Here is a 56,285-nt window from a genome sequence, read left to right as displayed (position 1 = left end):
GCAAGTCCACGTTCCTGCGCTGCATCAACCACCTCGAGCAGATCGACGCGGGCATGATCCGCGTCGCCGGCGAGACCGTGGGCTATCGCGAGAAGGACGGCAAGCTCTACGAGCTTCGCGAGAAGGAGGTCGCCGCGCAGCGCCGCAAGGTGGGCATGGTGTTCCAGCGCTTCAACCTGTTCCCGCACATGACGGCGCTCGAGAACGTCATGGAGGCGCCGGTGCAGGTGGCCGGCCGCTCGCGGTCGCAGACGAGGGAGCAGGCGATGGCCCTCCTCGGGCAGGTGGGCCTCGCCGAGAAGGCGGCCACGTACCCGGCGCAGCTCTCGGGCGGCCAGCAGCAGCGCGTCGCGATCGCGCGGGCCCTCGCGATGGAGCCCGAGGTGATGCTCTTCGACGAGCCCACCTCGGCCCTCGACCCCGAACTCGTCGGCGACGTGCTCGACGTCATGCGCCGGCTCGCCGAATCGGGCATGACCATGATCGTCGTGACGCACGAGATCGGCTTCGCGCGCGAGGTCGGCGACGTGGCCGTGTTCATGGACGGGGGCGTCGTCGTCGAGGCGGGCGACCCCGCCCAGGTGCTCGGGGACCCGCGCGAGGAACGCACGCGCTCGTTCCTCTCGAAGGTGCTCTGACGTGGGGGCGACGTTCGTCGAACCCCAGCCCGCCGCATCCGCGCCACCCGGTGTCGCCCCGACCGCCGACGAGCTGCGCCGCGCCGCGCACGCCGTCGACGCCCGGTACCGCGACGACCTCGCGCACCTCGTCGGCATCGACTCCGGATCGCACGACCCCGACGGCGTCGAGCGCGTGGCCGCGTGGGCGGTCGCCGCGCTCGCAGAGGACGGCTTCGAGGTCCAGACGGTGCCGACCCCCGATCGGGACGGCCGGCGGTACGGCCCCGTGGTCGTCGCCCGCCGACGGGGCGCCGGCACGGCCCGCGTGGTGATGTTCGCGCACATGGACACCGTGTTCGCGCCGGGCACCGCGTCCGAGCGCCCGTTCCGCATCGCCGACGGCGTCGCCTACGGGCCCGGCGTGTGCGACGACGTGGCGGGCATCGCCTCGGGGATCGCCGCCGCGAGGGTGCTCGGCGAGGTCGGCTACACCGGCTACGGCGAACTCGTGCTCGTGCTCACGCCCGACGAGGAGGTGGGTTCGCCCGCGAGCCGCGAGATCCTCGCCGACGTGGCACGAGGGGCGGATGCTGCGCTGTGCCTCGAGTGCGCGCGGGAGAACGGCGACCTCGTCGGCGCCCGCAAGGGCGTGGCCGACGTGCTCGTCGCGATCCGCGGCCGCGCGGCCCACTCCGGAGTCGAACCCGAGCGCGGCATCAACGCCGCGGTCGAGGCGGCGCGGCTGCTGCTCGACGTGCAGGCCCTGTCGGGCAGCGCGCCGGGGCTCACGGTGAACGTCGGCCGCGTGGCATCCGGCTCGCGGGCCAACATCGTGCCCGAGTCGGCGGAGCTGCACGTCGAGGTGCGCGCGGCCGGCCTGGCCGAGCTGGTCGGCGCGCTCGACGCGATCGACGAGCGTGCGCGGCATCCGTTCGTCGACGGGGCCCGCATCGCGGTCACCCGGCTCGACGTGTGCCCGCCGCTCGAGCGCGCCGCGACCGACGGCCTCGCGGCGCTCGCCCGGCGGGTCGGCTCGCGGCTCGCGCTCTCGTTCGACGTCGCGGCGACCGGCGGCGCGTCCGACGCGAACTTCGTGGCGGCGCTCGGGGTGCCCACCCTCGACGGGCTCGGACCGGTCGGCGGCGGCGACCACGGGGTCGACGAATGGCTCGACCTCGCGAGCGTGCCGGAGCGGATCGCGCTGCTCGCCGGCCTCGTCGTCGCGGTGGCGGAGGGCGAGTCGGTACGGTGAGCAGTGCGAAGGAGGCGCTGATGGGCGAGCGTGAGGCAGCCATGCCGATGGCGGAGGCGATCCGGCGCGGCATGGCGGACTGCAGTCCAGCCGAGCGCAAGGTCGCCCGCGTGCTCCTGTCGTCGTATCCGTCCGCGGGCTTCGAGACCGTGGCCAAGCTCGCGGCCCGTGCCGGGGTGAGCGGACCCACGGTGCTCCGGTTCGCCAACCGGCTGGGCTACCGCGGGTTCCCCGACTTCCAGCAGGCGCTCCGCGACGATCTCGACGAGCGGTCGGCCTCGCCGATCGAGCTGTACGACCGTCGTCACGCGGAGCCCGACGCCGACGCGGCATCCGGGCTGGCGCGCGCCGCCTCGATCACGAGGGACACCCTCGACCGCACCTTCGCGGGCCTGGCCCCGGGGGAGTTCGACCGCGCCGTCGAGCTGCTGTGCACGCAGCGCAGCCGAGTGCTCGTCGCGGGCGGACGATTCAGCGGGCTGCTCGCGCGGTTCCTGGCGCAGCACCTGCAGCTGCTCCGGCCCGGGGTGTCTTCGCTGCCCGACAACGATGCCGGGCGGGCCGAGGCAGTCGCCGGCCTGCACCGGGGCGATGTCGTCGTCGTGTTCGACTACCGGCGCTACGAGGAGACCACGCGACGGCTGGCCGCGACGGCGAAGGCTCGGCGCGCTTCACTGGTGCTCTTCACGGATGCCTGGCTCTCGCCCATCTCGAGCGACGCCGACGTCGTGCTTCCGAGCGAGACCGACTCGCCGTCGGCGTTCGACGCGATGACCCCGGTGCTCGCGCTCGTGGAAGCGGTGATCGCGGAGTGCTCCGAGCGGCTCGGCGAGGCGGCATCCGCCCGGATGCGCGAGGTCGAGCGGGCCGGGCACGAGCTCGACCTGTACTGACCGCGGCCGCGCGGGGGCCGCCGCTCAGGATCCCCGCAGGATCGCGGACATCTGCTTCCCGCGCGCCAGCTCGTCGACGAGCTTGTCCATGTAGCGGATCTGCTGCATGAGCGGATCCTCGATCTCCTCCACCCGTACGCCGCAGATCACGCCCGTGATCGACGAGGCGTTGGGGTTCATCGCCGGGGCCTGCGCGAAGAAGGTCCGCAGATCGACTCCGGTGTCGATGGCGCGCTCCAGGCCGGCCTCGTCGTATCCGGTGAGCCAGCGGATGACCTCGTCCACCTCGTCCTCGCTCCGTCCCTTCCGCTCCGCCTTCTGCACGTAGAGGGGATGGATCCTCGCGAAGCTCATGCCGAAGATGCGCTGCTCCGTCGACATCGGACTCCTTCGTCTCTCGATGACCTTCCCCTCGAGGGTACGTGAGCCGCACTCATCTCGGATGAACCGCGCAGCTTCCGAGCGATCAGCTGGGATCCGGTCGCATGCCCGCCGAGCCCAGCACCCGCTCGATGGTCAGTTCGAGCACGGCTCGCTGCGGATTGGGGCGCGGTTGCCGGTACCGGGCGGCGTAGAGCTCGACGGCGAGCGCGACGGACTCGGGGTCGGTGAGCAGGCGAACCGGACCCTCGAAGCTGATCCACCGCGCGCCGTCGACCGTGTTCACGCTCGCGCGCCCGCTCCGCGCGGCGTTCAGGAACTTCTGCGACCCGCGGCTCCCGATGATGCGCACGATGCCGTCGAGGTAGGTGATCCCGACGGGAACCGAGTGGATCCGGCCCGACCGGTCGAGCGTCGAGAGCGTCGCGAGGTGGCGTTCGGCCAGGAATTGCCGGGCGGCTTCGGTGATCACTCGTGGCACTCCCTCGCGGTGGTGGGGCAGGCCGACGAACGAGGCGACCGCGAGGTCACCGCGATGCGGTGACGTCGAGCAGCTGCGAGAGCTGGCCGAGCGCGCCGGGGACGAGCTTGTAGTAGGCCCACGTTCCGCGCTTGCTGCGGGTGAGGAAACCGGCCTCCATGAGGATCTTGAGGTGGTGGGAGACGGTCGGCTGGCTGAGGCCGACGGGCTCGATGAGGTCGCACACGCACGCCTCTTCGCCATCGGATGCCGCCACGATCGACACGAGCCGGAGCCGCGTCGGGTCGGCCAGCGCCTTGAGCTTGCGCGACAGCTCCTCGGCGCGATCGGCGTCGATCGTCTCGCGGGTCAGCGGCGTGCAGCATGCCGCATCCTGCGGGTCGGCCATCGGCAGGAGGGTCACGGTCATGAGCCCATCCTACCCCGTATATTGACAAACGTCGATGGAGTGCGCACACTCTATATCGAAGTTCATCGATATCCGAGGAGTGCGGCGACCATGACCCTGATCGACCTGACCGTCCGGAGCCTGCGCGACCGCCGGCTCGACACCCTGCCCGTGGCGATCATCGGCGCCGGCCCGATCGGGCTCGCCGCAGCCGCGAACCTCGTCGAGCGGGGGATCGACTTCGTGATCTACGAGGCGGGCGACGAGGTGGCGAGCAGCATCCGCCGATGGGGTCATACCCGGCTCTTCTCGCCGTGGAAGCACGTCGTCGACCCGGCCTCGCGTCGACTGCTCGAAGCGACGGGGTGGGAGCTCCCGTCGCCCGACGCGCTGCCGACCGGCACCCAGCTCGTCGAGCAGTACCTCGAGCCGCTCGCAGCGCTCGAGCCGATCGCCGCGCGCATCCGCACGGGCGTGACCGTCGAGGCGATCACGCGCCAGGGCATGGATCGCACGCGCACCGCGAACCGGGCCTCGACGCCGTTCCTGCTCCGCACCCGCTCCGACGACGGCGTCGCGGAGTCCACGGCGCGCGCCGTGATCGACGCATCGGGAACGTACGAGCAGCCGAACAGCCTCGCCTCCTCGGGCCTCGACCCGCTCGGGCTCGCCGAGGTCGCCGACCGGGTCAGCCACGCCCTGCCCGACGTGCTCGGTCGCGAGCGCTTCCGATTCGCCGGCCGCCACACGACCGTGGTCGGTGCCGGGCACTCCGCCGCGAACACCCTGCTCGCCCTCGCCCAGCTCGCCGAGCAGGAGCCGGGCACGCGCATCACGTGGCTGATCCGCAACGCGAGCGCCGTGCGGGTCACCACCTCCGACGACGACGCGCTCGCCGCCCGCGCGGACATCGGCCGCCGCGTCGACGCCCTCGTGCGCGCCGGCCGGATCGAGGTCGTCGACCGGTTCGAGACCGTGCGGCTCGGCCGCACCGACGCCGGCGTGCGCCTCTACGGACTCCGAGGCGACGACCTCGTCGAGCACGAGACCGACCTCGTCGTGAACGCGACGGGGTTCCGCCCGAACCTCGACATGCTCCGCGAGATCCGCCTCGAGCTCGACGAGATCGTCGAGGCGCCCAAGCGCCTCGCGCCGCTCATCGACCCGAACGTGCACACGTGCGGCACGGTCGAGCCGCACGGCTTCGCCCAGCTCGAGCACCCCGAGCCGGGCTTCTTCCTCGCCGGAATGAAGAGCTATGGCCGTGCGCCGACGTTCCTCCTGGCCACCGGCTACGAGCAGGTCCGATCGATCACCGCGTGGATCGCCGGCGACGAGGCGGCCGCTCGCAACGTCGAGCTCGTGCTCCCGGCGACCGGGGTGTGCTCGTCGAGCCTGCCGGCGGACGGTGCCGCCGCGGCATCCTGCGCGACCGAACCGGCTGCGGCATCCCGTTCCGGCTGCTGCGGCTGAGCGCGCGGGCGTCGAACCGAGCGACACGGAGCGGGATCACCGACGCAGACCGGGATGACCAAAGGACCGGCGCACCGCGCGCGTCGGCGCGATGATCGTCCTGCGCCCGTGCGCCCGTGCGCGTGCACCCGATTCGATGACGGAGACCCTCCATGAAGTTCCTCGACGAACTGCCGCGGTTCCTCTTCTTCACGGGCAAGGGCGGGGTCGGCAAGACGTCGGTGGCGTGCGCGAGCGCGGTGCGGCTCGTCGAGGCAGGCGAGCGCGTGCTGCTCGTGAGCACGGACCCCGCCTCCAACCTCGGCCAGGTCTTCGGCCTCACGATCGGCAACGCCGTCACCCCGATCCCGTCCGTCCCGGGACTGTCGGCCCTGGAGATCGACCCCGAGGCCGCGGCCGACGCGTACCGCGAACGCATCATCGGGCCGCTCCGCGGGACGCTGCCGGCCGCCGAGCTCGACGGGGTGCGCGAGAGCCTCTCGGGCTCGTGCACCACCGAGATCGCGTCGTTCGACGAGTTCACCGAGCTGCTGACGGATGACGCGACGTACGGCGAATACGACCACGTCCTGTTCGACACCGCACCGACCGGGCACACCATCCGGCTGCTGCAGCTGCCCGGCTCGTGGAGCGAGTTCCTCACGGCCGGCGGCGACGCATCCTGCCTCGGCCCCCTCTCAGGGCTCGAACGGCACAAGGCCGTCTACGCGAACGCCGTGCAGGCGCTCACCGACCCCGCCCGCACGAGGCTCGTGCTCGTCACCCGGGCCCAGCGCTCGTCGCTCGTCGAGCTCGAGCGCACCTACGCCGAGTTGAGCGAGATCGGCATGTCGGGCGGATGCGTCGTGGTCAACGGGGTGCTCCCCGCCGCGGCCGGCGACGAGCCGCTCGCCGCCGCGGTGCGCGCACGCGAGGCGGCCGCGATCGCCGCCATGCCGTCGCGCATCGCCGCGCTGCCTCGCGACCTCATCGACCTCGAGCCCGACGACATCGTCGGCGTCGACGCGCTGCGACGACTCTTCGCTCCCGCGACCGCCGTGTCGCCGCCGGATGCCGCTGCGCCCGAGGTCGCCCTCGTGCCCGCCCCGCTGTCGGCTCTGGTCGATGCGATCGAACGCGACGGGCGCGGACTCGTGCTGTGCATGGGCAAGGGCGGCGTCGGCAAGACCACCATCGCGGCGGCGGTGGCGCTGCGCCTGGCCGAACGCGGTCATCGGGTGCTGCTCACCACGACCGACCCTGCGGCGCATCTCACGCAGGCACTCGATGGCGGCACCGTCGCGCGCCTGACGGTCTCGCGCATCGATCCCGACGCCGCGGTGCGGGCCTACCGCGACCGTGTGATGGCGACCAAGGGCCCGGGCCTCGACGACGAAGCGCGGGCCGCGCTCGCCGAGGACCTCATGTCGCCCTGCAACGACGAGGTGGCCGTGTTCCACGAGTTCTCGCGCGCGATCCACGAAGCCCGCCGCTCCTTCGTCGTGATCGACACCGCACCGACCGGACATACGCTCCTGCTGCTCGACGCGGCCGGCTCCTACCACCGCGAGATCCGGCGTCAGATGGGCGACGGCATCGGGTTGGTGACCCCGCTCATGCGACTGCAGGATGCCGCTCACACCAAGGTGGTGCTCGTCACGCTCGCCGAGGCGACCCCGGTGCTCGAGGCCGAGGAACTCGCCGCCGATCTCCGGCGCGCCGGCATCGAGCCGTGGGCGTGGGTGGTCAACAGCTCGGTCGCGGCCGCGGGGCCCGAGTCGCCGTTCCTGCGCCGGCGCGCCCGCAACGAGGTCGAGCAGATCGATCGGGTGCGCGAGCTCGCCGCGCGCGTCGCGATCGTGCCGATGCTCGCCGAGGAACCCGTCGGAGTCGAACGCCTCACCGCGCTGTGCGACCCGTCGCTGCGCGCCGCGGGCTGACGGGTCGCCCGCATCGGGAGGTCAGCGGTCCGTCGAGGAGTCGAGCACGGTCCGCACCGCCGGGAGCGCGGTGCGGAGCCGCTCCGACAGCGACGGCGCATCGGCTGACGGGTCGGCGAGCCAGGCGTGCAGTTCGCGGCGGAACAGCGCGAAGCCGATCGCCGCGAGCAATCCCGCGTCGCCCGGGTCGAAGCCGCGCTCGACGAGGCCGACGCTGATCTCCTGCTGCCAACGCGCCTGCTTCGCCAGTTCGCGGCCCGTGAGGGCGACATCCGAATCGATGATCTCCTGGCGCCGTCGCAAGGAGTCCCGGGCCGGCTCCATGCGTTCGGCGAGCGCACCGAGGGCGCGCTCCATGAGCGTGCCGGCGTCGACCGGGCCCGTCGGCTCGGCGATGGCCAGCAGCAGCGTGGGGAGGAGCAGGTCGTCGTCGGAGAACAGCACCTCCTCCTTGTCGCGGAACTGCCGGAAGAAGGTGCGCGCGGTCACGCCCGCTCGCTCGGCGATGTCGTCGACGGTCACGGCCGAGTAGCCGCGCTCCGTGAACAGCTCCAGCGCCGCGCTCGCGAGTCGCGCGCGGGAATCGGCCGGCCATCGGGGCATGGCACCAGCGTAGCGAACCCTTGCGTCAGAAACTGACATCACGCATACTGACCGCTATGACAGATCATGACATCATTCCTCCCACCGTCATCCTGACCGGTCCGACGAGGGGCATCGGGGCGGCGATGCTCGACCACCTGATCGCCCATCCCGCGAGCCCCCGGCTGGTGCTGCTCGCCCGCGATCCGCACGCGCTCGATGCGGCGGTGCGCCGGGCGCGCGGGGCCGGCCGGGAGGCGATCGGCATCCCGATCGATCTCGCCGACCTCGGGTCGGTGGATGCGGCGATCGAGGAGCTCCGGGTCCGGATCGCCGACGGCGCGATCGCCGCACCGTCGGCGGCGATGCTCAACGCCGGCGCCCAGTTCGCCGACCGCCGCGGTACGAGCGCGAACGGCATCGAGCAGACCTTCGCCGTGAACGTCGTGGCCCAGCACGTGCTCGTACGCGGGCTGCTCCCCATCCTCGCCCGGCGCGCCCACCTGGTGCTCATGGGGTCGAGCACGCACCGAGGACGAGCTCAGTCCTTCGGGCTCATCCCGTCGCCTCGGTACGCACCGCCAGAGACGCTCGCGAGCGTCGATCGCACGGACTCCGGCGCCACCCGCCACGCCGGCGGGCGCGCCTATGCCGACAGCAAGCTGGCGCTCGTCACGCTCGCGCACGCGTGGGCGCGCCGCGCCGCGGCATCCGGTCGCCGGCTCAACACCTACGACCCCGGCCTCGTGCCGGGAACCGGCCTCGGCCGAACCCTGCCCGGGTACATGCACTGGACGTGGGAGCACGTCATGCCGGCCATGGCCGTGCTGCCGAGGGCGGCGACGCCGCGCACCTCGGCCCGGCACGCGATCGACCTGCTCCTGGGCGACCGTCACCCCACCCTGCACGGCGGCTACGTCGAGCTCGGGCGGCCGACGCTCGCTGCCGAGCCCACCTTCGATCTCGACCACCAGGAGGAGCTCTTCGGCTGGATCGAGGAACGGCATCCGGAGCGCGTCGCCCAGCGGGCCGCCCAGCTGCCGTGAGCCCGGAACTCCGGTGTGCGCTCCCGACCCTGCGCGTGTCGTGGTCGGAACGCGGAGACGGCGCCGCGAGCGAACTCGACGCCGCCGTCTCCACGCTGGGCCACTGAACCTCAGGCGGCGGTGAACGGCCCGATCTCGAGCACCGTCGACCCGTCGACGCAGACCGGGATCGGCGCGGCGCCGACCACTCCCGGGCCCGCGCCGTCCGACGTGACGTACGCCCGCAGGTGGTCCGCCGTCACCGCCTCGCAGCCCCAGGCTGCAGGGTCGGGCGCCGTGCCAAGCACGATGGCGGTGTCGCCGTTCGCGAGCACGAACGGGTCGCCCATGTCGCCGACGGTCCACGACGAGCCGATCCGCGTGCCGTCGGCCGACTCCACGATGAGGCCGGGCCATCCCCAGATCGAGCACGCGGTGTCCGACGCGTTGGTGAACACGAGCTCGAATCCGGATGCCCCGTCGACCGACAGGTCCGGCCGGTCGACGAACTCGAGCGTCAGCTGCTCGTCCTGGCATTTCGCAGGCAGCGGCTCCGGTTCCTCGGGAGGGGTGACCTCGCCCTCGACGTCGCCCGGTGCGCCGTGCACGGCCATCAGGGGTCCGAGCCAGAGCGTCCACGTTCCGTCCGTGCAGACGGGGAGCTGCGCATCGTCGACGATTCCGCCGCCGGCTCCGTCGGAGGAGATGTAGGCCCGCAGGTGGTCGGATGTCGCCGCGGGGCAACCCGACACCGACGGGAGCTCGGCCGTGCCTTCGGCGACGGCCTGCCCGCCGTTCGGCGGCAGGACCACGAGCGTGCTCGTCGATCCGGACGCGAGCGTCCAGGCGAGCGTCTCGTCGTCGGCGCCCTCCGCGACCAGACCCGGCCACCCGGCGAACGAGCACGGCTGCGACCACGCGTTCGTGAAGACCACGTCGAACCCGAGGGTGTCGGATGTCGATCGGTCGGGCCGCTCGCGGTACTCCATGGTGAGCTGCCAGTCCTCGCAGTGCACCGGGCCCGCCTGCCAGGCGTGGTCGTCCTTGTGCGCCTGGGAGGTCGCCGGGCCGGCCCCCGGGCCGGCTCCCGGCTCGCCCGCCGTGGCAGCGGGCGTCGCGTTCGCCTCGCCGACGCCGACTCCACCGGCTGCCGCGGATGCCTCCGGTCCGGCGCCGCGGCCCGGTGCGCCGTCGTCTGCCGCCGCCACGGACCGCTCGGCGACCCGGTTCCCTCCGCCCGCGTCGGCGGCCCCCGCCGCCATCGCCGATCCCCCTGCGAGCGTCGCCGTCAACGCCACCCCGGCGATCGCTCGGAACACCACCCTCTTGGTGTGCATGTCGTTCCCCTTCCGAGCCGCCCGATGGGGCGACTCGAGGTGGACGCTAGCATATGGGCAGGTATCTTCCTATAGCCCGCTCGGATATCTTCCTATACTTCTGCGCCATATCTTCCTATGCTGGGTGCATGCCACGGAGACGTGAAGGCCGGCTGGTCGGCCTCGAGGTCGACATCCTCGGCGCCGGCATCGAGCTCCAGGCCGACGACGGCGACTTCTACGGCTTCGCGCTCGCGAAGCGCCTCGCCGACCGCGCCGGAGCCACCGCGCTGACCGCGCATGGCACCCTCTACAAGGCGCTCGGCCGCCTCGCCGAACGCGGCCTCGTCGAATCCGAATGGGAGGACCCGGGCATCGCTGCGGAAGAGGGGCGTCCTCGGCGGCGGCTCTACCGGGTGACCGGGGCGGGGGTGGTCGCCTATCGGGCGGAGACCGAGCAGCGCACCGCGCTCGCACCGAACCCGAGAACGGCGTTCGCATGAGTGCGGTCACGCTCGGCCCCGACGGCGCGGCTGAGCTCGAGGCATCCGCTCGCCTTCGACACCGGGCGGCCGGGCGGGTGGACGGCGCAGTACTCGCCTGGTGCCGGTGGTACACCGCCGACCTTCCCGAGGACGTCGCCGCCGAACGCCGCGCCGAACTCGCCTCCGACCTCTTCGAGGAACGCGAGCATTCGGGCGCCGGAGCGACGGCATCGATCCTCGGGAGGGCGATCCGCGGCATCCCGGCCGACCTCGCCTGGCGTGGCGCGCGGTTGCGTCGCGTCGGGCTCGGCGCGCCGAGAGGAACGTTCCCGCTCGCGATGCCGGCGCTCGCCCACCTCGCGGCGCTCGCGCTCGTCGCCTGGGGCGGATTCATCGTCTGGCGCATCGCGCGCAGCGTGCTCATCGGCGACTGGCACGGTGCGGCGGATGTCGCGGAGCTCTCGATCGTGGGCCTCGTGCTGGCGCTCGTGGGGTCGTGGCTGCTCGTCGTCGCACGCCGGCGCGCATTCGCCGGGCTGGTGCTCGCGGTCGCGGCGTACCTGCTCGTGCGCTTCGGCACCTACGCGCTCATGGAGACGAGCGTGACCTTCACGGCGTTCTTCTCGACCTCGACCGCGCAGATGGTGGTGCTGAACCGCGTCGCGACGGGCGCCGCCGTGCTCTTCTTCCTCTCGATCGCCGTGTGGTGGGCCGCACCGAAGACCGCTGCCGAGTCGGATGAGGCGTCGTCATGAACGTCAGGCGGCTGGCTGCTCCGCTCGCGATGGGCGGCATCGCGGTGTGCGCCGCCGCGGTCGCGCTCACCGTCGCGGGCACGTTCGGGATCTCGCTCTTCGAGCCGCCGCGCGCCGAGGTCACGGCCGCCGGGGCCGCCGGCGAGACCGTCGCCGGCGATGCTGAAGCGGCCTCGACCGTCGAGTCCCTGACGCTCGAGGCGTCCGGCTCCCAGCTCGTGACGACGGAGGAGCGCACGGAGTACATGGGCCGGGAGCAGGTCATCGCCGACTGCATGGCCCAACAGGGCGTCGAGTACCTCCCTGCCGCGCCGTGGCTCAACCAGGACGCGCAGCCGCGAGGGCTGAGCTTCGAGCAGTCCCTGATGTGGCTGAACGCCTTCTACGGCGAGGCGCGCGAGGACTGGTCCGTGCCGGACTCCGATTGGCAGCGGCGCGGATGCCTCGGGGCGGGCGAGCACGCGATGGCGGTTGCCCGTGCGGCCGGCACCCCCCTCTCCGCGCCCCTGCCCGAGCCCGACCCGAACGCGCCGACCGAGGCCGAGGAGCGGGCCTCGTTCGACGAGGCGATCGCGTCGTGCATGGCCGAGAAGGGCTTCGCCGTGGTCGACGACGGCCGGGAGGGCTGGTGGCTCGCCATGTACGGCGACGCGGGCACCGGTGCCGCCTACCGCTGGCAGGACGCGGGATGCTCGGGCTACGCCACCCACGTCACCGGCAACGACAACATGCATTGACCGTTCGGGCGGTCCCCGCTCGTCGAACCGCCGGCGATTCGGCGGGCGGTCGGCGGTGGGCTCAGTCGTCCTCGGATCGACTGCCGCTCGAGGGCGGAGCCGACGTCTCGAGTTGCGCCTGCACCGCTGTGTCGACGTTGCCGTGGATATTGCCGGCGCCGATGCGCTCGAGGACGCCGTCTCGCGCGAGCGTGGCCCTGACGGCCGCCTTCAACCGGGCGAGGCGAAGGGTGACCCCGGAGTCCCGTGCGAGGCTGACGACGTCGTTCATCTTCGCCGAGCCCTGGGAATCGATGAAGTTGATGCCCGCACAGTCCAACACGACACCGGTCAGGTCCGGGGTCGAATGGATGATCCCGCGGAGCCGGTCTTCGAGTGCATCGGAGGTGGCGAAGAACAGGCCCCCGTCCATTCGGATCACGACGACGCCGGGGATCCGTTCATCACCCGGATACTCGCTCACGTCCCGGAAGACCTGCGTGCCGGGCTTTCGCGCGAGCGTCGCGATGTAGGGATGGGTGGCGACTCCGATGAGCCAGAGGAGTGACAGGCCGATGCCGATCACGACGCCCGCCAGTACTCCGAAGGCCAGGGTGCCGACGATCGCGGCGATCGCCACCCAGAAGTCGAACGGCTGAACGCGGGCGAGGCGACGCATCTCGGGAATGTCGATCATGCCCATGACCACGGCCTCGATGATGAGGGCAGCCAGCACCGGCTTGGGCAGGGAGGAGAACAGCGGGGCCAGGACCAAGAGGGTCAGCAGCACCGTGGCTCCGGACGTGAGCGACGCCAGTCCGGTGCGGGCGCCGGAGTGGTCGTTGAGCGAGCTCGCCGACAGGCTGGTCGAGACCGGCATGCCCTGGAACAACCCGGCGCCGGCGTTCGCCAGCCCCTGGGCGACTGACTCCTGATCGATGTCGACCTGGTAGCGGTGCCTGGCCGCGAAGGTCCGGGCGTCGCCCGCGGTCTGCGAGAAGCCGATCAGGACCAGCGCGATCGCCGCGATCGCCACGGTCCCGGCGTTCTCCCACATCAGGCCGACGTCGGGAACCACGAACGACGGCAGGCCCCGCGGCACGTCCCCGACGAGAGCCACGCCGCGCTCACCGAGATCCAGCAGCCAGGAGGCGAGCAGCCCGCCGACGACCAGCACCAGCGCGCCGGGCACCCGAGGCGCGATGCGCCGGACCCCGAAGACGACGACGAGCGACACGACGCCGACGATCACGGTCGCCTGGTGCCGCTCCCCGAGCGTCCCGAACCACGACCACAGCTCCTGGAACGAATTGGTGCCCTCGGCCGTGGTGCCGGTGAGCTTCGGGAGCTCGGAGATGACGACGTCGATGGCCGCCCCGAACAGGAACCCGGTGACGACGGCACGAGAGAGGAACCGCGCGATCCAGCCCATCCTGAGCACGAAGAGGATCAGGAAGAGGACCCCCGAGGCCAGGGTGATGCCCGCCACGAACGACGCGACGTCCCCTTGGTCGGTGAGGCCTGTGACGAGCACCGCGCTGGCGGCCACGGCGGCCAGACCCGAGCTCGGTCCCATCGAGATCTGACGGCTGGTACCGAAGATCCCGTAGAGGATGGCGCCCGCCGCGGCGGCATAGAGTCCGTTCTGCAGCGGGACTCCGGCGATGCCGGCATACCCCAGGTTCTTCGGCACGATCAGCGCCGCGACCGTCACGCCGGCGATGAGGTCGCCGCGCAGCCAGCGTCGGTCGTACGAACGGATCCACCCCAGGATCGGGACCAGTCCGGCGCCGTACCGCCGGCTCATGATCCGCAACCGATTCTCGACATGTGGTCCAGCCCTTCCGGTGACCCCCGCTGCGCATCCGGACGCACAGCCGGGCATCGCTCAGCGCACATGGTGGCGGACGACAGTGTGGCAGCAATCGCATGGAGGTGCCAGCGACGGTCAGCGGTGCCGGCCCCTCGGGCCGGCCCCCGGGCTGTGCACCTCGAGCCGGCCCTCGGGCGGATCGGCGGCGTCGCGTGCGGGCCTTGCGGCCGGCTCCGCGGGGTGGGACCGTGAAACCACAGCTGTGCACGTGCCTGGTGTGAAGGACGGCAGATGGTCGCACCCAGTCGAGCAACCCCTGGCGACGGCGACGACGCCCTCGTCCTCGATCTCGCGGACGTGTCGGCCGACCGGGTCGCTGCGGTCGGCGGCAAGGCCGCGAATCTCGGCGAGCTGATCCGTGCTGGCTTCGACGTGCCACCCGGCTTCTGCGTCACCACGGAGGCGTACCGACGGGCCGTGCGCGGTACTGCCGTCGAGTCGGGAACGGGCATGGATGCGTCGGCCGCGCGCGCGACCGTGCTCGGTGCTCCGTTCCCGGAAGCGGTGGCCGACGCGGTGCGAGACGCCTACGCTCGTCTGGATTCCGGTGCCGAGGGGCTGGTCGCGGTGCGGTCGTCGGCCACCGCGGAGGACCTGCCCGGCGCGAGCTTCGCGGGCCAGCAGGACACCTACCTCGACGTCGCCGGCATCGACGCGGTGCTCGACGCGGTGCATCGCTGCTGGGCGTCGCTCTGGACCGACCGGGCGGTCGCCTATCGCGCCGCGCAGGGCATCGACGGTTCCGGGCTCGCGCTGGCCGTGGTCGTGCAGCGCATGGTGGATGCCGCGTCGGCCGGCGTGCTGTTCACGGCCGATCCGGTGACGGGCCGGCGCCGCCAGGCCGTGCTCGACGCCGCGCGGGGCCTCGGCGAGGCGGTGGTGTCCGGCGCCGTGGATCCCGACCACTTCGTCGTGGACACCGTGACGGGGCGGATCCTCGACCGGCGGCAGGGCGGCCCGGCCGGCGATCGGGCTCCCAGTGTGACGGACGCGCAGGTGCGAGCGCTGGCGTCGCTCGGCGACCGAGTGGAGCGCGCGTTCGGCAGTCCGCAGGACATCGAATGGGCCATCGACCCCGACGGGCGCCTGTGGCTGACGCAGACCCGGCCGATCACCACGCTGTATCCGGTCCCGGCGCGCAGCGCGCCGCTGCCCGCCGACGACACGCGCGTCTACTTCTGCATCACCCTCGCCCAGGGCCTGCACCGTCCGATCACGCCGATGGGCATCGCGGTCTTCCGGGTGATCGGCTCGGGATTCCTGGACCTCATCGGCCGTCGACCGAAGCGCATCCCCGGCGGGCCCGACGGGTTCGCGTTCGCCGGCGGCCGGATCTTCCTGGACGCGACGCCGATCGTGCGATCGGCCGTGGGCCGCGAGATCATGCCGAGGGTCCTCGACGTGATGGAGGCGCGCTCCGCCGTCGTGCTCCGCGGACTGTTCACCGACTCGCGGTTCTCCGTGCGGCCGGGGTCACGGCGCCGCTTCGTCCGGCCCGCGCTGCACCTCGCCGCCCGGGTCCGGTTGCCGTTCCTCGTCGGGCAGGCGCTCGTCAGCCCGGCAGCCGCGCAGCGCCGGGTGCGGCGGCTCGCGGATGAGGTCCGCAGGGGCGACTTTCGGGCGGGCGGCGACATCCCGAGCCGGGTCGACGCCGTCGTCGAGCTGCTCTTCCGCGCGATGCCGCTCGCACCACGCAGCATCCCGGGCGCGGCGGTCGGCTTCGCCATGCTCGGGCTCGCCGGGCGCCTGCTGCGCGGCTCGACCCGGCCGGGCGACCTGCAGACCGTGCTCCGCAGCGCGCCCGACAACGTGACCACCGAGATGAACCTCGAATTGTGGCGCTTCGCCGTGCGCGCGCGGGGCGACGCCGCCTCCGTGTCGGCGCTGGGCACGGAGACCGCGCGCGACCTCGCGGACGGCTACCGCGCCGGCACCCTGCCCGAGGTGCTGCAACTCGGCGTGGCCGAATTCCTGAGCCGATACGGTCACCGCGCCGTCGCCGAGATCGATCTCGGGATGCCGCGGTGGGCCGAAGACCCCGCGCACCTGTTCGGCGTGCTCTCCGGGTACCTCCGCCTGGAGGCGGACGCGGAAACGCCCGATCGGCACTTCGCGGACGGCGCGCGCGACGCCACGGCCATGGTGCGCACGCTGGTCCGCCGCGCCCGCCGCCGAGGGCTCCTTCGTGCCGCCGCCGTTCGGTTCTGCCTGCGCCGGGCTCGGGCGCTGGTCGGGATGCGCGAGATGCCGAAGTTCCTCATCGTGACCGCGATGGGCCGGGCGCGCGTGGTGATGCTCCAGATCGGGCGCGAGCTGGCGGCATCCGGCCGGATCGCGGAGCCCGAGGACGTCTTCTTCCTCGACTTCGACGAGACGAAGCGTGCCGCCGCGGGAGACGACCTGCGCACCGCGATCGACGAACGACGGGACCGGTACGACGCCGAGCTGCGCCGTCGGCACGTGCCGAGGCTCCTGCTGTCCGACGGCACGGAACCCGAGGCCGTCGGCTCGGTGTCGGCGACGATCCAGCCGGGAGCGCTTCGAGGGACGCCCGCGTCGGCCGGGACCGTCACGGCACCGGCGCGCGTCGTCCTCGACCCGGTCGGCGCCCGCCTGGAGCCGGGCGAGATCCTGGTGGCACCGTCCACCGACCCGGGATGGACTCCGCTGTTCCTCACCGCCGGCGGTCTCGTGATGGAGATGGGCGGTGCCAACAGCCACGGGGCCGTCGTCGCGCGCGAGTACGGCATCCCGGCAGTCGTGGGGGTGCCGCGCGCGACCGAGGTCGTCGCGACGGGCGCCGAGGTCACTGTCGACGGGGCTGCCGGCGTGGTGACGCTTCCCTCACCGGGGGATGCCCGTGGGGGATCGGAAGCGTCCGAGATGCCCCAGGAGGGATGACGGGCCGTCGGCGTCTCGATGACCCGCCGACGACTCAGTGGCGAGTTGCCGCTCGCGACTCGGGGAACGCGTCAGCGCCCGTCGCGGTCGAATCCGGCTCGGAGGTCGAATCCGAGTCGGAGAACGATGCCGGCATCGTGAACGTGTCGGGCTCGACGTAGGACCTGCGCGCGGCGGTCGGCCGTGCCCAGTCAGGCTCGCCGACCGGCTCCTCGACGGGCTCGGGCGGAGCCGGGGACTCGGCGGGTTCAGCGTCCTGCTGGGGCAGGTTGCCGAGCCGATCGACCTGCTCGGTCAGGGCGTCGAGCACCGACCGCAGCTGGATCTGGGCCACCTTGGCGTACGTGCGCACGTACTCGATCTCGGGAAGGCTCGGAGCCTCGGGCGTGGTCGCCAGCGCCGCTGCCACGTGTCCTGCGCTGCGCTCGGCGCGCTCGAGCACCTCGCGGTACTGCTCTCGCGCGGCCAGCACCATCTCGCGTGCGTACTGCTCGGCGTCGGCCACCGCCCGGTCGGCGATCAGCTGCGCCTGCGAGAGCAAGCCGACGGCTCCGGCGGCGATCTCCTGCTCGAGGTCCGCGCCGCTGGCCGCGCGGAGCCTGGCGTTCTCGGCGCGCAGGCTCGCCAGCTCCTGGCGGCCGCTGTCGAGGGCGGCACGTACCTCGCTCACGGTCGCGGACAGCTCATCCAGGAACGCATCGACTTCGGCCCGGTCGTACCCGCCGCCGATGTGCCTGATGGCGAAGGTCACGTCGCTCACCTCGGGGAGGCGGCTCACCGCGCCGGCAAGGGCCCCCTCATGCTCCACCGCGGGCGGAGCTACGGGCAGGCTGTCGTCGTCGGGCCGAACGGTCGTCATACGCGGGTCCCCACTCGCTCTACGGCAGCCGGGGCCGGCTGCGGGTTCTGTGTGTGGTGATGCTGTGCGTGGCTGTCTTCGTCGAGCGTGGCGAACTGCTCGAAGCGGATGTCGGTCGACGGCATGCCGGCGTCGCGCAGACGCGACACCGTGTGCCGCACCATGTCGGGCGAACCGCACACGAGCGCGAGCAGACCGGGCCGGGCGGCGTCGGCGGCGGCGACGTCACCGACGAGGCCCTTGCGACCCGGGAAGCTCGGGTCCCCGGAGATCACCGGGGTGTAGGTGAACCACGGGCGCGAGGCGAGGTCGCGGAGCAGCTTGCCCTCGTAGAGGTTCCAGGGCACGCGTGCCCCGTGGAACAGATGCACCGTGGGGGCGGTGCCGGTCGACTGCCAGTGCTGGTCGATGCGCTCCAGATGCGCGCGGAGCGGTGCCAGGCCGGCGCCGCCCGCGACCATGAGCAGGTCGCGTTCGCGCTCGTGCTGGCCGAGGGTGAGTTCCTGCCCGATCGGGGCGCCCAGACGGAGCGTCTCTCCGACGGAGAGCAGACGCACCATCGCGCCGCTCCAGAGCCCGCCGGGGACCAGCTGCACGTGGAACTCGAGCGTGCCGTCGGAACGCGGCGCGTTCGCCGGGCTGAGGTAGCGCCAGAGACGCGGCCGCAACGGAGACTCGACCGCCATCGCCTGGCCCGGCTCGAAGGGCAGCGCCGGGTCGGGCCGGACCTGGATGACCGCGATGTCGAGGCTTCGCCGTTCGATCGCGAGCACCTGCCCCGCCCACGACGCCGGGCTCGTCCGCTCGGACTCCTCGGCGGCCTGCACCATGACGGTGGCGATCACTCCGTACGCCGCAGCCCAATCGGCCGCGAGCTCCTCGGTCCAGCCCTCGCCGAGGAAGTGCTTCAGCGTGGCGAGCAGTGAGACACCGACCGCGTCGTAGTGCTCTGCGATCACCTCGAAGCGCCGGTGGTCCCTGCCGAGCTGCTGGATGAACGCGGTGACCTCGTCGAGCTGATCGACTCTCGACACGATGCGGCCCAGCGCGCCGACGAGTCGGTCGCGCTGGGTCGCCATCGAGACCGGGAACATGCTCCGCAGCTCGGGGTGGGTGAGGAAGAGGTGCGAGTAGAAGTAGAGCGGAACCTCGTCGCCGAGGGATTCGGCCGCGGCCCAGGTCTCCTTGAGAGCGGTGGTGTTCACCGAGTCAGGCTCCCGTCGAGGGCACCTCGACGATGTCGGCCTCGGTGCCGCCGAGCGCGGCGCCCACCCGGCCGATGATCTCGGACGGCACGCCGGCCTCGGTCAGCGCCGTCACCAGGTGATCCACGACGACGGCGAAATCGTCGGCCGAGATGCCCATGCCCTCGTGCGCCGCGCGCAGGTCGCGCCCCGAGTACTCGACCGGGCCGCCCATGACCTGCGAGACCAGCGCCACCTGGTGACGCTTGAGCCGAACCATCTCGACGCCCTCGAAGTAGCCCGCGAGCCGGTCGTCGGCCACCACCAGCTCGTAGAACCTGCCGACCACCGCGGTGATCGCCGGCGCGCCCCCCACGGCCTGGTAGTCGCTCTGCTCGAGCACATCCGACTGCTGGTCGCCGCTGGGACTCATCAGGTTCATCCAATCGCTTTGGGACACTTGGCTCCCCTTACTAGCAGACCCGACCCCCACCCGGCGAATGCTGTACAAACCTCACGTTTCACCCCCGTTCGGGGGGCGCACAAGAGCGACCTCGGGCCCCGCGACGGCGGCCGCTCGACGGCGACGTCGACCCGCCGGGGTCGTGCCTCAGCGCTGCAGTCGAGCGCGGTGACAAGTCGTTCGATCAGGGGCTCGCCGACGGGCGCGGCGCGGGTCGGAGCAGTGGCGCCAAGGCAACCTGACCGGGGCTTTATCGAAGAGCGGATGACGGGAATCGAACCCGCGCTATCAGCTTGGAAAGCTGAAGTTGTCCAGTAGTGATTCACTCGCCTTCACTCGGGCTCACCAGCCCCGGAAACAACGGGGAGTGTGAACTCGAGTGAGCCGAGGTGATCTCGATTTTGTGACCATTAGGTGACCACAAGATCCGAGAGCGGTGGTCTCGGTCAGCTGAGTGTGCGGAGAACGTCGTCCATCCCGTCTACGAGTCGCCGTGCGGCCTTGAGCAGGTCTGCTGCGCGTGCTTCGGTGAGTAGCAGCGGGGAGTACTGCGTCTCGGTCTTCGAGTCGATCAGCCGCGCGAGGTGCGGGGCAAGACGCTTACCCGGTTCGGTGCGGCGCAGCATCGCGACTGCATCGCCGTGATCCTGTCCGGCGGCGCGTTCACCGAGGACAGCGCCACAGATCGCGTCGCCAGCGGCGATCCCGGCGAGGACCGCGAGTGAGCCGATGGTGTTGCCGAGGTCGTCGATGCCGGCGTCGTGGCCAAGATCGATGACGAGGTCGGCAGCGGTCAGGAACGCGTGGGCGTGCTGGGCACGGGTGCGGACCTCGGTGCGGATCATCTTCCGTGTGCGCGGGGGCATCAGGTCCCCTCCCCGTGTCCGTCCGCCGCCCTCTCCGGGCGCCCAGGAACCGTCGTGTTCGCAGCGAGGAGGGTTCGGATCTCGACTCCGGTCACGATCTGACCATCCCTTCGGATAGAGGCGACGAGTGGATCCTCGTGTTCGACGAGGCGGGCGAGCTCCGCGCCCGTGACGGCCAAGACCTGGACTCGATTGCCGGTCAGCCGACGAACCCGTTCATCAAGCGCCTCGAGCACCGCATCACGCTGGTCCACGGCGGTCGCCTCCTCCCAGACGACGAGGACATCGACGTCAGATTCCGGCCCGGCCTCACCGCGTGCCATGGACCCGTAGATCGCGGCGCTGACGACGACGCCGGCCGTCACCTCCCTGACGGCCTCCTCGACAGCGGATTGCACAACGGCGCGAGTGGCCAGGATCTCCTCGATCGGACCCCAGAGGACGTGGCCACGGTTCAGCGTGTATGCATTCGAAGGGCCGACCTTCTGCATGTCGACCAGACCCAAGGCGACCAACTCGTCAAGTATCCGTTGCGTGCTGCGAAGCGCTCGCACCCCGCTGAGTTCGTGGATGCGCCGCCCCGACGCAGGCTCAGCGAGCACGGCAAGGCGATGCAGGATTCTGGCGCGGTTCTCGCCGAGGACCACATACTCGGGATGGCTCAGATCCACGGTCGCCCCCTGACTCGCATCCGCATCAAGTGACTACATATTACATCAATTGGCTACCCGAGGAACTCGGGGCAGGTCGGGCCGAAGTCGCAGATGAGGTCCGCTCACCGGGCACTTGATCGGACGGGCTGTCCGGACATTCATCCACCGGCCGGATAGAGCGCGGCGGGCGGGGCGATCTCCAACGCGAACGCGGACCGGCTATCGGACGTCCAGAACCGATTGGCGATGCCAGAGGACTACGGCTGGCCTCAGCCCTCCGACTCCTCCGGAAAGGTCGGATACCGCCACGAGTGAATCAGGTTCCACCACGCACGGACAGCAAGCCCGACGAACGCGAGCCAGAAGACCAGGTGGACGGGCCACGGCATCAGACTGTTCCCGAGGGACATCAGGATCAGTGCTCCAGCCGCGAAGACATTGAACGTTGCGCCAACGGCACCGGTCGGACCCCAGGGGTTCCACGTGTCGGACCAGTCGAGCCAGCGGCGCATCAGACCGATCATGAAGGACCATTCGTCGCGAGACCGACGAGCGCCATGATCAGCCAGAACGCTGCAGTACCGAGCATGAAGAGGATGAGGACACCGGCGATGCGCTTGCCGACCCGGAGGCGCGAGGATTCGACGCCGCCGTTGATGATCCTGAGACGCTCGACCAGCCAAGCGCGGATGGCGAGCGATCCCATCCCGGCCATCGACCACGAGAACGCAAGGAAGAACATGGCGGTCGTCGGCATGCCGTTCAGTCCCTCTCGCTCAGTCAGCTCGTATCGGGCACGCGAGGAGCTGTGGATGGCAGCGTACCGCCCGTTGAACCGACCGGATCGCGCCCTCACTTGACCGATCGTCGCTGAGGGATCCCCGAGCGGGCGCGATCACGTCAACGAGTAAACGACTGCGGGGCCGGACTCGGTCGTCGTGCTGGCAGGCTAGCGAGTGGCTCATCTGCAAGACCGTTGCTCATGAAGCAGTCGCCCACGGGGCCAGTGTGCCTACGAGGGCGAGGGCTGATGTGCTGACGCGCTCATCCAGAACATCAACAGCCACCCCGCAGCACCTAGGCAGACGAGGAGTGCCACGAGAAGCAACGATCGCGATCCAGGCCGGTCGTACAGAACCGTGAGAGCACCGGCGAAGAGTGCGATCGATAGGGCGGACCAGGAAATGACGACCGGGACCTGGATGTTCCTCGGCAGGGTCGCCTCTGCAAGTCCCCCCAAGCGGTATGTCACGCCTGCTGGAACGAGGAAGAGGAGAAGTATCGCCCATCGCGGCATTCGATGACTTGCCATCAGGTAGATGGGCGCTGCCACCAACACGCTCACTGGTGCGACCACAAGCAGCACATACGTCACTCGCGACCAGAGTCGGCGGCGAGCAGCTCTCCGGGGCGTCGTTCGGTGATGAACCCGATCAGGAAGGCGATCGGGACGATGGTCAGGAGGATCACGGCGGTCACGATGTCGCCGCCGATGAGCGAGGTGAAGTTCGAGATCACCAGGGCGAGCACGCCGAGCAGCAGCACGGCGGCCAGGGCGGGTGCGATCCTCATCTGCCAGAAGCCCGACGCGCGTTCACGGATCGCGTAGACGACGACCGCGACGGAGCAGAGCACGTACAGGGCCACCAGGGCGGCGACGGCGAGTCCGCTGAACCACGAGAACAGCGTGAGGATGGGGTCGAGATTGAAGATGGCGAACGGTGCGACGAGCAGCAGCGCGATGATCGACTGAACCCAGGCCGCTGCGTGCGGAGCCTTGTGGCGGTTGGTGCGCGCGAGCTGGGTGGGCAGCGAGCGCTGGCTGCCGAGCGCGTGGAGGTAGCGGTTGATGCCGTTGTGGAAGGCGAGGATGCCGGCGAAGAGCGACGTCACGAGGAGGATGCTCGCCACGAGACCAGACCAGCCGCCGAGGATGCCCTCGAGTGCCTGGAACACGAACCCGGTCGAGTCGCCCGACGTGACGGCCTCTTCCGCGGCGGCCACCGCGTCATCCGCGCCGTAGAAGGAGATGAACATCCAGGACACGAACGAGAAGAAGATCGAGATCACCGCCACGGAGAGGTAGGTGGCCCGGGCGACCGTGCGCTTGGGATCCTTTGCCTCGCCGGAGTAGATCGCCGTCGACTCGAAGCCGAACATGGACGCCACCGCGAACATCAGGGCGACACCGGGCGCACCGGACATGATCGCGGCCGGCGAGAAGCTCGCCGCAAAGTCGATGCTTCCGCTCGGGCCGCCGCCGGTGAAGAGCGTGCCGAACGCGAACGCGAGCAGGATCGCGACCTCCAGGCCGACCAGTATGGCGAGGACGCGCGCGCCGAGCTCGATGTTCAGCGAGCCGAGCAGTTGCACGACGGCGATCGTGACGACCACGGGGATCCACCACGGTATCGTGAGGCCGATCGCGGCGAACAGGCCGCTCACGCTGGCGCCGTAGAGGCCGTACATGGCGGCTTGCACCGTGGCGTAGGCGACGAGTGCCAGCCATGCGGACCCGGTGCCGGTCCGACGGCCGAGACCGGCGGTGACGTAGGCGTAGAACGCGCCCTTGGCGTCGACGCGGCGACTCATCGCGATGAAGCCGATCGCGAAGATCACGATGATGACCCCGATGACGAGGTACGCGCCGGGGGCGCCTGCACCGTTGCCGAGGAAGATCGTGAGCGGGAGTGCGCCGGCGATGCCGGTAAGGGGCGCTTGCGCGGACAGCACGAAGAAGAGGATGCCGAGGACGCCGACGGCGCCTTCGCGCAGTGCGGTGGAGTGCCCTGGGCGGGATTCCGCCGCGACGGCGGGCAGCGGGGTCGCTTCGTTGACAGACATGGGGATCGTCCTTGATCTCGTGGGGTGGGTGGTGCTGCGGGTCAGGCCGCGACGGCCTGGGGACTGGTCAGGATGACGCGGGCGGCGGTCATACCGCTCTCGATCGCGCCGTCGATGAAGCCGCCCCAGCCGTTCGCGATGTCGGATCCGGCGAGGAGCACGCGGCCGAACGGCCGCTGCAGGGTGGGCAGGGATTCGGTGAGATAGCCGGTGCGGTGCATCGGCCACGTCTCCTGGGCGAACTCGTCGCCGACCCAGTCGTGCGCGGCGGTGTCGACGACGGTCGCGTCGGGGACGAGTCGGTTGAGGACCTCCTGGACGGCTCCGGCATCGTTCGGGTCGATGGCGTTCGCGTCGGGCCCGAACCCGATGACGAAGGTACGCCCGTCCTTCACGTACTCGGACTGGAAGAAGTTGAGTGGCCAGTCGGCGGCGCCGAGTGCGACGAACGCGGGGTACTCGCCCTCGATCGTGAACCACACCTTCGTGCCGAGTCCGAGCTGACCTCGGTCGGCGGCCTTGCTCGCAGCCTCGGGGAGCTCCGGCGTGAAGTCGATGCGGGGCAGCGTTTGCAGGGGGATCGCGAGGACGACGTCGGAGGCGGTGAGCCGGCGACCGTCCGCAGTGGTGACCTGAACATGGTCGCCCGTCTGCGCGATGGCTCGGACGTCGGCGCTGAAACGGAACTCGGCGTCGGTGTCGTTGAGGATCGCCTCGGCGAGTCGTCGGGTGCCCCCCTGAACCTTGTAGGTCGCGCAGGCCTCGAAGTTGACCTTCCAGTCTCCATTGGTGAGGGCGACCCAGCGCAGTGCCTGTGTGAATGCGGCGTCGTCCAGCCGTCCGTTGAAGTTGAGCGTCCAGAAGGACTCGAGGAGCGAACGCTCCTCTGCGGAGATCGGGAGGACGCTGATCTCGTCCAGCAGCGAGACGCCGTCGAATCTCGAGAGCAGCTCGGAGTCGAGTGGCGCGAAGGGCTGTGGGAACACCTCACGTGAGCGAGCGGTGAGCAGCTCGTTCGGTCGGTCGAGCCGTTCCAGGAGCTCGTCGGGGTTGCCGGCCATCGCCCGGGTGCCATCCCACCAATACGCATGCTGCGGCACCGGGCTCGGTGCCAGCCCGATGCCGTAACGGTGGAGTTCAGCCCAGACATGCGGTTGAGTCCAGTGCACCCAGGTCCCGCCGAGCTCGAGTTCGAGGCCCATCCGGGCCGCGAGCCAGGTGCGTCCGCCGATGCGGTCGCGCGCCTCCAGGACGGCGACCCGGCGGCCGGCGTGTGCGAGCTCGCGGGCTGCGGTCAGTCCGGCGAAGCCGGCGCCGATGACGATGACGTCGAAGTCGTTGCTCATGTCGATCACCGCGGCTCAGGAGTAGACGAAGAACTCGACGGTCGGCTCGAGCACCGTCCAGGTGGCGGTGACGCCCTTGTTGATCGACGCGGAGTCGCCGGCTCGCAGCTCGAGCGCATCGCCGTTCCGGGGTTCGATCCGTACGCGGCCCTCCAGGATGTGGACGGTCTCGTCGGCGTGGCCCGTCACCTCCAGCGGCCCGGGCGTCTCGTCGGGCGAGATGAACCAGTACCCCGCCGACAGGTCGTCGCGGCCACCTTCGCCTGGGCGACGGATCCATTGGACCGTCCCGACCTCGAAGGGCTCGGCGGCAGCGCGGTCGAGCGTGCCGGCAATCGTGAAGTGATCGGTCGCCATCGGTGTCCTCCTTGACAGATCGCGGCGCATGGACTGCGTCGCGGAGTAATCTAAGCAAATGCTTAGTTATTCCGCAAGAGTCGATTTCGCGCGGGTATCATGGTCACCGTGGCGCGCAGGGTGGCATACGGCGAGGGGCGGGACCTGCTGATCTCGACGACCGTCGACGTGGTCGCCGAGCGTGGTCTCCGCGGGCTGACCTTCCGCGCCATCGCCGACCGTGCCGGCGTCAACAACTCGCTGATCGCACACCATTTCGGTACCCGCGAGGCGCTGCTCGCGGCCGCCTTGGAGTGGGCAGTGGAGCAGTCCATCGAGAGCAGCGGGCTGCTCGACCTCGCCTCCGAACAGGTCTTCGCCGACACGCTGCTCGACGCGGTCTCACGTCGCCCTCAGCTGCAGGCATTCCAGTACGAGATGATCCTGGAGGCACGGCGCAACGAGCTCTTCCGTGCGCCGGTCGCCAAGCTGTACACCCGGTACCACGAGGTCGTCATCGAGAGCCTCCGCCACTACGGCGTCGACGGCGACGTCGACGCGCTCGCCCGCTCGACGTTCGCCGCGCTCGATGGGCTGGTCCTGCAGTACATGGCGGGAGTCGACCCCGAAGAGCTACGCGCGGCGCTCGTCCAGGTCTGGACAAGCCTCCGGCCAGTTCTCGGGACCAGCGCGGCCTGAGCGCTAACGGCAGCGCGAGCGCTGGTCGAGGTCGCCTCACCGCAGGCTTGTCTGAGAACTCATATGTCGTCCGCCACTGAACTTCACGCCGACCCGCCCACAGACGGTGGCCAGCACTTCGAAAGACGCTGGCTTGGAAAGACGGCTTCGCCCTCGCCCTGGTGATCCCGAACGGCGTCTTCGTGACGTACGGGTACCTGATCGGTGCAGTCGGAGCTTGGACCGCCATTGCGATCTGGGTCGTCGCGACGATCGTGTCGGTACTGCAGAACGTCATCTTCGGGGAACTCGCAGCGATGTTCCCGAGAAAGTCCGGCGGCGTTGCCCGGTACGCCATCGAAGGCTGGCGCAAGTACTTCATTCCGGCTGGCGCGATCGCGTCATTCGGCTACTGGATGGGATGGTCGCTCTCACTTTCAGTGACTGCCGTCGGACTCGGCTTCCTCCTTCAGACCTCGTTCCTTCCCGATGCCACATCCACAGTTCACGTGCTGAACAACGACCTCGGCGTTGCGCACCTGATCGCGATCGCAGCGATCATCCTGGCGTGGATGCTCAACCGACGGGGCGCCAAGCTCGGCGCCACCGTCAACAAGTGGCTCGGCGTGATCGTGGTCGGCGGACTCATCGTCGCCGCCTTCGGTCCCTACGTGCTGAACGGCGGCCTCTAGAATGCCTCGCGCCTGATACGGCATGTCGAGGGCGGCTGGATGACTGTCGTGGTCGTCTACTACTTCACGTCCTGGGTCACCTATGGGACCGAGATCTGCGCTTCCTTTGCCCCCGAGTACAAGGACACGGCTCGGGATACTTCTAGGGCGCTGCCGAGCTCCTCCGCGTTCATGCTCGCCCTGTTCACATTCGTGTTTCGCACCGTTCAGTGCGGACCGCACCCAGTCGAGTCGCTTTGACCTCCACCAAGAGTTCGTGCGTGGCAGAGACCGTATGACGAACAGGCGCCGTCACGACGATGACGTCGACACCGAGATCCCGGCTCTGCCCCGTGTCCGATCAGATCGCCCGGATGGCGTTGTTGCGCTTCTCGTGCGTGAGTTCTGCTTGCCCGAGCAGGTCGAGCAACTGCGGAAGGCACGCCTCGACGCTTTCTGGAGCAACGCTCGTGTCTCATGATGCCGCCCGGAGGTGAGGCCACGGCCGAATTTGTGACTACGAGAGCGGTTAGCAGTCGAAACCGCGGCCACGGGCGGCGATGAATCCCTGATCACAAGGCCGAACGTGGTCTGTCGGGGGTGCCCTGAATGGGTTCCTCAGGAAATCCGAACTCACGGCTGAGTGGCGGCGTCTTGGGGACCGTAGAAAATGCACTTGGTCAGGGTATTTCCGAAGAGCGGATGACGGGAATCGAACCCGCGCTATCAGCTTGGGAAGCTGAAGTTCTACCATTGAACTACATCCGCGTGCGGCATCCGGAGCCCTGAGAACCCGGGTGCGACCAGCCCAGCTTAGCAAGGCGGGCTGCGGTGCTCGACACCCGCGCCGGGCGACCCGGCCGAGCGTTGGGGGAGCCATGACGAGGCGGTGGCCGTGGTGGCTCGTGGTGGCGGGCGGGGTCGTCATGGCGGCGCTGTGGCCGCTGTTCACGTCGCTGCACGGGCCCACGTCGTTCAACCTGGATCGGCGATTCCTCGGCCGCGACCCGTTGTTCTGGGGCGCCATGATGGAGGGACTGTCGAGCGTCCTCATCGCGGCCGGCCTCCTCGCGCTGCTGCCGGGCATCTGGAGGGCGTTCGGCCGGGCCGCCCGGCTCGGCTACGTGCTCCTGCTCGTCTCACTCGTCGTGCCGGGGGTGTTCGACCTCGTGATCCTCGCGACCGTGCCCCCGCTGCTCAACCCGCTCGAAGCGGCCGGGCTGGCCCTCATCGCGATCGCCGGCAGGCGGCTGCATCCGCTCACCCGCGTCGTGTTCGGCGTCATGGCGGTACTGCTTGCAGCGACGATGCTGCAGCTCCTGCTCTCCATGGAGCAGTTCGACGCGATCGACGGCTACCGAATCTACGGCCTGGTGGCGGATGTCGCGGTCGGCATCGGGTGGGCGGTGGCCGGGGCGACGGAGGCGCTGCGGCACCACCGCTGACCCCGCGGGCCCCTTCACGCTCCCGGCGCCGTCACTAAGCTGGCACCGTGCTTCTCTCGGATCGCGACATCAGGGCCGAACTCGACCAGCAGCGCATCGGGCTGGAGCCCTACGATCCGGCGATGATCCAGCCGTCGTCGATCGACGTGCGCCTCGACCGCTACTTCCGGCTGTTCGACAACCACAAGTACCCCTTCATCGATCCCGCCGAGGACCAGCCCGAGCTCACCCACCTCATCGAGGTGCGGCCCGACGAGGCGTTCATCCTGCACCCGGGCGAGTTCGTGCTCGCGTCGACCTACGAGGCCGTCACGCTGCCCGACGACATCGCCGCGCGGCTCGAGGGCAAGAGCTCGCTCGGGCGGCTCGGCCTGCTCACCCACTCGACCGCGGGCTTCATCGACCCCGGCTTCACGGGCCACGTGACCCTCGAGCTGAGCAACGTCGCGACCCTGCCGATCAAGCTCTGGCCCGGCATGAAGATCGGGCAGATGTGCTTCTTCCGCCTGTCGTCGCCGAGCGAGCGCCCCTACGGCTCCGCCGAGTACGCGAACCGCTACCAGGGCCAGCGCGGCCCCACGGCGTCGCGTTCCTTCCAGAACTTCCACCGCACCGACGTCGGTGTGACCGAGGCCGGCTCCGCCGGGCGTTGAGCGAGCGGATGCCGCAGCCGAGCGGGTCGGTCCCTGGCGTCGCGGTCTTCATCGGGTGGACGTCGCTCGCGGCGGCCGCGCTGTGGCGGTCGTCGGGGCGACCGGCCTAGGCGTTCTCATCGCTCCGGAGGGGGCGTGCCGCGGAGCGCGTCACTGGTCCGCCGGCCGGCGCCGGGCGGGAAGGATCCGCCGACGCAGCGCACGCGCGAACGGGCGCAGTCCGAGCGATGCCGCCTCGAACAGCCGGTACCGCTGGATGGCGCGCCGCATCGGCGCCGCATAGAGCTCGAAGTCTCCCGCTTGCCTCGCGATCGCGAACGTCTCGAGGGAGAGCTGCGACATCCTGCGACGCTGCCGGATGACCGCGGCGCGTCGCCTCGTCACGACGCGCAGGTCGGGGGCCACGCGCTTCGTCGGCACGCTGAGACCCCGCCGCATGTCGTCGGCGAGTCGCACTGCCAGCCCCGTGCGCCGGTGACGGAGGCCACCGGCCTGGGAACGGGCCGCTTCATCGACCGAGAGCGCCTCGAGGTGGATCTCACCGCGTCGTCGGGCCGCGAGCAACAGTTCACGCAGGCGCTCGTCTCGCACGACCACCGCGTTCATGCCGCGCCAGTCGGCCTTGTACTGCGGCAACCACGCGTCCGCGAACACCACGTCGGCGCTCTCGGCGAAGACGTCGTCGCAGAAGTTGCAGGCCTCGGGCTGGAACGCGCCGTACTCCCACGGGCCGTCGATGGTCGAACTCGTGCGTCGAACGCGCGGCTCGGCTCCATCGCGTGCTGCGACCTCGTAGTCGTAATCGCCCGACGAGCGTTCCGGGTTCTTCACCCGGAAGTCGATGCGCCCGAGTTCGTGCGGCGGCACGCCTGCCTGCCACGCGAGCGACTCGGCGAAGAAGGAGCTCTTCAGGTGGCCGCACACCAGGCCGACGTACACGCGCAGCTGCTCGCCCAGTCCGGGCATCTCGTGGGCGAGGAGCCGGAGCGCCTTGATGAAGCACGGCAGGCCGACGACCGCGTACGTCCTTCCGTCACCCCGGATCTCGGCGACGACGTCGGCCAGCGTCGTGGCCGAGTACATCGACTTCCGCGACCGTTCGACGTCCTCGCTCGTCGTGGAGATCTCGTACGTGAAGAGCTGGTCTCCCGACGCCGAACGTCCGACATGGAGCACGCCGTCCACGACGCCCCCGCGGAGCAGTTCGGTCAGCATGAGGGACGTCAGCCCGCCGGAACTGCTGGCGACGAGCTCGTTCTCCGATGTCCGCCGTCCGGCGAAGACATCGAGGTGGGCGCCGATCCGGTCGTCGGTCGGCAGGCCCGGGAACAGTTCCCGTGCGAGGTCGTCCTCGTTGCGTGCGTCGTCGGAGAAGGGGCAGACCCGGCTGGCGTCGCGCACGACCGCCGGATCGACGCCGTCGAGGCGAGCCTCGTAGACGCCGAAGCGCCCGATGGTCACCGGAATGGCCCCCGAGGTGCGGACCGCGCACGCGCCGCAGCCGACGCACATCCCGCGTTGCACGACCTGCTCGATTCCGTGCGTCATGCCGTCCTCCGTCGCATCTCCGGGCGGTCCACACCCCTGATAGCGTCATCCCGTGTCACGCCGGGTACTGATCAAGACGCTGCCGCTCCACTCGAACTACGGCGGCATCCTGCAGGCGTACGCCCTGCAGCGGGTCGTGCGCGACCTAGGTTGCCTGCCGGTGACGGACACCTCGAAGCCGCTCCCCCTCCAGCGGCGGCTGCGGCGGCGCCTGTGGGACGTCCGCAGGGGCATCCGGATGTCGCTGCCGGCTCGGTTCGACTGGCGCTGGCGCTCTGCGCGGGAGGCGACCGCGTCCCAGCGCGCCTTCATCGCACGGCACATCACGGGTGGGTCGTTCGTCGAGCGCGCGTACACTCGCCGCGGCAGGGCCCTGCTGGCGCGTCGGTTCCGCACGTTCGTGGTCGGCAGCGACCAGGTGTGGCGAGCGTCCTATGCGGATCTCCCGGCGCAGTTCCTCGACGTGGTCGACGACCTCGACGGAGACCGGCCTCGTCGGATGTCGTTCGCCGCATCGTTCGGCGTCGACGACATCGCGGAGTACCGTGACGGCGACCGGGCGCGGGTCGCCGAACTCATCCGGAAGTTCGACGCCGTCTCGGTCCGGGAGGCCGCGGGAGTGCGCATCTGCCGCGACGAGTTCGGCGTCCATGCCGAGCAGCATGTCGACCCCACGATGCTGCTGCCGGCCGATCACTACCGGCAGCTCGCCGCGCGCGCCGGGGTTGCGCCGGCCCCCGCCACCGGGCGCCTCCTCGTCTACCGACTCGACGCGAACGACCACCTCGAACGAACCGAGCGCGAGCTCGCCGAGCGCCTGGGGGTGCCGTCGCTCGAACTGCTTCCGACGGGTGGGCCGTCGCCGTCGTATCGCGAGTACGCGCAGAACCGGTCCGCCTACGACCTGCCGTCGATCGAGCAGTGGCTCGCGTGCTTCGCGTCGGCGGACTTCGTCGCGACCGACTCCTTCCACGGCTGCGTGTTCTCGATCCTCTTCAACCGCCCGTTCGTCGTCTACGCCAACGCGAGCCGTGGCGCGAGCCGCTTCGACACGCTCCTCGGGATCTTCGGGCTCGAGCACCACCTCACCTCGGCGTCCTCCACCGCCGTCGATGAGCGGGTCTTCGCTCCGGATTGGGCCTCGGTGAACCGGGTGCTGGATGCCGAGCGCTCGCGGGCCCTGGCGTACCTCACGGCGAACCTCTGACGGGGCACGTCCTCACGCACCTCCGGCGTCGCTACAGTGTCAGGTGAGGTGGGGGAAGCAGGCGTGGACGAATCCCAGGTGAGCGTGCCGCTTCCGGTGCGCCTGCGATTCGGGCACGCGGCGGTGCAGCGCGTGGCCGACCAGGTCGGCGTCGACCTCCTGCACATCAAGGGCGCGTCGGTCGATCCGTCGCTCCGCCCCGGCGCCTACTCGGGAAGCGATGTCGACGTGCTGGTGCGACCGTCGGGTGTCGTCGTGCTCGACCGCGCGCTCCGCGCGCACGGCTGGCAGCTCTACAGCACGTTCGAGCACGGATCGCCGTTCGGCCACGCGCAGACGTACCTGCACCCGGCATGGGGCTACATCGACATCCACCGGTACTTCCCGGGAATCCGGCTCGATCCCGACGGCGCGTTCGACGTGTTCTGGGCCGATCGGCACCGCATCGAGATCGCGGGGGTCGGATGCGACGTCCCGAGCGTCACCGCACAGGCGGTGCTGCTCGTGCTCAACGCGGCACGCTCGGCGAAAGGCGCCCGCGTCGACGTCGTGACCGTGTGGCACGACGCCGACGACGCTCGACGGGACGAGATGCTCCAGCTGGTCGGCCGGCTCCACGCCGACGTGGCCTTCGCAGCCGCCGCGGGCGGATTGGAGCGATACCGGAACGATCGGGAGTACCGGCTCTGGAAGGTCGTCTCCGGGGGCGGTTCGCGCGCGGCGGAGTGGTGGGCGCGTATTCGCGCCGCGCCGGACACACGGGCCGCGCTCCGCATCGTGATGCGCGCCCCGCTCGTGAACGTCGATCACCTCGCGCATCGTCTCGGGCGCACGCCGACGCGCGGCGACATCGTGGTCGAGTTCCTGCGCCGACCCGTCTTCGCGGTCGTCGAGGCGGTTCGCTCGGCGATCCGGCGGGTGGGCCCCCGGAGAGTGGTGCGCTGATGGGTGGGTATCGGCCGGGGGAGTGGGTCGGCGTCCTCGAGCACGAGGACGTGCTGTATGCGGCGATCCTTCCCGACGGGCCCATCGCGATCCTCGACGGCATCGCGGGGCTGATCTGGATCGAAGCCTGCGAAGGCCCGGCCGGCACGCTCGTGGAGCGCATCGCGACCGCGACCGGTGCGGAGCCGCAGTCGATCCGCGCCCACGTCGAGTCGTTCGTCGACGACCTCGTGCGGCGGCGGCTGCTCGTCGCCGGCGAGGGCTGACGCCACCGCCCTGCCGCCTCGGCGTCGGCGCTCCCCGTCCCGCAGTTATGATTCCGGGAGGCCCGCCCACTCGAGGCACCGGGCGGACTGGGTGGAGGACCACGATGGCACGAGCTGGGGATGGCAGGCGCCTGATCCCTCAGTTGCGGCTCATGCTGCGGATGGCCCACGTCGACCCGAAGCGATGGATCGCCGGCACCGTCGCGGCATCCGTGGTGCTCGCGGCACTCGACACGCTCGGCGTCGCAGCGATGGTACCGCTCACGCAGCTGGCGACCGGCGGCAACACCGACAGCGGGGTGCTCGCCTGGGTCTCCGACGTGGTCGGCACGACCGATCGATCCGTCCTGATCCCCGTGGTGGCGGCCTTCGTCGCGCTCGTGTTCATCGTCAAGAGCCTCGGCGCGCTCGCGTTCCGGTGGTGGCTGCTGGGCCGCACCACGCGAGTCTCGGCGCTCTCGTCGGCGGAGCTCGCGCGGCGGTACGCACTCGCGCCGTACGCCGATCATCGGGCCAGGCGGATGAGCGAGATCTACCGCAACATCAACGACGCCACGAACCAGTCGTCGAGCGTGCTGCTCGGTCTCGTCAGCATCGCCTCCGACGCCCTGGTCCTCATCGCCATCAGCATCGTGCTCGCGATCGCGTCGCCCACGGTGACGATCTTCGCGGTGGCGCTGTTCTCCCTCCTCGTCTTCGGCGTGCAGATGGGCCTGCGCCGACGGCAGTACCGCATCGGCGAGGAGATCGCGGCCACGGGCCTCGCGGCCTGGCAGTTCCTCCTCCCCGGACTCGACGGATTCCGGGAAGCGAGGCTCACGGGCAGCTCGAATGCCTTCATCGACGGGTTCCGCGACGCGCGGCTCCGTCGGGCACGGGCCTCCCGTGAGATGGGAATCCTGGCGGATGCGCCCCGGTACCTGCTCGAGATCGGGTTCGTCTTCGCGATCCTCGGCATCTCGGCGATCCTCTTCACGACGGTGTCGCCGTCGGAGGCCATCACGGTGCTCGGCGTGTTCGCGGCGGCATCCCTCCGGGCCCTGCCGACGCTCAACCGCATCTCGGGGAGCCTCGCCACGATCCGCACCGGCCGAGCAGGACTCGACATCGTCTCCGATGCGATCGACGAACTGGACGCGGGCGGCATCCACGAGGAGCGGCCACGCAGCCTCGTGCGTTTCGAGGGCGACATCGAACTGCGCGACGTGAGCTTCCGGTACGCCGACTCCGAGCAGCTGGTGCTGCGGAATGTCTCGCTGAGGATCCCGCACAACACGACGATCGCCTTCGTGGGATCGAGCGGCGCCGGCAAGAGCACCCTCCTCGACCTCGTCCTCGGCCTGCTCACCCCGACCGACGGCGCCGTCGAGGTCGGCGGACGGGCGATCCAGGACGACCTGGCGGCGTGGTACGGCGAACTCGGCGTCGTTCCGCAGGACGTGTTCCTGCTCAACGACACGTTGACCGCGAACATCGCGTTCGGCGTCCCGGCCGACGGGGTCGATCGTGCGCGGGTGCGCGAGGTCATCACGATGGCGCAGCTCGACGCGCTGGTCGCCGACCTTCCCCAGGGACTCGACACCGTGGTCGGCGAACGCGGCGTCCGGCTCTCCGGCGGTCAGCGCCAGCGGATCGGCCTGGCACGAGCGCTGTACCGCCGGCCGAGCGTGCTCGTGCTCGACGAGGCCACCTCAGCCCTCGACAACCTGACCGAGCACGAGATCGCATCGACGCTCGCCGGGCTGCAGGGCAGCCTGACGATCCTGATCGTGGCCCACCGGCTCTCCACGGTCCGGCACGCCGACAGGCTCATCTTCCTCTCCGAGGGGCAGATCGACGCGCAGGGCACGTTCGAGGAGGTGCGGGCGCAGAACGCGGAGTTCGCCCGGCTGGTCGAACTCGGCGAGCTCAACTGATCGCCGTGACCGATCGGGACACCGGATCCGGAACTTTGGGAGGCTGGGCAATGGAGTCGAACGGCGCATCCGCACGAGAGGGGGAGCGATGACGCAGCCGACTGCGAGTGTCGTGATCGCCACGTACCGCCGCCCCGACCACGTGCGCGAATGCCTCGAGCACCTCGCGCGTCAGACGGTCGCGCCGGTGCGCGTCATCGTCGTGGACGCCTCGCCGGACGACCAGACTCGGGAGGTGGTGGCGGCCTTCCCGGGGGTCGAATACCGACGCAACGACCGGGGCATCGGAACGACCGCGACGTCGCGCGGGATCGGCGTCTCCGACGTCCACGAAGACGTCGTCGCGTTCATCGACGATGACGCGTACGCCGAGCCGCGGTGGCTCGAGCGGCTGCTCCTGCCGTACGCGGACGAGCGCGTCGCGGCTGTCGGCGGGCGAGCCCTCAACGACCGGCCGGGGGAGGAGCGCGAGGGGATCGGCGAGATCGGACTGCTCCTGCCCGACGGCCGTCTCACCGGGTACTTCGCGGCCGACCCGGGCCGGGATGTGGAGGTCGACCATCTCCTCGGCGCCAACATGTCGGTCCGTATGAGCGCTGTTCGGGAACTCGGCGGCATCCGCGACTTCTATCCCGGCACCTGCCTCCGCGAGGAGACGGACATCGCCCTCCGGATGCGTCGGGCCGGCATGAAGATCGTGTACACCCCGACTGCCGTGGTCCGTCATGTGGCGGGCACCTATGCACGCGGACGCCGCTTCGACACGAGATACCGCTATTACGGCGCGCGCAATCACGTGGTGCTGCTCGCGACGACGCTCGGGTTCGACGATCCGCATCTTCGCCGCTATCTCGGCGGCATGGTCACGCGCGCCGGTCGCGACGTGGTCAGGGGGTTGCGATCCGTTCGCGATCCGAAGCGACAGGGGCTGCGATCGAAGGCACGCGGAGCCGTCGGTGGCGTCCGCCGGGCGAGCATCGACCTCGTCGGCACGGCCTCCGGCGTCATCGCGAGTGTGGGAGCGGCATCGCGGCTCCGTCGCACGAAGGGGCCCATCCTGCGATGAGGGTGCACGCGTATGTGCTGGCGGGCGACCCGGCGTGGGCGGGCGAGAGCATCGCGTCGTACTACGGCATGGTCGACCGCATCGTGGTCTCGTTCGACCGGCACCATCGATCCTGGGCCGGCCACCCGCTCTCCGTCGAGGAGTCGCTCCGGCGGATCCGGGCTGCGGATCCCGACGGGAAGACGGTCCTGGCGCCCGGGGAGTATGCGGACCCCGAACGACCGGTCGTGCGCGGGGAGACGGAGCAGCGCCAAGCCGCTCTGGACGCGGCGTCGGAGGGCGCCGACTGGGTGGTGCAGCTCGACACCGACGAGGTCGTTGCATCCGGCGCGACGTTGCTCCGGCATCTGGCCATCGCGGAGCGGCGTGCCGCGGACGCCCTCGACTACCCGCTTCGCGACATCTACGCCCGCACGGCGAGCGGCCGGTTCCTCGAGCATTGCGGGCGATTCTGGACGGCGCAGGCCGCCTACCCCGGGCCTGTTGCGGTTCGAGCGGGCACGACGCTCGCAGCGGCGCGTCAGCCGGCATCACCCCATGCCTACCGAGTCGATGTCGCCCCGAGGAACACGGATCCGGCGCACCCGTACGACGCCCGGGTGCATGCGGTGATCCGCCCGGCCGACGCGATCCTGCACCTGAGCTGGGTGCGGAGCGAGGCGCAGATGGCCGAGAAGCGGATCGTCTCCGGCTACATGGGCAAGCGCGACTGGGACCGCGACCTGGCGCGCTGGCGCCGGCGCTCGCGGCATCCGTGGATGACCGCGGCGGGCGCCCCCTTCGCGCGGGACCCGTTCGGACGCTTCCGCGTGGTCGCACTCCCCCGACTTGCGGGTCGGCAGCCGTGAGTCCGGACCCGCGCGGCAGCACCGTCGGGGCCGGCACGGTGGACATCGTGGTACCCACGAATCGGGTGAGCCCGTTCCTTCCGGAGGCGCTCGAGTCGGCGATGCGCCAGGATTACCCGAGCTGGCGACTGGTGCTCGTCGATGACGGTTCGACTGCTCCGGCGGAGCTCGAGCGGCTCGTCGCGGGGATACCCTCGGCCGTGGTGATCCATCAACCCGCCCGAGGCGTGTCCGCGGCGAGGAACACGGCCATCCGCTCGGGGACGAGCGAATTCATCACATTCCTCGACGACGACGACCGCTGGCCGTCCGATCGTCTGCGCGCACTCGTCGAGACCCTCCAGCGGCACCCCGACGCTGCCGGATCGTTCGGGAACGGACAGTACATCGACGCCGAGGGTCGGGTCTTCGGCAGGTGGAACACCGCCGGCGCAACGCAGGCGGACTTCCTCCGGGGCACCACGCCGATCCCGCGCATCACGGCCCTGCTCGTGCGACGTTCCGCCCTCGATCGGGCCGGACTGTTCGACGAGGAGCTGTCGTTCTCGGAGGACGACGAACTCATCCTCCGTCTCCTGCGGCACGCGCCCCTCGTGAGCGCGGCGGCCGTCGTGGTCGACTACCGGCGCCACGGTGACAACGCGACGCACGCCGACTGGCGGATTCGATACCGCTCGGCGGAGCGTGCGGTGAAGCAGAACATCGCGGCAGCCGCAGCGGCCGGCCGGAACGATCAGGTCGTGCTGCTGCGTCGCAACCTGCGGCGCATGCGCCGATCCACCGCCGGGAACTCGACGGGGCGGATCCTCGGAGATCTGCGGGCGCGACGGTTCGGTGCTGCCGGCCGCGACCTGCGCGACTCGGTCCGGATCGCGCCGTGGGGCTTCGTGCGGGGGTTCGCGCGGACCGTGGCGTCACGTGCCGGGACCCGGCTGCGTCCTCAGGCTCGCTGACGCCTCGGCATGCGCCGTCGCATCGCCGCGGATGCCCGATGGACCCACCGGGGCGCCATGGCAGACAGGCGGTCGCTCCGGCGAGGCAGGATCTCACGTGAGATGGCGAGCGCCTCGCGGTAGGCGCGGACGTCCCGCGCACGCCAGCATGCCCGGAGCGCCCACCCGAGCACGTGGCGGTAGTAGGGCCGGTAGGCGTCGAGCGGGCGATGGGCGGGCGTCGGGAGCTCGCTCGGTCGCCAGAACGAGCGGATGACGCGCAGCGCGGTGAGGCCCTTGAGCGGCGATCCCGTGCGCGTGATCGTGCTGGGGTGGTCACGGAAGAAACCCAGTCGATCCGGCACCAGGTGCCATTCCGTGAGTCGCGCGACATTCACGTACATGACCCAGTCCTGACCGGTGACCACCCCGGTCGGGAATCCGCCGGCGCGGGTCAGGACATCGCGACGCACGGCCGTGGTGCTCATCGACCCGCGCATCCGCTCGAGCAGCAGGTCGAAGCTCCGGCCCTCGATCTGCAGGTAGCCGAGGTCCTTCCTCGGTCGAGCGGTGCGGACGGCTTCGAGGCACTCGTCGAGCGTGCCGGCCGAGAACTCGTCGGCGGGACCGGCCTCGGCGGCGAAGCTCCAGTACCCGGTGTTCATCGCCTGCGCACCCGTCGCCGTCTCGGCCTCGATGCGGGCAAGGTACTCGGGATGCAGTAGATCGTCGTCGTCGAGGAAGCACACCCAGTCCGTGCGGGCGTGCGCGGTGCCGGCGTTCCGTGCCGCAGCCACGCCCGCCTTCTCGATCGCGACCACCTCGACCGGGTACCCCGCGAGGGCGGCGACCGACGGGTCGTCGAGACCGTCGGGCACGACGATCACCTGGTCGAACGGGCGACTCTGGCGCAGCGCGCTCTCGACTGCCTGCACGACCAGATCCGGACGCTGGTGGGTCGGGATGACGAGGGCGAACGTGGCGCGGCCGGCACTCGACCCTCGATCCTCTGGCACGCCAGTCATCGTAGCGTCGGGTTCGGTGCCGGTACGCCCGCCCGCCCGCACCTGCGATACTGGAGCGAATCTCACTGAAGGACCGGGCATGAGTTCGACGAGCGAGCGCTGGGCGATCCGGCATCCCAGGATCGTCGATTGGTGGGCCGGCACGTGGCGCTGGGTCCTCTTGGCGTTCGGCGCGGTCACCGTGATCTACCTGCTCCTCGACCGCGGCGCGCAGAACGGCCCGATGATGGCGCTCGTGATCGCCGCGTTCGTCGTAGCGGCGGCGCTGACGAGCTCGAAGCCCCTCGCGATCGTGCTGTTCGCCATGCCCGGCCTGCTCATCCCCCAGCGGATCGGCATCGGCGGTGGCGACCTGTCGGTGTCGGATGCCGCGCTCGCCGCCGCGTTCGGCACGGCACTGCTGCTCGGCCAGCGCCCCTACAGCCGGCCCCTGCGCAGCCTCCTGATGCTCAACCTCGTCTACCAGTTCGCGACGTTCTTCACGGTGCTCGTGAACCCCTACGTCGCGAACACGGTGGAGTGGGTGCACGCGTGGCTGCTGGTGTCGGGCGCGCTCATCGTCGGCTGGGCTGTCGGCGCTGCCGGATACGGCCGGCTGGCGTTGTCGTTGATCGTGTTCACCGCGTGCGCGCTCGCCGTGCTGACCCTGGGCCAGGCGGCCCTGCAGTACGCGTCCGGCAACTTCGGGCCGGCTGCGCCGTCGTGGCCGATCTCGATGCACAAGAACTTCGTGGGAACGGTCTTCGCGTTCGCGGCGATCGTGGCCTACCTGAATCCCGACTGGGTGGGCTGGACCCGCGCGTGGTCGCGCTTCGCCTTCTGGCTGCTCATCGCCGGCGTGCTCGTCTCCCAGTCCCGTCAGGCGCTCATCGGCCTCATGGCGGCCGTCGTCATCGCCGTGATCCGACGCACCCACTCCGGCCGTTCCCGACTCCTGCTCCTGCTCCTGCTCATCCCCGCCGGATGGCTCATCATCTCGATGGTCGTCGAGCAGGTGCAGTCGCAGAACCAGCACAACTCGGTGTTCCAGCGACTCGACTGGTTCCGCGAGGTCTACCACTTCTGGCGTGAGGCGCCCATCTTCGGCCACGGTCTCAGGTACTGGTACCAACCGGGCAACCTGGGCTACCAGCCGCCGCAGGGTGAGCTGGAGGTGCTCGCGAGCGCCGGGGTCGTGGGGCTCGCGGCGTTCGTGGTGATGTGGATCGGCATCCTGCTGGTGCTCTGGCACATCGACCCCCGTTTCGGCACGCTCGCCGTCGCCGTGGTGTTCTGCCGCCTCGTGCAGGCCCAGTTCGACCTCTTCTGGGTCGCCGCGCAGGTGTCGATCCCGTTCGTCATCGCCGGGATCTGCCTGGGGGCCATGGCGCGCGAGGAACGCTCGGCGGACGAGGGGATCGGTCCGTCCGCGCAGGCGTCGTCGCGCCTCCCGTCGGGCGCGATGCGCTGAGCGCCGCCGTCACGGTCGCGCGGGTTCCACGAGGGCCGCGCCCGACTGGACGAACGGGCGTGCGTCAGCGGGATCAGACGCGTACGAGCAGTCCGCCCTCGATGAGCTCGCCCACGGTCGCGGCGACCACCTGAGCAGGATCGACGTGCTCGGGCGGCGCCGGCATCTCGCGGAGCGCGGCCTCGACCAGCTCCGCCTCGGTGACGTCCTCGGCGGCGAACCAGAGCACGGGACCGAGGCCGTCGAGCACCGTGACCCGGTTGTGGCTCAGGATCACCAGGGAATCGTCGACGCTGAGCGCGTCGCGGTAGTCCTTCCGCTGGTAGAGCGGTGTCGAGTCGGACTCCGTGGTGGTCTCGCCCGCGCCGAGCGGGTTCAGCTTGGCCTCGCATCCGCAGTCGCCCACCGAGACGCCCACGTCGACCAGCTGCGGCGACTCGATGGACCCAGCCGAGAGCATGTCGTCGACGAGCGCCGCCAGCGTGTCGGCCTCGGAGTAGACGACGCGCCGCACCCCGCCGGTGGCGAGGATGGTCGTCACGAGCGTGCGCAGCGGCTTGGAGAGCGCCGAGAGGAAGCTGGTCTGCGGCACGATCTCGTTCAGGCCGTCGCGAAGGGGGAGCAGCTCGACGTACGGAGTCTCGACGTTTTCGCGGCGATCGAGGACGACGATCGCGTCGAGCCGCAGCTCGGCGTCGGGGAGGTCGCGGAGGCCGCGCTGCGACGCCGCGACCGGGGTCTTCGTCTCGGGGTGCTTGCCGATCGAGAGGGGCTTGCGGTAGGGCACGACCGTGCCGTCGGGGTAGACCGCGAGCGTTTCGTCGGTGACGTAGCCCAGCGTGGTCGCGAGCGCCTGCGTCGCCGTGGTCTTGCCCCGGCCGGACGGGCCGACCAGTGCGATGACGCGGCCGTCGTCGAGCGCGACACCGCCGGCGTGGAGCATGAGCGCTGCACCGGAGAGGCCCGCGATGCCGGCCAGGGTCACCTCCGTGGCGATGGTGGCCGCAAGGTGCTCGGGAGACGCGGCGGAGACGGCCGGGTTCGCGTCGTCCAGCAGCGACGAGCGGTCGAGCGTGCCCCTGATCGTGACGTCGGGTTCGACCCCGTCTTCGATGAGGTCGACCCATTGATCCCGGATGCGTTCACGGTCGGTCTCGTCGACCGAGTCATGGAGCTCGACACGGACGACCGAGCCGAGGGTGCGCACGTCGAAGGCGGTTGTCATACCATGGACCCTACTCGCTCATGATCCACCGCGCCGCGGACGGACAGCGGTCTGACTCGGAGGTTCCATGGAACTGCGCGACTACCTCCGCGGCTTGCGGCGCCATTGGATCGCAATTCTGCTGATGACGATGCTCGGCGCGGCCGCAGGCTACGGCTGGACGATGCTCCAGACGCCGGTGTACGTCGCGAGTGCGAGCGGGCTCGTCCAGTCCACCGGCCAGGGGGATGTCGGGACCCAGTCGCTCGGCGACAGCCTCGCCCGATCGCGGGTCCAGTCCTACCTCGTCATCGCGGGTTGGACCGACGTCGCGCAGGGCGTCATCGACGATCTCGGACTCGAGACCACCCCCGAGCAGCTGATCCAGCGCGTCGAGGTGACCAACCCCCCGGGCACGGTGATCCTCAGCGTCTCCGCCGAAGCGAACACCGCGCAGGGGGCGAAGGACCTGTCGGAGGCGTGGCTCCGTTCCATGAAGACGGTCATCGACGACATCGAGGCCGACGGCAGCGCCGACGGCAACGCCCCCGTGACGATCATCTCGCGCGAGTCGGCCTCCGTGCCCACGAGCCCCGCCTTCCCCGACGTGCAGACCGCGCTCATCGTCGGCGGCGTGCTCGGCTTCGGCTTCGGCGTGGCCTTCGCGATGATCCGCACCGCCTCCGACCGCCGCATCCGCAACGGCGACGACGCCGAGCAGAAGACGGGCGTCGCCGTCGTGGGCACGATCCCCCTGGTGCCGAGCCTCGATCCCGAGCACCGGCTCATCGATGCCTCCGCGTCGAACAGCACCGGCAAGAACGGCACGTTCGCGGTCTCGGAGGCGCTGCGCTCGCTGCGCACGAACCTCCAGTTCATGGACGTGGACCACCCGCCCAAGACCATCGTGGTGACGAGCCCGCTCCCGGGCGACGGCAAGTCCACGATCGCCTGCAACCTGGCGCTCACGCTCGCGGCCGCGGGCACCACCGTCGTGCTCGTCGACGGCGACCTGCGGCGATCGATGGTCGCGAGCATCATGGGCCTGCCGGGCGGTGCCGGGCTGAGCGACGTGCTGGCGGGCCGTGCCGCCCTCGCGGAGGTGCTTCAGCGCACGCCGAAGTCGAGCAACCTCCTCGTGCTCGCGGCGGGCAGCGTCCCGCCGAACCCGAGCGAGGTGCTGGGCTCCGAGCGCATGCACTCGCTGCTCTCCGACCTCACCAAGTACGCGACCGTGATCATCGACGCGCCCCCGCTGCTGCCCGTCACCGACGGCGCCGTGCTCGCACACCAGGCCGACGGCGCACTCGTCGTGGTCACGCTCGGCAAGACCACGTACGACCTGCTCGACAAGGCCCTCGACACGCTGCGCAAGGCCCGCGGCCGTGCCCTCGGCATCGTCCTGAACAAGGTGCCCATCCGCGGCGCCGACGCCGCGACGTACTCCTACGAATACCGGCGCGACTACACCTCGCCCGCCACCGAGGTGACGCCCGCGACCGAGACGCCCGAGGCCGGTCAGGTCGAGAACCCGGCGAAGGAAGCAGAGCTCGTGCCCCGGGCGCCCTCGGGTCAGCGCGGCCGCCGCGGCTGACGCGTGGGCGAGACGATGCCCGGGGCGGCCCCCGACGCGGTGCGCGCGCGCCCGACGCCGCGCGTCGCACTCGTGAGTTCGTCGTATGCGCCCCACGTGGGCGGGGTCGAGGAGCACGTGCGGCAGGTCGCGCGGGAGCTGCACGAGGCGGGCTCCGCGGTCGAGGTCTGGACGGTGGATCGAGGCACGGGAAGCGTGGTGCGCGAGGTCGACGGCATCAGCGTGCGCTACCTGCCGACTCCGCTTCCCTCCGGATCGCTCGGGGGCGTCGGCCGCTTCCTCCGCCGGTTCCCGTCGGCGTGGCGCAGCTGGGTCGGTGCGCACCGCGCGTTCCGGCCCGACGTGATCCACGTGCACTGCTTCGGCCCGAACGGCGTCTACGCGCTCGCCGTGCATCGCCGGTTCCGCACGCCGCTCGTCGTGACCTCGCACGGCGAGACCGTCGCCGACGACAACGCGGTGTTCGAGCGTTCCGCGCTGCTGCGCACCGGCCTGCGGCGGTCACTCGCCGTCGCGCGGCACGTGACCGCCCCGTCGCAGTTCGTCCTCGACGAGCTCCGAGCGAACTTCGGCCTCGCGGGGGGCGACGTGGTCCCGAACGGCGTCGACCTCTCCATCCCCGGCGACCCGGCACGTACCGCATTCAGCGGCCGGTACCTCCTGGCCGTCGGCCGGCTGGGCCGCGTGAAGGGGTTCGACCTGCTCGTCGACGCGTTCGCCGGCTCCGACCTCGATCCCGACGTACGGCTCGTCATCGTCGGCGACGGCCCCGAGCGCGAACGACTCGAGGCGCTCGCGGCGGAACGCGACGCGGGCCATCGGATCGTGCTCGCGGGGCGGCTCGATCCGGCGGCGGTCGCCGACGCCATGGCGGGCGCGGTCGCCGTCGTGGTGCCGAGTCGCCTGGAGGCGTTCGGGATCGTCGCACTGGAGGCCTGGCGCAGCGGCGCACCACTCGTCATGACCGATCGCGGGGGCGCACCGGGGTTCGTGCGCGACGGCGTCGACGGCATCCTCGTCGACCCGCTCGACCCTGCCGCGCTCCGGTCCGCGATGGCGCGGGCCGTCGCCGATGACGCCCTGCGGTCGCGGCTGGTCGCGGCGGGCCGCGAGCACGTGCGGGAGTTCACGTGGCGGCGGGTCGCCGAGGCGTACGAGGCTGTCTACGCCGCCGCAGTCGCACGAGCCGGGCGTGAACGATCGACCCACGGCACGGAAGCGAGCGCGCGGTGACCTACTCGAACGCCCTTCGACGGCGCGCACGCCAGCTCCGGCGCCTCGCCGCGGCGGGCACCCGTCCGGCGATGTGGCGCGGCGGCGTCGTGGTTCCGGCGACGTGGTGGGACGGGCATCCGAACTTCGGCGACGACCTCACCCCGTGGCTCCTCCCCGAGTACGGCATCGCCCCCGTGCACCGGGTGGCCGGCCGGGCGCGGCTGTCGGGCATCGGCAGCATCCTCGAATTCCTCCCGTCCGACTTCGACGGCGCCATCTGGGGCAGCGGGCTCATGTACGGGCAGCCGCATCCCCTGCCGCGGGCGCACGTGCTGGCCGTGCGCGGGCACCTCACCCGCGACCTCATCGGCGCGCCCGCCGACGTGGCGCTCGGCGATCCCGGCATCCTCGTCGCTCGGCGCGCCGGGCGGCCGAGGGTGCAGTGGGATGTCGCCCTCGTCCCCCATGGGCACCACCGGCAGCACGAGCCGTTCCTGGCGCTCGCTCGCGCCGAGGGGGTCCGCGTGCGCGTGGTGAACGTCCACCAGCCGGCCTCCCGGGTCGTGCGCGAGATCGCCGCAGCCGACGCGGTCGTCACGACCTCGCTGCACGGGCTCGTGACGGCCGACGCGTACGGGATCCCGGCGACCTGGACCCTCCTCGAGCCGCCCCTCAGCGGTGGCGCGTTCAAGTTCCACGATTACGAGTCGGTGCTGACTCCGGGTTCGAGCCGCTTCACTGCCTTCGACGAGCGGATGTCGCTGGGCGACCTCCTCGCAACCGCGTCGGCCGCGCCGAGGCCGACCGTCGAGCGCGTGAGCGACGATCTCGAGCGCTCGCTTGCCCGTCTCCCCGACGTGCTCGGTGCGCTGCCGCGGTTCCCGGGCGGCGCGTTCGGCGTGGTCGCGGGACGGCGCTGACTCGGGTTCCGCGCCACGTCGCCGACGCCCCTGCGCTCAGCCCACCGATGCCCAGACGCGCGCGTGCGCTTCGGCGCACCGCTCCCAGGTGAACTCGCCGGCACGGACACGGCCTGCCGCGATCATCTCGTCGAGTCGGCTGCCGTCGGTGGCGTCGAGCAGGCCGGCCGCGATGCCGGCGCCGGTGGGCTCGACGAGGATGCCCGCGTCGCCCACGACTTCCGGCAGCGAGCTCGTGGCCGCGGCGACGACGGGCACGTTCGCGGCCATCGCCTCGAGGGCGGGCAGGCCGAACCCCTCGTAGAGGGAGGGCACGACGACGATCTCGGCGCCCGCGACGAGGCCGGGCATGACCTCGTCGGGGAGCCGGCCGACGAGACGTACGCCGGGCATGCCCTGGAACAATGCGGTGCGTCGGGCGTTGGTCGGGCCGGCGAGCACGAGTTCCAGGTCGGGGCGCTCGCGGTGCACGATCGGCCACGCCTCGGCCAGCCCCTCGAGGTTCTTTCGCCGCGTGGCGCCACCCGCGTGCAGCACGTACCGGCCCGGTAGCCCGAGCGAGCGGCGCTCGGCGGCATCGAGCGGTGGTGCGTCGAAGAAGCGCGTGTCGACGCCGTTGTGGATGACGTGCGGCTCCGCGATGCCGAGGAACTCCACCGCCTCGCGAGCGCTGAACTCCGAGACGCAGATGACGGCGGCCGCGCGCCGCGCCTCCTCGATGGCCGCGGGCACGGGTGCGGACTCGTCGGGGAACCGCCAGGCGACGACGTCGTGCACCGTGATGACGTCGGCGTGCGGCGACGGAGGGAGTTCGAGGGCCATGCGGTGCGCCACTGCGTCCCCCCGGTACAGCAGGCGACCGAGCGCGCGCCGCTCTCCCGCCGACGCCGTCGCGATCCGGCCGAGGGGCAGCCGCCGGTTGCCGTCGAGCTTCGAGCGCATCGACCGCATGATGAGCCGGCGCACGCGCCAGCCGCGATCGTCGACGGCCTCGAGCGCGGACGCCGCTCGGCGCGCGACCTGCTCCTGATAGGCCTGGGCGCCCATGGGGGTGTCGGTCGCGATCGTCGCGATCGTGAGCCGCGGGCTCTGCGATTGCTGGGGCGTCATGTGCGGGTGGTCCCTCCGACCGAGCGCGGCGTGATCCGGCCGTGGACCGGACCGGACGCACCTCCGAATCTAGCGATCCGTCGGCCGGCACGGCTGGGGACCGAACGGGTACAGTGCGAGCGGATGCCGCGAGACCGGCGTCGCGCCGGGGAATCGCCTCCGCGTGTCGCACGGTTGTCACCCGAAAGCGGGGTAGCCACGAATGTGACGAGGAAGTTTCAAGACCTAGAGTTGGCTGTGAAAACCCGATAGTGTGCGCTGGTACCTGTAAACCCGGCACACAACCAGACGTAGACCCGAGCGCTCCGGCTTCGGGTCGCCCAAACCACAGCAATCCAGGAGGATCCCCACCATGAGCGACCTCGAAGAACCGAAGGCCGGCGTCTCACGGCGCACGGTCGCGAAGGCCATGGCGTGGTCTGTCCCCGCCATCGCCATCGCCGTTCCCGCTCCCGCCTACGCCGCGTCCGGCAACCCGCCGGACGTCTCCGTCGGCGAGGCTTGTAAGCTTCCCGGCAACAGCGCCCAGGGTTGTGCCGAGCTCTTCGCCGGCCTTCCCGGACTCGACCCGAACAAGGCGTTCGCGATTCCGCTGCTCATCTGCAACAACACGAACAAGGACATCGTCCTCAAGCCGTCGATCAGCATCTCGTCGTCGGGCCTGCCGTTCAACGTCGTGGGCATCAACCCCGACTACTGCACGGCTATCGCGCCGGGTGACTGCGTCAAGGTGATCGTGTACGCGAACTCCGACAACAGCGCCAACCAGAGCGTCACGCTCCAGCTGACGATCCCGTGGGGTCACGACTGCAACGACACCGACCACGCGCCGATCGTCATCCCCGGCATCGTGATCGACTCGTTCCCGCCGTGCTCGAGCAAGACGCCGTTCCCGCAGGGCGCACCCACGTGCGACCCGCCGTTCTACCAGGCGTAGTCCGACGGCTCCGATGAAGCGGGGTGTGCTGCTCAGGCGGCGCACCCCGCTTCTCGTTCGCCCGCGCCGCCCGCCGAACCGGATGGTGGGCGGGTGAGGACGGTCATCCACACCATCACCCCCGGCGACCATTTCTCGCCGCGCACCGGCTCCGCCATCCCGACGGTCGTGCACGGGTTGGCCACGGCGGCGTCGCGAGACGCGGATCCCGTGCGCCACGCCGTCGTGCTCGACGGGTCGACGATGCAGCCCCGATACTCGAGCGCCGAGGCGATCGAGTACGTGCGCGCGGCGTGGCTCACCCGCAACGATCGCATCCTCGATCTCGCGCGCGGGCGACTCGGCGGGGCACGCACCGCAACCGAGCGGTTCTACGCTCCCGTCGCCGACGCGATCCGAGGGCGTGCGCCGTCCATCGTGCTGGCCCACAACGCCCCCGTGCTCCCTCGGATGCTCCGCGACACGCCCCACCGGGTCGTGCTGTACGCGCACAACGACGTGCTGCGCAGCTACTCCCGCACGGAGGCGCGCCGGGCGCTCGACGGCGTCGCCGCGATCGTCGCGGTCAGCACGTCGCTGGCCGAGCAGCTCCGCGACTCGCTCCCCTCGAGCATCGCCGAGCGAGTGCGCATCGTCGGCAACGGGGTCGACTGCCAGCAGTTCTCGCCCGGCGACGCCGGTCACGGCACGGCGACGCAGCGGGCGGGCGGTGAGCCCCGACGGCTGCGGGTCGCGTTCGTGGGTCGCGTCATCCCCGAGAAGGGCGCCGACGTGCTGCTCCGGTCCGCGGCGCTGCTGGCTCGCGATGACATCGAGTACCTGGTCGTCGGCAGCCACGGGTTCGCGCGCGAGGCCGAGCTCTCAGCGTACGAGCGGGAGCTGCGGCGACTCGCGGGGGAGAGCGGCGGCGTGGTGCGGTTCGAGCCGTTCGTCGACCGCCCGGCCCTGCCGGAGCTGCTGCGGAGCTTCGACGTGTTCGTGGTGCCCTCGAGGTGGGCCGACCCGTGTCCGCTGACGGCGGGCGAGGGCATGGCGACCGGGCTGCCGGTGGTGGCGAGCCGGGTCGGCGGCTTGCCCGACGTCGTCGGCGATGCCGGCATCCTCGTGCCGCCCGACGACCCCGAGGCGCTGGCCGGCGCGCTCGCCACGCTGGCGGACGACCCCGCCGAGCGGGCGCGGCGCGCTGCGGCATCGCGACAGCACGCGCTCGACCACGACTGGGACTGGGCGTGGCGGAACCTGCGGACGGTGCTCGAGGAGCTCTGATCGATCGACGGTGGGGACGAGCGGCTCAGCCGGCGTCATCCGTCGAGGGCGGCACGCTGCTGCCCCCGCCACCTGGAGCGAGCCGCGAGAGCACCTCGCCCATCGCCGCGACCCGCTCGCTCCAGTCGGTCGCAGGCCCGTCCGCGCCGTGCGGGAACGGGCGACTCCCGGGCAGCGCGTCGCGCACCACGACGGGGAAGGCCGACCGGTCGGCGACCGTGACCCGCGGGTCCGCGACATCCCGGAACCCGGCCACCGGCGTCGAGACGACGGGTCGCCCGACCGCCTGGTACTCGTAGAGCTTGATCGGGTCGAGGCTGTCGGTGAACGCCGTGACGACGTGCGGCACCACGAGCACGTCGGCGTGCTGCAGGTACCCGATCACCTCGTCGCGAGCGCGGGGGCCGAGCAGCACCGCCCCGGCCCGCCGAAGCCGCTCGGTCGTCTCGGCACCGAGCAGGTTGGGACCCACGATGACGAGGGTGCCCACGTCGCCGAGCGCACGGGCCGTGGCCTCGCACAACTCGACGTCGATGCGGTCGGGGTGGGCCGTGCCGAGGTAGAGCGCCACGCGTCCGGCCGGCAGGTCGTGGGGGCGCGGCGCGGGGCGGCGGTACGCCTCGGCGTCGACGGCGTTCGGGATCAGCACCACCGGCCGGGTCGCGCCCTTGCGGCGCGCGAGCTCGGGCGAGCAGACGACGACCTCGCGGGCCACGTCGAGCAGGCGGGCTTCGTTGGCCGCTGCGCGGTCGCGCTCCGCGGCCGGCCGGTCGGCGGCGAGCCAGTCGTCGGTGACGTCGTAGAGGGTGGCCCACCCGGTGCGTTCGGCGAGCCCGACCGCGCCGGGGTCGTTGATCCAGAGCAGCGGATGCCGCATCCCGAGCGACTCGGCCGCGCCGATCACGGCGGTGGCGAGCCGCTCGTCGGCGCGTGCGTCGAGCCGCCGCGGGAGCCACTTCGTGGGCCGGAACGTCCAGAGCCGCCCCGGGGCGGGCTCGCCCACCTCGGTGAGTCCGCTGCCGAACGACGGGCGGCGGCGGGAGGCGAGGTCGTGCGTCGGGTCCGCCGCCGGCTCGACGAACAGCACGCGCAGCTCGGGGTCGGCGCCGAGCAGCCCCGCGATGAGGTGCTGGTTGCGGCGCCAGACGCGATCCCAGCGCTCGAGCGACAGCACGACGAGGTCGGTCATGACAGGGCCTCCCGGTAGACGGCCTCGGTGCCGTCGGCCTGCGCGCGCAGCGAGAAGTGCTGCTGCTGCCGCTCGCGCGCCGCGGCGCCCAACGCCGCACGACCCGTCGGGTCCCCCGCGAGCTCGCGCAGGCGTGCGCCGCCCGCCTCCGGGTCGTCGGCCGTGAAGCGGCAGCGCGGGTCGAGCCCTGCGAGCAGTTCGACGTGCCCGGCCGCGTCGGCTGCGACGGGCGGCAGGCCGGTGGCCATCGCCTCGAGCAGGGTGAGTCCGAGGCCCTCGACGGGGCACGGCGCGAGCAGCATCCCGGCGCGGGCGAGCAGCTCGGGCAGATCGGTGCGGTAGCCGCTGAAGCGCACGGAGTTCGAGATGCCGAGGTCGGCGGCGAGCCGCTCGAGGCCCTCCCGCTCCGGGCCGATGCCGGCGACGTCGAGCGTCCAGCCGTCACGTGCGAGACCGGATGCCGCGAAGGCGCGCATGCCCACGTCGGTGCGCTTCTCGGGCTGCAGGCGCTGGGCCATGAGCACGGTGCGCTCGCGCGCCGCCGGATCGCCCGCGTCACGCGGCTCGATGCCGGTGTGCACCACGGTGCTCGGGCCGCCGATCGCCGCCGCGACGGCGGCGCTGATCGAGATCTGGGCGTCGATCCGCCTCCGCACGAGCAGCTCGATCGGCACGGGGCCGACGTGCCCGCGCTGCCGTGCGAAGTGGCAGGTGGCGACGACGGCCGGCCGGCGCGAACGGCGCACGGTCGCGAGCGCGGCGACGGTGGCGACATCCGCCGCCGTCATGTGCGTGTTCACGACGTCGGCATCACGGGCGAACCTGCGCACCGCGCGAACGACCTCGAGCGTGCGGGCGGCCGGCGTGTGGGCGACCCCCACCTCGTCGAGCCCGGGGCGCATGCGCGGCGGGTCGCCGCCGATGACGGCGACCTCGTGACCGTCGGCGGCCTGCGTGCGCGCGAGCCGCAGCACGAACTGCTCGACGCCCGAGAATCCGTCGGATCGGATGGCGTGCAGGATGCGCAGGCGGTCGCTCATTGCGCGTCGCCCGCCGAGCCGTCGCGCCCTGCCTTCCGCGCGGCCCGCGCGGCCTCCGAGGAGTTCTCCGCCTCGAGGGCGTGCACGAGCTCGAGGTAGCGTCGGCCCACCTCACGCCAGGAGTGCTGCTCTGCCGCTCGACGCGAGCGTTCTCGCCAGGCGTCGAGCGGCTGGGCGGCCAGCTCGGCGAGCCGGGCGCCGACCGACGCCGCGGAGCGGTCGACGATGAAGCCGGTCTCGCCGTCGACCACGAGGTCGGGCGCGAATCCCACGGGTGTGGACACCACCGGCAGTCCGCACGCGAGCGCCTCGAGCACGACGAGCGCGTTCGCCTCGTACGCGCTCGGCAGCACGAGCACGTCGGAAGCGTGCAGGAACGGAACCGGATCGGACTGCTCGCCCGCGAACACCACCCGCTCGCCGAGGCCGGCGCGATCGACATCGGCACGCGCCTTGCGCACCATGTCGCGCGTGCCGCCGACGACGAGGAGCACGACGCCCGGCGCGAGCGGCAGCGCCTCGATCGCGATCGAGAGTCCCTTGCGCTCGTACTCGTGCCCGATGAAGATCGCCACGGTCGCGTCCTCCGCGATGCCGAGCTCGTCGCGGAGGACCGCCCGCTCGGACGGTTCGCCCGGGCGGAACCGATCGACGTCGACGCCGTTCGGGATGACGTGGATCGGCGCCCGCACGCGCCCGTAGACCTCGACGAGCAGCGCCGCCTCCCGGCTCGTGAGGGCCACGATCGCGCGGTGCGTGCGGCCGCGGTAGCGGATGCGGTCGCGCAGGGCGGTGAAGAGGTGCACGGGGTTGCGCACCATGCGCCAGGCGTAGTTGCCGCGGGCGCGCATCGCCGCCTGGAGCAGGCCGTGGTTGACGTAGACGTCGCCCGCCATGACGTCGTTGTGGCAGATCGAGATCGCGCCGGGTCGCTCGGCCAGGAAGCGCCGCGCCCGGCGCGAGCCCACCGTGGTGAACCAGAGCACGTTGCCGGCCCGGGCGAGGTGCGTTCCGAGCGCCGAGCGTCGCGCGCCCGCGGGCGGGCGCCCCGCGTCGGCCGCGGTGAAGCGCTCGACCTGCACGCCCGCCGCGAGGAACTCGCGTTCCAGCGCATAGGCGACGCCGCCCACGCCGCTGCCCGGCTCGATCGTCGGCGCGATCTGCACGATGCGCGTCATCCGGTCGACCGCCCTGCGGCCCGGGACTCGGCCCGCGAGCCGCCGGCGGCGGCGGACTCGCGCTCGCGTTCGGCGCGGAGCTCCTCGACGAGCTCGAGGTACCGCTCGGCGACACTGCGCCAGCTGTACCGCTCGGCCGTCGCGCGCGCCCTGCGGCTCCACTCGGCCGACTCGGCGTCCTCGAGGTTCGCGAGCTGCTCCATCCGCTCGCCGACGTGGCGCTCGTCGCGCTCGACGAGGAACCCGTTCTCGCCGTCGGCGATGATCTCGGGGGCGAAGCCCACCGGGGTGGCGATCACGGGAAGCCCGCTCGCCAGCGCCTCGAGCACCACGAGCGCGTTCGCCTCGTAGGCGCTCGGCAGCACGAAGAAGTCGGATGCCGCGAGGAACGGCGTCAGGATCTCGCGCGGCCCGGTGAACAGCACCCGGTCGCCCACGCCGTGTTCCTGCGCCTCGGCGTTCGCCGCCGCGATGATGTCGTCGTTGCCGCCGATGATGAGCAGCAGCACGCTCGGTGCGTGCTGCAGGCCCCGGATCGCGAACGAGAGGCCCTTGCGCGAGAACTCGTGCCCCACGAAGACGGCGACCCGCTCCTCGGTGCCGAGGCCGAGCTCGCTGCGCGCCGCACGGCGCTCCTCGGGCGTCGGCGGCCGGAACCGCTCGAGGTCGACGCCGTTGGGGATGACCACGATCCTCGGCCGGACGGGGCCGTACGTCGCGCGCAGGTCCGCGGCATCCGCTTCGGAGAGGCACACGACCGCCCGGTGGGTGCGCCCGCGGTACCGCACCCGATCGCGCAGGTAGACGAAGACGTGGACGGGATTGCGGTAGAGGCCCCACCAGGACCGGCCCCGCGCTCGCATCGACGCGAGGAGCAGGCCGTGGTTGACGTACACGTCGCCGGCCAGGACGTTGTTGTGGCAGATGACGACGGCCTCGGGCCGCGCCGCCACGAACTGCCGGGCGCGCCGCGTGCCGACCGTGCTGAACCACACCATGCGCCAACCGCCGCGGAGTCGTGCCAGGAGCCGGGTCTTCGGCCAGGGCCGGCTCCTGCCGCGCAGGGCGTCGTTGAACGTGAACCGCTCGACCCGGGCGCCGAGCGCGAGCAGCTCTCGCTCGAGGTTGAAGGCGACGCCGGCCACGCCGGTGCCCGGCCCGATGAACGGGACGATCTGCACGATGCGGACCTGCTCGGTGCGGGTCATGTGGTCGCTCTCTCTCGCAGGAAGCGGGCCTCGACGCGCACCGGGCCGAGCCGGTACAGCGCGGCGCGACGACGTGCCGCCTGCCCGCGGTCTCCGGGCAGCAGGATGGCACGTGCCGACGCGCCGAGCCACTGCCCGAGCCTGGCCCACTGCCAGCCGAGGGCACCGAAGTGCTTGCGCAGGTAGCGCTCCTGCGACGCATGGAAGTGCGCCTCGCGGCGCCGCGGGTCGCCGCCCGTGCCTGCGCCGACGTGCATGGCGCGGGCCTGCGGTACGCCCGCGTGCCGCCAGCCGAGCCGGTGCGCGCGATAGGCCCAGTCGGCCTCCTCGGCGTAGAGGAAGAAGCGCTCGTCGAAGCCGCCGAGCTGCGCGAGCGCCTCGGCGCGCAGCAGCAGCACGGAGCCGATCACGAACGACGGGTCGCGCCGCAGCCGGGCGAGCCCGAGCGCCTCGAGCCAGGTGCCGCTCGGCGAGGGCAGCCACCAGTCGACGCGCGCCGGGCGACCCTGCTCGTCGACCTGCGCCGGGCCGACGCTCGCGAGGTCGTCGCGGGCCCGCAGCGCCCGCTCGAGCATGCCGATGTCGTGCGCCGAGATCGTCGCGTCGGGGTTGAGCAGCAGCACGTCGGCGCCGGACACGAGCCGGTTTGCGAGGCCCGCGTTGACGCCCGCCGCGAAGCCCCCGTTGCGCCCCGGGTCGAGGTACCGCACGCCCAGCTCGGCGCACAGGGCGGCGATCTCGGGCATCGACGAGTTGTCGACGACGGTCACGGGCAGCTCGCGCACCGGCTCGAGGGCACGGCGCAGCAGCTCGGGCGAGCCGTACGCGACCACGATGACCTCGACGGGGCGGGCGGGCATGGGGTCGCCGGTCGTGGCGGTCTCGGAGTCGGCGTCCGCGGCGGACCCGGTGTCCGCGGCGGGCCCGGTGCCCGTTTCGGTCGGCAGCAGTGAGGCGGCGGATGCCTCGTGCAGCACCGTGCGGTAGAGGTCGAGGTAGTCGCGGCCCACCGCCGTCCAGCTGCACTCCTCGGCACGCACGGCACCGCTCGCCCGGAGCTCGGCCGCGCGGGGGCCGGCGGCGTCGACGAGGGCGTCGGCGAGCGCGGGCACGTCGCCCGCGGGAACGACGATCCCGGCGCCGCCCACGACGTCGGGGAGGGCACCCGCGTCGCTCGACACGACCGGTACGCCGCACGCCATCGCCTCGACTGCGACACGGCCGAACTGCTCGGTCCACGAGGGGGTCGGCAGCGACGGCACGGCGAGGACGTCGAGGGAGCGGAGGAAGTCGGGGATGTCATCGGGGTCGATGGCGCCGAGGAGCTCGACGCGGTCGGCGACGCCCGCGGACTGCGCGAGGGAGGGGAGGTCGGCACCGAGCGGCCCGGTTCCGCCGATCCGCAGGCGAAGGCGCGGCTCCCGCGCGAGCGCGTCGAGCAGCACGAGGAGGCCCTTCTCGGGGACGAGCCGGCCGAGGAAGCCCACGGTGACGGTGTCGTTCGACCCCGTGGCATCCGCTCGGCCCGCGGCATCCGCTCGCCCTGCGTCACCCGCGGCCACGGCCGCCGCCGGCCGGAACCGCAGCAGGTCGACGCCCAGCGGGATGACACGGGCGCGACCCGCGAACCCCTTCGCCTCGACGATGCGCGCGGCCTCGGTGTTGCACGCCGACACGCCCGACGCGGCGCGGAGTGCCGAGCGCTCGAACCAGCGGAACGGAACGGGGTAGCGCTTGCGCAGGTTCTGTGCCGTGTAGAGCACGACGGGCGGACGCGACCGCCGCAGGGCGCGCAGCAGCAGCACCTCGGCGGTGGCGAGCGCGAACGGCTCCTCGTGCACGTCGAGCACGTCCCACTGCTCGCCCAGGGCGCGCCAGAGCGGCCGCGGGTCGTAGAGGAACAGGGCCGGGTGGCGGCCGAACGTGCGGGCGCCGACGACCCGCTCGCCCTCGCGCGGCTCGAGCTCGACCGGCGCTCCGCCCGCGTGCCACGACCGGGCGCACACGACCGCGACCTCGACGCCCAGCTCGGTGAGCGCGCGCTCACGACCGCGCCACTCGTCGACGACGGCACTGTGCGAGACCCTGAGTACGCGCACCGCACCCCCTCTCGACTCCCGTGAAGTAACCTTATCCGGGGCCGCCGGGGTCACCGGCCGAGCCTTGGGGGTGGCATGCAGCAGGATTCCTTCACCGTGCTCGTCGTCTGCACGGGCAACCTCAACCGCTCCGCTCTCGGGGCCGCGCTGCTGCGCACGTGGGCCGGGTGGTACCTGCCCGAGCCCCTCGCCTCGCAGCTGAACGTGACGAGCGCCGGGCTGGCCGCGCCCGTCGGCAACCCAATGCGTCGTCGTACCCGCGCCATCGCCGAGGCGCTCGGCGCGGAGGCATCCGGTCACCGTGCCGCTCAGATCACCGAGGGCGTCATCCGCTCGGCCGACCTCGTGCTCGTCGCCGAGGCCGTGCAGCGCGACAAGGTGCTCGGGTTCGTGCCCGGCGCGCTCCGCAACACCTTCACGATCCGCGAGGCGGGGGCGATCGCCGCCGCGCTGCCCGAGTCGCCGCCGCCGGCCTCCGTCGCCGAGCTGCGGGCCCGCATCGCCGAGATCGGCGCCAACCGCGCGCTCGCGAACGGAACCCCGACCGACATCGTCGACCCGCAGGGCAAGGGCGACGAGGCCTACCGGGCGATGGCGAGTGAAGAGGTCCCCGCCCTCGCCCGCCTCGCCTCGGTGCTCTTCGGCATGCCGCCCGCCGAGATCGTCGCATACGACGAGGCGGTCGAGGATGCTGCGGGCCGCCCCTTCGACGGCGCTCCGTCCGAATCCGGCGACGGCACCGAGCGCCGGCGAGGACGGCGCCAGGCGTGAGCCACGGGTCGTCGCCCGACGAGCTCGCGCAACGGACCGGCCACGTGGTGCGCGTCCTCCACCTCGATCACACGAGCGCCCCGGGCGGGGCCGAGTTCGCGTTGCTGCGGATGCTGCAGGCCGGCCCGCGCTGGGCGCCGTACCTGCTCATCGCCCCGGCGGAGGAGCAGGGCGGCTTCGGCGTGTACGCCGCCGTGCCGGATCGCGTCCCCCGGCGCGTCGCCGGGGTGCGCCAGCCTGCCGGCGCGAGCCGGGGCGGGCGGCTGGCGGCGCTCGCCGTGGGCGGGCGCGTG

Annotated in this window: 54 protein-coding genes and 2 tRNA genes (1 of these 56 running past the window's edge); 29 read left to right on the top strand and 27 right to left on the bottom strand. The window is 71.4% G+C overall.

Features of this window, described 5'->3' with window-relative positions:
• The 3 genes in view from EDM22_RS08410 to EDM22_RS08400 are tightly spaced (at most 20 nt apart) and all read left to right on the top strand, a layout consistent with a single transcriptional unit that may run on beyond the window.
• Nucleotides 1-638 carry the 3' portion of an amino acid ABC transporter ATP-binding protein gene (locus EDM22_RS08410; protein ID WP_122936617.1) on the top strand. Its footprint begins 169 nt before the window's first position, so only the last 638 of its 807 coding nucleotides appear in the window; its start codon lies beyond the left edge, outside the window; the stop codon is at nt 636-638.
• Between the two features lies 1 nt (nt 639).
• The gene (locus tag EDM22_RS08405; RefSeq protein WP_245989280.1) at nt 640-1,872 is read left to right on the top strand and encodes a M20/M25/M40 family metallo-hydrolase; all 1,233 of its coding nucleotides are present in this window, start codon (nt 640-642) and stop codon (nt 1,870-1,872) included.
• Nucleotides 1,873-1,892: 20 nt separating this feature from the next.
• Nucleotides 1,893-2,765 carry a MurR/RpiR family transcriptional regulator gene (locus EDM22_RS08400; protein ID WP_245989279.1) on the top strand — a complete coding sequence of 291 codons (873 nt, stop codon included), beginning with the start codon at nt 1,893-1,895 and terminating at the stop codon, nt 2,763-2,765.
• Nucleotides 2,766-2,789: 24 nt separating this feature from the next.
• On the opposite strand, the gene EDM22_RS08395 is transcribed toward EDM22_RS08400, so the two are convergent.
• The 3 genes from EDM22_RS08395 to EDM22_RS08385 form a co-directional block, all read right to left on the bottom strand.
• Complete coding sequence (locus EDM22_RS08395) at nt 2,790-3,146, bottom strand: DUF2200 domain-containing protein (RefSeq protein ID WP_122936616.1); 357 nt, start codon at nt 3,144-3,146, stop codon at nt 2,790-2,792.
• 85 nt (nt 3,147-3,231) lie between these two features.
• Entirely contained in the window at nt 3,232-3,618 is a 387-nt protein-coding gene (locus EDM22_RS08390; protein ID WP_122936615.1) for a pyridoxamine 5'-phosphate oxidase family protein, read from the bottom strand.
• Between the two features lie 55 nt (nt 3,619-3,673).
• Nucleotides 3,674-4,036 carry an ArsR/SmtB family transcription factor gene (locus EDM22_RS08385; protein WP_122936614.1) on the bottom strand — a complete coding sequence of 121 codons (363 nt, stop codon included), beginning with the start codon at nt 4,034-4,036 and terminating at the stop codon, nt 3,674-3,676.
• A gap of 90 nt (nt 4,037-4,126) precedes the next feature.
• Between EDM22_RS08385 and EDM22_RS08380 the strand changes: the two genes are divergently transcribed.
• Both EDM22_RS08380 and arsA read left to right on the top strand, forming a co-directional pair.
• Complete coding sequence (locus EDM22_RS08380; protein WP_122936613.1) at nt 4,127-5,488, top strand: NAD(P)-binding domain-containing protein; 1,362 nt, start codon at nt 4,127-4,129, stop codon at nt 5,486-5,488.
• 152 nt (nt 5,489-5,640) lie between these two features.
• Nucleotides 5,641-7,407, top strand: coding sequence for an arsenical pump-driving ATPase (arsA, locus tag EDM22_RS08375; RefSeq protein WP_122936612.1), 1,767 nt, complete (start codon nt 5,641-5,643; stop codon nt 7,405-7,407).
• A 21-nt stretch (nt 7,408-7,428) separates the two neighbouring features.
• On the opposite strand, the gene EDM22_RS08370 is transcribed toward arsA, so the two are convergent.
• Nucleotides 7,429-8,010, bottom strand: coding sequence for a TetR/AcrR family transcriptional regulator (locus EDM22_RS08370; protein WP_122936611.1), 582 nt, complete (start codon nt 8,008-8,010; stop codon nt 7,429-7,431).
• A 56-nt stretch (nt 8,011-8,066) separates the two neighbouring features.
• On the opposite strand from EDM22_RS08370, the gene EDM22_RS08365 reads away from it, so the two are divergent.
• Entirely contained in the window at nt 8,067-9,035 is a 969-nt protein-coding gene (locus EDM22_RS08365) for an SDR family NAD(P)-dependent oxidoreductase (protein ID WP_122936610.1), read from the top strand.
• A gap of 110 nt (nt 9,036-9,145) precedes the next feature.
• On the opposite strand, the gene EDM22_RS08360 is transcribed toward EDM22_RS08365, so the two are convergent.
• Entirely contained in the window at nt 9,146-10,351 is a 1,206-nt protein-coding gene (locus EDM22_RS08360; protein WP_122936609.1) for a DUF4232 domain-containing protein, read from the bottom strand.
• Between the two features lie 128 nt (nt 10,352-10,479).
• On the opposite strand from EDM22_RS08360, the gene EDM22_RS08355 reads away from it, so the two are divergent.
• Genes EDM22_RS08355 through EDM22_RS08345 form a run of 3 tightly spaced genes read left to right on the top strand, consistent with a single transcriptional unit; the run spans nt 10,480 to nt 12,307 of the window.
• Entirely contained in the window at nt 10,480-10,833 is a 354-nt protein-coding gene (locus tag EDM22_RS08355) for a PadR family transcriptional regulator (RefSeq protein ID WP_122936608.1), read from the top strand.
• The gene (locus EDM22_RS08350) at nt 10,830-11,570 is read left to right on the top strand and encodes a hypothetical protein (RefSeq protein ID WP_122936607.1); all 741 of its coding nucleotides are present in this window, start codon (nt 10,830-10,832) and stop codon (nt 11,568-11,570) included. The genes EDM22_RS08355 and EDM22_RS08350 overlap by 4 nt, the downstream gene beginning before the upstream one ends.
• Nucleotides 11,567-12,307: a hypothetical protein gene (locus tag EDM22_RS08345; RefSeq protein WP_122936606.1), complete on the top strand. Its 741-nt coding sequence runs from the start codon at nt 11,567-11,569 to the stop codon at nt 12,305-12,307. The genes EDM22_RS08350 and EDM22_RS08345 overlap by 4 nt, the downstream gene beginning before the upstream one ends.
• 61 nt (nt 12,308-12,368) lie before the next feature.
• Here the strand turns inward: EDM22_RS08345 and EDM22_RS08340 are convergent, their stop codons facing one another.
• Nucleotides 12,369-14,093 carry a SulP family inorganic anion transporter gene (locus EDM22_RS08340; RefSeq protein ID WP_122936605.1) on the bottom strand — a complete coding sequence of 575 codons (1,725 nt, stop codon included), beginning with the start codon at nt 14,091-14,093 and terminating at the stop codon, nt 12,369-12,371.
• A 297-nt stretch (nt 14,094-14,390) separates the two neighbouring features.
• On the opposite strand from EDM22_RS08340, the gene EDM22_RS08335 reads away from it, so the two are divergent.
• On the top strand, nt 14,391-17,060 hold the full coding sequence (locus EDM22_RS08335; protein ID WP_122936604.1) for a PEP/pyruvate-binding domain-containing protein: 2,670 nt from the start codon (nt 14,391-14,393) through the stop codon (nt 17,058-17,060).
• A 34-nt stretch (nt 17,061-17,094) separates the two neighbouring features.
• Here EDM22_RS08335 and EDM22_RS08330 read toward each other — a convergent pair whose 3' ends face one another.
• From EDM22_RS08330 to EDM22_RS08285, 11 genes are all read right to left on the bottom strand, one after another.
• Nucleotides 17,095-17,811, bottom strand: coding sequence for a DivIVA domain-containing protein (locus EDM22_RS08330; protein ID WP_170964068.1), 717 nt, complete (start codon nt 17,809-17,811; stop codon nt 17,095-17,097).
• Between the two features lie 104 nt (nt 17,812-17,915).
• The gene (locus EDM22_RS08325) at nt 17,916-19,124 is read right to left on the bottom strand and encodes a globin domain-containing protein (protein WP_122936602.1); all 1,209 of its coding nucleotides are present in this window, start codon (nt 19,122-19,124) and stop codon (nt 17,916-17,918) included.
• Between the two features lie 4 nt (nt 19,125-19,128).
• A complete protein-coding gene (locus EDM22_RS08320; protein WP_122936601.1) occupies nt 19,129-19,536 on the bottom strand; it encodes a group I truncated hemoglobin in 408 nt (135 codons plus the stop codon).
• A gap of 289 nt (nt 19,537-19,825) precedes the next feature.
• Nucleotides 19,826-19,896: transfer RNA gene (locus EDM22_RS19505), tRNA-Gly, on the bottom strand.
• Nucleotides 19,897-20,012: 116 nt separating this feature from the next.
• Nucleotides 20,013-20,411, bottom strand: a complete 399-nt coding sequence (locus EDM22_RS08315) for a hypothetical protein (protein ID WP_122936600.1) — start codon at nt 20,409-20,411, stop codon at nt 20,013-20,015.
• 20 nt (nt 20,412-20,431) lie between these two features.
• Nucleotides 20,432-21,103, bottom strand: a complete 672-nt coding sequence (locus tag EDM22_RS08310; protein ID WP_122936599.1) for a nucleotidyltransferase family protein — start codon at nt 21,101-21,103, stop codon at nt 20,432-20,434.
• A 251-nt stretch (nt 21,104-21,354) separates the two neighbouring features.
• Entirely contained in the window at nt 21,355-21,609 is a 255-nt protein-coding gene (locus EDM22_RS08305; protein ID WP_122936598.1) for a hypothetical protein, read from the bottom strand.
• On the bottom strand, nt 21,606-21,842 hold the full coding sequence (locus tag EDM22_RS08300; RefSeq protein ID WP_122936597.1) for a hypothetical protein: 237 nt from the start codon (nt 21,840-21,842) through the stop codon (nt 21,606-21,608). The genes EDM22_RS08305 and EDM22_RS08300 overlap by 4 nt, the downstream gene beginning before the upstream one ends.
• Nucleotides 21,843-22,456: 614 nt before the next feature.
• Complete coding sequence (locus EDM22_RS08295) at nt 22,457-23,929, bottom strand: APC family permease (protein ID WP_122936596.1); 1,473 nt, start codon at nt 23,927-23,929, stop codon at nt 22,457-22,459.
• Nucleotides 23,930-23,970: 41 nt separating this feature from the next.
• Nucleotides 23,971-25,275, bottom strand: coding sequence for a flavin monoamine oxidase family protein (locus EDM22_RS08290; RefSeq protein ID WP_122936639.1), 1,305 nt, complete (start codon nt 25,273-25,275; stop codon nt 23,971-23,973).
• A gap of 15 nt (nt 25,276-25,290) precedes the next feature.
• Entirely contained in the window at nt 25,291-25,632 is a 342-nt protein-coding gene (locus tag EDM22_RS08285) for a cupin domain-containing protein (protein WP_122936595.1), read from the bottom strand.
• Between the two features lie 99 nt (nt 25,633-25,731).
• On the opposite strand from EDM22_RS08285, the gene EDM22_RS08280 reads away from it, so the two are divergent.
• A complete protein-coding gene (locus EDM22_RS08280) occupies nt 25,732-26,310 on the top strand; it encodes a TetR/AcrR family transcriptional regulator (RefSeq protein WP_122936594.1) in 579 nt (192 codons plus the stop codon).
• 161 nt (nt 26,311-26,471) lie between these two features.
• Nucleotides 26,472-26,981 carry an amino acid permease gene (locus EDM22_RS08275; RefSeq protein WP_170964067.1) on the top strand — a complete coding sequence of 170 codons (510 nt, stop codon included), beginning with the start codon at nt 26,472-26,474 and terminating at the stop codon, nt 26,979-26,981.
• Between the two features lie 676 nt (nt 26,982-27,657).
• On the opposite strand, the gene EDM22_RS08265 is transcribed toward EDM22_RS08275, so the two are convergent.
• Nucleotides 27,658-27,728, bottom strand: a tRNA-Gly gene (locus tag EDM22_RS08265).
• Between the two features lie 110 nt (nt 27,729-27,838).
• On the opposite strand from EDM22_RS08265, the gene EDM22_RS08260 reads away from it, so the two are divergent.
• Entirely contained in the window at nt 27,839-28,405 is a 567-nt protein-coding gene (locus EDM22_RS08260) for a hypothetical protein (RefSeq protein WP_122936591.1), read from the top strand.
• Between the two features lie 47 nt (nt 28,406-28,452).
• Nucleotides 28,453-29,058: a dCTP deaminase gene (gene dcd / locus EDM22_RS08255; RefSeq protein WP_122936590.1), complete on the top strand. Its 606-nt coding sequence runs from the start codon at nt 28,453-28,455 to the stop codon at nt 29,056-29,058.
• A 150-nt stretch (nt 29,059-29,208) separates the two neighbouring features.
• Here dcd and EDM22_RS08250 read toward each other — a convergent pair whose 3' ends face one another.
• The gene (locus tag EDM22_RS08250; RefSeq protein ID WP_122936589.1) at nt 29,209-30,606 is read right to left on the bottom strand and encodes a Coenzyme F420 hydrogenase/dehydrogenase, beta subunit C-terminal domain; all 1,398 of its coding nucleotides are present in this window, start codon (nt 30,604-30,606) and stop codon (nt 29,209-29,211) included.
• A gap of 52 nt (nt 30,607-30,658) precedes the next feature.
• Here EDM22_RS08250 and EDM22_RS08245 point away from each other — a divergent pair, with 52 nt between their 5' ends.
• The 7 genes from EDM22_RS08245 to EDM22_RS19495 all read left to right on the top strand — a co-directional run bounded on the left by EDM22_RS08245 (nt 30,659) and on the right by EDM22_RS19495 (nt 37,807).
• A complete protein-coding gene (locus tag EDM22_RS08245; protein WP_122936588.1) occupies nt 30,659-31,813 on the top strand; it encodes a polysaccharide pyruvyl transferase family protein in 1,155 nt (384 codons plus the stop codon).
• 63 nt (nt 31,814-31,876) lie between these two features.
• Nucleotides 31,877-32,758, top strand: coding sequence for a nucleotidyltransferase family protein (locus tag EDM22_RS08240; protein ID WP_170964066.1), 882 nt, complete (start codon nt 31,877-31,879; stop codon nt 32,756-32,758).
• Complete coding sequence (locus tag EDM22_RS08235; RefSeq protein ID WP_122936586.1) at nt 32,758-33,024, top strand: PqqD family protein; 267 nt, start codon at nt 32,758-32,760, stop codon at nt 33,022-33,024. Before EDM22_RS08240 ends, EDM22_RS08235 begins: the two co-directional genes overlap by 1 nt.
• Before the next feature lie 104 nt (nt 33,025-33,128).
• Nucleotides 33,129-34,940, top strand: coding sequence for an ABC transporter ATP-binding protein (locus tag EDM22_RS08230; RefSeq protein WP_170964065.1), 1,812 nt, complete (start codon nt 33,129-33,131; stop codon nt 34,938-34,940).
• Between the two features lie 88 nt (nt 34,941-35,028).
• A complete protein-coding gene (locus EDM22_RS08225; protein WP_122936584.1) occupies nt 35,029-36,006 on the top strand; it encodes a glycosyltransferase family 2 protein in 978 nt (325 codons plus the stop codon).
• A complete protein-coding gene (locus EDM22_RS19500) occupies nt 36,003-36,854 on the top strand; it encodes a hypothetical protein (RefSeq protein ID WP_170964064.1) in 852 nt (283 codons plus the stop codon). Before EDM22_RS08225 ends, EDM22_RS19500 begins: the two co-directional genes overlap by 4 nt.
• 38 nt (nt 36,855-36,892) lie before the next feature.
• On the top strand, nt 36,893-37,807 hold the full coding sequence (locus EDM22_RS19495; protein WP_170964063.1) for a glycosyltransferase family A protein: 915 nt from the start codon (nt 36,893-36,895) through the stop codon (nt 37,805-37,807).
• Here the strand turns inward: EDM22_RS19495 and EDM22_RS08215 are convergent.
• On the bottom strand, nt 37,795-38,802 hold the full coding sequence (locus EDM22_RS08215; protein WP_170964062.1) for a glycosyltransferase family 2 protein: 1,008 nt from the start codon (nt 38,800-38,802) through the stop codon (nt 37,795-37,797). The two genes, EDM22_RS19495 and EDM22_RS08215, sit on opposite strands and share 13 nt — an antisense overlap.
• An 88-nt stretch (nt 38,803-38,890) precedes the next feature.
• Here EDM22_RS08215 and EDM22_RS08210 point away from each other — a divergent pair, with 88 nt between their 5' ends.
• On the top strand, nt 38,891-40,261 hold the full coding sequence (locus EDM22_RS08210) for an O-antigen ligase family protein (RefSeq protein WP_170964061.1): 1,371 nt from the start codon (nt 38,891-38,893) through the stop codon (nt 40,259-40,261).
• A 73-nt stretch (nt 40,262-40,334) separates the two neighbouring features.
• Here EDM22_RS08210 and EDM22_RS08205 read toward each other — a convergent pair whose 3' ends face one another.
• Nucleotides 40,335-41,486, bottom strand: a complete 1,152-nt coding sequence (locus EDM22_RS08205; RefSeq protein ID WP_122936581.1) for a hypothetical protein — start codon at nt 41,484-41,486, stop codon at nt 40,335-40,337.
• 67 nt (nt 41,487-41,553) lie between these two features.
• On the opposite strand from EDM22_RS08205, the gene EDM22_RS08200 reads away from it, so the two are divergent.
• From EDM22_RS08200 to EDM22_RS08190, 3 genes are read left to right on the top strand one after another with little or no spacing between them, the layout of a single operon-like run.
• Nucleotides 41,554-43,059 carry a tyrosine-protein kinase domain-containing protein gene (locus EDM22_RS08200; protein ID WP_122936580.1) on the top strand — a complete coding sequence of 502 codons (1,506 nt, stop codon included), beginning with the start codon at nt 41,554-41,556 and terminating at the stop codon, nt 43,057-43,059.
• Between the two features lie 3 nt (nt 43,060-43,062).
• Nucleotides 43,063-44,292, top strand: coding sequence for a glycosyltransferase family 4 protein (locus EDM22_RS08195; RefSeq protein ID WP_122936579.1), 1,230 nt, complete (start codon nt 43,063-43,065; stop codon nt 44,290-44,292).
• Nucleotides 44,289-45,194, top strand: coding sequence for a polysaccharide pyruvyl transferase family protein (locus EDM22_RS08190; protein WP_122936578.1), 906 nt, complete (start codon nt 44,289-44,291; stop codon nt 45,192-45,194). The genes EDM22_RS08195 and EDM22_RS08190 overlap by 4 nt, the downstream gene beginning before the upstream one ends.
• A gap of 36 nt (nt 45,195-45,230) precedes the next feature.
• Here the strand turns inward: EDM22_RS08190 and EDM22_RS08185 are convergent, their stop codons facing one another.
• Nucleotides 45,231-46,304 (bottom strand): glycosyltransferase family 4 protein, encoded by a 1,074-nt coding sequence (locus tag EDM22_RS08185; protein WP_122936577.1) that lies wholly within the window; start codon nt 46,302-46,304, stop codon nt 45,231-45,233.
• A gap of 352 nt (nt 46,305-46,656) precedes the next feature.
• Between EDM22_RS08185 and EDM22_RS08180 the strand changes: the two genes are divergently transcribed.
• Both EDM22_RS08180 and EDM22_RS08175 read left to right on the top strand, forming a co-directional pair.
• The gene (locus EDM22_RS08180; RefSeq protein ID WP_122936576.1) at nt 46,657-47,241 is read left to right on the top strand and encodes a hypothetical protein; all 585 of its coding nucleotides are present in this window, start codon (nt 46,657-46,659) and stop codon (nt 47,239-47,241) included.
• A 93-nt stretch (nt 47,242-47,334) separates the two neighbouring features.
• The gene (locus EDM22_RS08175) at nt 47,335-48,507 is read left to right on the top strand and encodes a glycosyltransferase family 4 protein (protein ID WP_122936575.1); all 1,173 of its coding nucleotides are present in this window, start codon (nt 47,335-47,337) and stop codon (nt 48,505-48,507) included.
• 25 nt (nt 48,508-48,532) lie between these two features.
• On the opposite strand, the gene EDM22_RS08170 is transcribed toward EDM22_RS08175, so the two are convergent.
• Genes EDM22_RS08170 through EDM22_RS08150 form a run of 5 tightly spaced genes read right to left on the bottom strand, consistent with a single transcriptional unit; the run spans nt 48,533 to nt 55,221 of the window.
• On the bottom strand, nt 48,533-49,696 hold the full coding sequence (locus EDM22_RS08170; RefSeq protein ID WP_122936574.1) for a glycosyltransferase: 1,164 nt from the start codon (nt 49,694-49,696) through the stop codon (nt 48,533-48,535).
• Nucleotides 49,693-50,736, bottom strand: a complete 1,044-nt coding sequence (locus EDM22_RS08165) for a glycosyltransferase family 4 protein (protein WP_122936573.1) — start codon at nt 50,734-50,736, stop codon at nt 49,693-49,695. The genes EDM22_RS08170 and EDM22_RS08165 overlap by 4 nt, the downstream gene beginning before the upstream one ends.
• Entirely contained in the window at nt 50,733-51,914 is a 1,182-nt protein-coding gene (locus tag EDM22_RS08160; protein ID WP_122936572.1) for a glycosyltransferase family 4 protein, read from the bottom strand. The genes EDM22_RS08165 and EDM22_RS08160 overlap by 4 nt, the downstream gene beginning before the upstream one ends.
• Entirely contained in the window at nt 51,911-53,122 is a 1,212-nt protein-coding gene (locus EDM22_RS08155) for a glycosyltransferase family 4 protein (RefSeq protein WP_122936571.1), read from the bottom strand. The genes EDM22_RS08160 and EDM22_RS08155 overlap by 4 nt, the downstream gene beginning before the upstream one ends.
• A complete protein-coding gene (locus EDM22_RS08150) occupies nt 53,119-55,221 on the bottom strand; it encodes a glycosyltransferase (RefSeq protein WP_122936570.1) in 2,103 nt (700 codons plus the stop codon). The genes EDM22_RS08155 and EDM22_RS08150 overlap by 4 nt, the downstream gene beginning before the upstream one ends.
• Nucleotides 55,222-55,296: 75 nt before the next feature.
• Here EDM22_RS08150 and EDM22_RS08145 point away from each other — a divergent pair, with 75 nt between their 5' ends.
• Both EDM22_RS08145 and EDM22_RS08140 read left to right on the top strand, forming a co-directional pair.
• Entirely contained in the window at nt 55,297-55,992 is a 696-nt protein-coding gene (locus tag EDM22_RS08145; RefSeq protein WP_122936569.1) for an arsenate reductase/protein-tyrosine-phosphatase family protein, read from the top strand.
• Nucleotides 55,989-56,285 (top strand): hypothetical protein (locus EDM22_RS08140; protein ID WP_138708049.1); only part of this gene is annotated, 297 nt, incomplete at its 3' end. The genes EDM22_RS08145 and EDM22_RS08140, both read left to right, overlap by 4 nt.

The organism is Agromyces tardus (assembly GCF_003710805.1).
Lineage (GTDB): Bacteria > Actinomycetota > Actinomycetes > Actinomycetales > Microbacteriaceae > Agromyces > Agromyces tardus.
The sequence above is the reverse complement of the archived record's forward strand: the minus strand, read 5'-3'. Positions and strand labels throughout refer to the sequence as shown.

Bases quoted from the DNA above. Each gene is read 5' to 3' on its own strand.
- EDM22_RS08250 (WP_122936589.1), bottom strand. From the start codon at position 30,606: ATGACGCACGGAATCGAGCAGGTCGTGCAACGCGGGATGTGCGTCGGC.
- EDM22_RS08205 (WP_122936581.1), bottom strand. From the start codon at position 41,486: ATGACAACCGCCTTCGACGTGCGCACCCTCGGCTCGGTCGTCCGTGTC.
- EDM22_RS08260 (WP_122936591.1), top strand. From the start codon at position 27,839: ATGACGAGGCGGTGGCCGTGGTGGCTCGTGGTGGCGGGCGGGGTCGTC.
- EDM22_RS08210 (WP_170964061.1), top strand. From the start codon at position 38,891: ATGAGTTCGACGAGCGAGCGCTGGGCGATCCGGCATCCCAGGATCGTC.
- EDM22_RS08300 (WP_122936597.1), bottom strand. From the start codon at position 21,842: ATGCCGACGACCGCCATGTTCTTCCTTGCGTTCTCGTGGTCGATGGCC.
- EDM22_RS08380 (WP_122936613.1), top strand. From the start codon at position 4,127: ATGACCCTGATCGACCTGACCGTCCGGAGCCTGCGCGACCGCCGGCTC.
- EDM22_RS08320 (WP_122936601.1), bottom strand. From the start codon at position 19,536: ATGAGTCCCAGCGGCGACCAGCAGTCGGATGTGCTCGAGCAGAGCGAC.
- EDM22_RS08335 (WP_122936604.1), top strand. From the start codon at position 14,391: ATGGTCGCACCCAGTCGAGCAACCCCTGGCGACGGCGACGACGCCCTC.
- EDM22_RS08155 (WP_122936571.1), bottom strand. From the start codon at position 53,122: ATGACCCGCACCGAGCAGGTCCGCATCGTGCAGATCGTCCCGTTCATC.
- EDM22_RS19500 (WP_170964064.1), top strand. From the start codon at position 36,003: ATGAGGGTGCACGCGTATGTGCTGGCGGGCGACCCGGCGTGGGCGGGC.
- EDM22_RS08290 (WP_122936639.1), bottom strand. From the start codon at position 25,275: ATGAGCAACGACTTCGACGTCATCGTCATCGGCGCCGGCTTCGCCGGA.
- EDM22_RS08385 (WP_122936614.1), bottom strand. From the start codon at position 4,036: ATGACCGTGACCCTCCTGCCGATGGCCGACCCGCAGGATGCGGCATGC.
- EDM22_RS08340 (WP_122936605.1), bottom strand. From the start codon at position 14,093: ATGAGCCGGCGGTACGGCGCCGGACTGGTCCCGATCCTGGGGTGGATC.
- EDM22_RS08360 (WP_122936609.1), bottom strand. From the start codon at position 10,351: ATGCACACCAAGAGGGTGGTGTTCCGAGCGATCGCCGGGGTGGCGTTG.
- EDM22_RS08160 (WP_122936572.1), bottom strand. From the start codon at position 51,914: ATGACGCGCATCGTGCAGATCGCGCCGACGATCGAGCCGGGCAGCGGC.
- arsA (WP_122936612.1), top strand. From the start codon at position 5,641: ATGAAGTTCCTCGACGAACTGCCGCGGTTCCTCTTCTTCACGGGCAAG.
- EDM22_RS08355 (WP_122936608.1), top strand. From the start codon at position 10,480: ATGCCACGGAGACGTGAAGGCCGGCTGGTCGGCCTCGAGGTCGACATC.
- EDM22_RS08225 (WP_122936584.1), top strand. From the start codon at position 35,029: ATGACGCAGCCGACTGCGAGTGTCGTGATCGCCACGTACCGCCGCCCC.
- EDM22_RS08170 (WP_122936574.1), bottom strand. From the start codon at position 49,696: ATGACCGACCTCGTCGTGCTGTCGCTCGAGCGCTGGGATCGCGTCTGG.
- EDM22_RS08345 (WP_122936606.1), top strand. From the start codon at position 11,567: ATGAACGTCAGGCGGCTGGCTGCTCCGCTCGCGATGGGCGGCATCGCG.
- EDM22_RS08370 (WP_122936611.1), bottom strand. From the start codon at position 8,010: ATGCCCCGATGGCCGGCCGATTCCCGCGCGCGACTCGCGAGCGCGGCG.
- EDM22_RS08235 (WP_122936586.1), top strand. From the start codon at position 32,758: ATGGGTGGGTATCGGCCGGGGGAGTGGGTCGGCGTCCTCGAGCACGAG.
- EDM22_RS08165 (WP_122936573.1), bottom strand. From the start codon at position 50,736: ATGAGCGACCGCCTGCGCATCCTGCACGCCATCCGATCCGACGGATTC.
- EDM22_RS08400 (WP_245989279.1), top strand. From the start codon at position 1,893: ATGGGCGAGCGTGAGGCAGCCATGCCGATGGCGGAGGCGATCCGGCGC.
- EDM22_RS08315 (WP_122936600.1), bottom strand. From the start codon at position 20,411: ATGATCCGCACCGAGGTCCGCACCCGTGCCCAGCACGCCCACGCGTTC.
- EDM22_RS08230 (WP_170964065.1), top strand. From the start codon at position 33,129: ATGGCACGAGCTGGGGATGGCAGGCGCCTGATCCCTCAGTTGCGGCTC.
- EDM22_RS08295 (WP_122936596.1), bottom strand. From the start codon at position 23,929: ATGTCTGTCAACGAAGCGACCCCGCTGCCCGCCGTCGCGGCGGAATCC.
- EDM22_RS08200 (WP_122936580.1), top strand. From the start codon at position 41,554: ATGGAACTGCGCGACTACCTCCGCGGCTTGCGGCGCCATTGGATCGCA.
- EDM22_RS08180 (WP_122936576.1), top strand. From the start codon at position 46,657: ATGAGCGACCTCGAAGAACCGAAGGCCGGCGTCTCACGGCGCACGGTC.
- EDM22_RS08395 (WP_122936616.1), bottom strand. From the start codon at position 3,146: ATGTCGACGGAGCAGCGCATCTTCGGCATGAGCTTCGCGAGGATCCAT.
- EDM22_RS08145 (WP_122936569.1), top strand. From the start codon at position 55,297: ATGCAGCAGGATTCCTTCACCGTGCTCGTCGTCTGCACGGGCAACCTC.
- EDM22_RS08185 (WP_122936577.1), bottom strand. From the start codon at position 46,304: ATGACGCCCCAGCAATCGCAGAGCCCGCGGCTCACGATCGCGACGATC.
- EDM22_RS08365 (WP_122936610.1), top strand. From the start codon at position 8,067: ATGACAGATCATGACATCATTCCTCCCACCGTCATCCTGACCGGTCCG.
- EDM22_RS08280 (WP_122936594.1), top strand. From the start codon at position 25,732: ATGGTCACCGTGGCGCGCAGGGTGGCATACGGCGAGGGGCGGGACCTG.
- EDM22_RS08305 (WP_122936598.1), bottom strand. From the start codon at position 21,609: ATGATCGGTCTGATGCGCCGCTGGCTCGACTGGTCCGACACGTGGAAC.
- EDM22_RS08285 (WP_122936595.1), bottom strand. From the start codon at position 25,632: ATGGCGACCGATCACTTCACGATTGCCGGCACGCTCGACCGCGCTGCC.
- EDM22_RS08350 (WP_122936607.1), top strand. From the start codon at position 10,830: ATGAGTGCGGTCACGCTCGGCCCCGACGGCGCGGCTGAGCTCGAGGCA.